56 protein-coding genes (2 of these 56 only partly in view) are annotated in these 56,668 nt (G+C 71.2%); 29 read left to right on the top strand and 27 right to left on the bottom strand.

All coding sequences use genetic code 11. The features are described from left to right. Window positions 1–461, top strand: the 3' portion of a protein-coding gene (locus DEI95_RS10190; protein ID WP_111060156.1) for a DUF6177 family protein. 613 nt of this gene lie to the left of the window's left edge; 461 of the gene's 1,074 nt are visible here — the last part of the coding sequence; its start codon lies beyond the left edge, outside the window; its stop codon occupies window positions 459–461. Window position 462: 1 nt separating this feature from the next. Beyond that, a complete protein-coding gene (locus DEI95_RS10185; RefSeq protein ID WP_110890645.1) occupies window positions 463–798 on the top strand; it encodes a hypothetical protein in 336 nt (111 codons plus the stop codon). Window positions 799–816: 18 nt separating this feature from the next. Here DEI95_RS10185 and DEI95_RS10180 read toward each other — a convergent pair whose 3' ends face one another. From DEI95_RS10180 to DEI95_RS10165, 4 genes are read right to left on the bottom strand one after another with little or no spacing between them, the layout of a single operon-like run. Beyond that, window positions 817–1,146, bottom strand: a complete 330-nt coding sequence (locus tag DEI95_RS10180; RefSeq protein ID WP_110890646.1) for a DUF86 domain-containing protein — start codon at window positions 1,144–1,146, stop codon at window positions 817–819. Continuing rightward, window positions 1,143–1,667: a helix-turn-helix transcriptional regulator gene (locus DEI95_RS10175; protein ID WP_111060155.1), complete on the bottom strand. Its 525-nt coding sequence runs from the start codon at window positions 1,665–1,667 to the stop codon at window positions 1,143–1,145. Before DEI95_RS10175 ends, DEI95_RS10180 begins: the two co-directional genes overlap by 4 nt. A gap of 52 nt (window positions 1,668–1,719) precedes the next feature. Further along, window positions 1,720–2,307 carry a dCTP deaminase gene (gene dcd, locus DEI95_RS10170; protein WP_110823258.1) on the bottom strand — a complete coding sequence of 196 codons (588 nt, stop codon included), beginning with the start codon at window positions 2,305–2,307 and terminating at the stop codon, window positions 1,720–1,722. A gap of 31 nt (window positions 2,308–2,338) precedes the next feature. Further along, window positions 2,339–2,638, bottom strand: coding sequence for a hypothetical protein (locus tag DEI95_RS10165; RefSeq protein ID WP_110911182.1), 300 nt, complete (start codon window positions 2,636–2,638; stop codon window positions 2,339–2,341). A 222-nt stretch (window positions 2,639–2,860) separates the two neighbouring features. Between DEI95_RS10165 and DEI95_RS10160 the strand changes: the two genes are divergently transcribed. Next, entirely contained in the window at window positions 2,861–3,577 is a 717-nt protein-coding gene (locus DEI95_RS10160) for a GAF and ANTAR domain-containing protein (protein WP_181436273.1), read from the top strand. Beyond that, entirely contained in the window at window positions 3,577–4,287 is a 711-nt protein-coding gene (locus tag DEI95_RS10155) for a GAF and ANTAR domain-containing protein (RefSeq protein WP_110823264.1), read from the top strand. The genes DEI95_RS10160 and DEI95_RS10155 overlap by 1 nt, the downstream gene beginning before the upstream one ends. 19 nt (window positions 4,288–4,306) lie before the next feature. Here the strand turns inward: DEI95_RS10155 and DEI95_RS10150 are convergent, their stop codons facing one another. After that, the gene (locus DEI95_RS10150) at window positions 4,307–5,041 is read right to left on the bottom strand and encodes a GAF and ANTAR domain-containing protein (protein ID WP_181419439.1); all 735 of its coding nucleotides are present in this window, start codon (window positions 5,039–5,041) and stop codon (window positions 4,307–4,309) included. Window positions 5,042–5,161: 120 nt separating this feature from the next. Here DEI95_RS10150 and DEI95_RS10145 point away from each other — a divergent pair, with 120 nt between their 5' ends. Both DEI95_RS10145 and DEI95_RS10140 read left to right on the top strand, forming a co-directional pair. Further along, entirely contained in the window at window positions 5,162–7,243 is a 2,082-nt protein-coding gene (locus DEI95_RS10145) for a cytochrome c oxidase assembly protein (protein WP_111060153.1), read from the top strand. A gap of 2 nt (window positions 7,244–7,245) precedes the next feature. Further along, window positions 7,246–7,869: a class I SAM-dependent methyltransferase gene (locus DEI95_RS10140; RefSeq protein ID WP_111060152.1), complete on the top strand. Its 624-nt coding sequence runs from the start codon at window positions 7,246–7,248 to the stop codon at window positions 7,867–7,869. 87 nt (window positions 7,870–7,956) lie between these two features. Here DEI95_RS10140 and DEI95_RS10135 read toward each other — a convergent pair whose 3' ends face one another. From DEI95_RS10135 to idi, 6 genes are all read right to left on the bottom strand, one after another. Beyond that, window positions 7,957–8,295, bottom strand: coding sequence for a hypothetical protein (locus tag DEI95_RS10135; RefSeq protein ID WP_111060151.1), 339 nt, complete (start codon window positions 8,293–8,295; stop codon window positions 7,957–7,959). Window positions 8,296–8,448: 153 nt separating this feature from the next. After that, the gene (locus tag DEI95_RS10130) at window positions 8,449–9,567 is read right to left on the bottom strand and encodes a sugar-binding protein (RefSeq protein WP_110823273.1); all 1,119 of its coding nucleotides are present in this window, start codon (window positions 9,565–9,567) and stop codon (window positions 8,449–8,451) included. A 107-nt stretch (window positions 9,568–9,674) separates the two neighbouring features. Then, window positions 9,675–10,967 (bottom strand): multiple monosaccharide ABC transporter permease, encoded by a 1,293-nt coding sequence (gene mmsB / locus DEI95_RS10125; protein ID WP_110823275.1) that lies wholly within the window; start codon window positions 10,965–10,967, stop codon window positions 9,675–9,677. After that, window positions 10,964–12,487: a multiple monosaccharide ABC transporter ATP-binding protein gene (mmsA, locus tag DEI95_RS10120; protein ID WP_181419447.1), complete on the bottom strand. Its 1,524-nt coding sequence runs from the start codon at window positions 12,485–12,487 to the stop codon at window positions 10,964–10,966. The genes mmsB and mmsA overlap by 4 nt, the downstream gene beginning before the upstream one ends. 356 nt (window positions 12,488–12,843) lie before the next feature. Then, the gene (locus DEI95_RS10115; RefSeq protein ID WP_110823277.1) at window positions 12,844–13,863 is read right to left on the bottom strand and encodes a LacI family DNA-binding transcriptional regulator; all 1,020 of its coding nucleotides are present in this window, start codon (window positions 13,861–13,863) and stop codon (window positions 12,844–12,846) included. A gap of 234 nt (window positions 13,864–14,097) precedes the next feature. Then, window positions 14,098–14,637, bottom strand: coding sequence for an isopentenyl-diphosphate Delta-isomerase (idi, locus tag DEI95_RS10110; protein WP_110823279.1), 540 nt, complete (start codon window positions 14,635–14,637; stop codon window positions 14,098–14,100). Between the two features lie 21 nt (window positions 14,638–14,658). Between idi and DEI95_RS10105 the strand changes: the two genes are divergently transcribed. From DEI95_RS10105 to DEI95_RS10080, 6 genes are read left to right on the top strand one after another with little or no spacing between them, the layout of a single operon-like run. Further along, window positions 14,659–15,717 carry a polyprenyl synthetase family protein gene (locus DEI95_RS10105; RefSeq protein WP_111060150.1) on the top strand — a complete coding sequence of 353 codons (1,059 nt, stop codon included), beginning with the start codon at window positions 14,659–14,661 and terminating at the stop codon, window positions 15,715–15,717. After that, complete coding sequence (locus tag DEI95_RS10100) at window positions 15,714–16,658, top strand: phytoene/squalene synthase family protein (protein ID WP_111060149.1); 945 nt, start codon at window positions 15,714–15,716, stop codon at window positions 16,656–16,658. The genes DEI95_RS10105 and DEI95_RS10100 overlap by 4 nt, the downstream gene beginning before the upstream one ends. Further along, window positions 16,655–18,301, top strand: a complete 1,647-nt coding sequence (crtI, locus tag DEI95_RS10095) for a phytoene desaturase family protein (protein ID WP_111060148.1) — start codon at window positions 16,655–16,657, stop codon at window positions 18,299–18,301. Before DEI95_RS10100 ends, crtI begins: the two co-directional genes overlap by 4 nt. Next, on the top strand, window positions 18,301–18,678 hold the full coding sequence (locus DEI95_RS10090) for a lycopene cyclase domain-containing protein (protein WP_110901024.1): 378 nt from the start codon (window positions 18,301–18,303) through the stop codon (window positions 18,676–18,678). Before crtI ends, DEI95_RS10090 begins: the two co-directional genes overlap by 1 nt. After that, entirely contained in the window at window positions 18,675–19,070 is a 396-nt protein-coding gene (locus tag DEI95_RS10085; protein WP_111060147.1) for a lycopene cyclase domain-containing protein, read from the top strand. The genes DEI95_RS10090 and DEI95_RS10085 overlap by 4 nt, the downstream gene beginning before the upstream one ends. After that, window positions 19,067–19,993: a prenyltransferase gene (locus DEI95_RS10080; protein WP_111060146.1), complete on the top strand. Its 927-nt coding sequence runs from the start codon at window positions 19,067–19,069 to the stop codon at window positions 19,991–19,993. Before DEI95_RS10085 ends, DEI95_RS10080 begins: the two co-directional genes overlap by 4 nt. A gap of 9 nt (window positions 19,994–20,002) precedes the next feature. On the opposite strand, the gene DEI95_RS10075 is transcribed toward DEI95_RS10080, so the two are convergent. Further along, a complete protein-coding gene (locus tag DEI95_RS10075; protein WP_181436272.1) occupies window positions 20,003–20,743 on the bottom strand; it encodes an MBL fold metallo-hydrolase in 741 nt (246 codons plus the stop codon). Between the two features lie 143 nt (window positions 20,744–20,886). Between DEI95_RS10075 and DEI95_RS10070 the strand changes: the two genes are divergently transcribed. The 3 genes from DEI95_RS10070 to DEI95_RS10060 all read left to right on the top strand — a co-directional run bounded on the left by DEI95_RS10070 (window position 20,887) and on the right by DEI95_RS10060 (window position 23,172). Continuing rightward, the gene (locus tag DEI95_RS10070; RefSeq protein WP_111060145.1) at window positions 20,887–21,348 is read left to right on the top strand and encodes a hypothetical protein; all 462 of its coding nucleotides are present in this window, start codon (window positions 20,887–20,889) and stop codon (window positions 21,346–21,348) included. A 2-nt stretch (window positions 21,349–21,350) separates the two neighbouring features. After that, window positions 21,351–22,391 (top strand): YihY/virulence factor BrkB family protein, encoded by a 1,041-nt coding sequence (locus tag DEI95_RS10065; protein WP_110823296.1) that lies wholly within the window; start codon window positions 21,351–21,353, stop codon window positions 22,389–22,391. A gap of 61 nt (window positions 22,392–22,452) precedes the next feature. Then, window positions 22,453–23,172 (top strand): SDR family oxidoreductase, encoded by a 720-nt coding sequence (locus tag DEI95_RS10060; protein ID WP_111060144.1) that lies wholly within the window; start codon window positions 22,453–22,455, stop codon window positions 23,170–23,172. A gap of 85 nt (window positions 23,173–23,257) precedes the next feature. Here DEI95_RS10060 and DEI95_RS10055 read toward each other — a convergent pair whose 3' ends face one another. After that, on the bottom strand, window positions 23,258–24,910 hold the full coding sequence (locus DEI95_RS10055; RefSeq protein ID WP_111060191.1) for an ABC-F family ATP-binding cassette domain-containing protein: 1,653 nt from the start codon (window positions 24,908–24,910) through the stop codon (window positions 23,258–23,260). 276 nt (window positions 24,911–25,186) lie between these two features. Between DEI95_RS10055 and DEI95_RS10050 the strand changes: the two genes are divergently transcribed. Together DEI95_RS10050 and DEI95_RS10045 are read left to right on the top strand one after the other, a co-directional pair. Further along, window positions 25,187–25,519: a DUF3140 domain-containing protein gene (locus DEI95_RS10050; protein ID WP_110823940.1), complete on the top strand. Its 333-nt coding sequence runs from the start codon at window positions 25,187–25,189 to the stop codon at window positions 25,517–25,519. A gap of 26 nt (window positions 25,520–25,545) precedes the next feature. Then, window positions 25,546–25,968 carry a DUF3151 domain-containing protein gene (locus DEI95_RS10045; RefSeq protein WP_111060190.1) on the top strand — a complete coding sequence of 141 codons (423 nt, stop codon included), beginning with the start codon at window positions 25,546–25,548 and terminating at the stop codon, window positions 25,966–25,968. 130 nt (window positions 25,969–26,098) lie between these two features. Here DEI95_RS10045 and DEI95_RS10040 read toward each other — a convergent pair whose 3' ends face one another. Continuing rightward, a complete protein-coding gene (locus DEI95_RS10040; RefSeq protein WP_111060143.1) occupies window positions 26,099–29,164 on the bottom strand; it encodes a glycoside hydrolase family 2 TIM barrel-domain containing protein in 3,066 nt (1,021 codons plus the stop codon). Window positions 29,165–29,369: 205 nt separating this feature from the next. Here DEI95_RS10040 and DEI95_RS10035 point away from each other — a divergent pair, with 205 nt between their 5' ends. Both DEI95_RS10035 and DEI95_RS10030 read left to right on the top strand, forming a co-directional pair. Next, entirely contained in the window at window positions 29,370–29,783 is a 414-nt protein-coding gene (locus tag DEI95_RS10035; protein WP_110823303.1) for a hypothetical protein, read from the top strand. Between the two features lie 2 nt (window positions 29,784–29,785). Then, a complete protein-coding gene (locus tag DEI95_RS10030) occupies window positions 29,786–30,958 on the top strand; it encodes a Vms1/Ankzf1 family peptidyl-tRNA hydrolase (protein ID WP_111060142.1) in 1,173 nt (390 codons plus the stop codon). Between the two features lie 87 nt (window positions 30,959–31,045). On the opposite strand, the gene DEI95_RS10025 is transcribed toward DEI95_RS10030, so the two are convergent. Further along, entirely contained in the window at window positions 31,046–32,188 is a 1,143-nt protein-coding gene (locus DEI95_RS10025) for an MFS transporter (protein ID WP_111060189.1), read from the bottom strand. A 100-nt stretch (window positions 32,189–32,288) separates the two neighbouring features. On the opposite strand from DEI95_RS10025, the gene DEI95_RS10020 reads away from it, so the two are divergent. Further along, window positions 32,289–33,020, top strand: coding sequence for a GntR family transcriptional regulator (locus tag DEI95_RS10020; protein ID WP_258367563.1), 732 nt, complete (start codon window positions 32,289–32,291; stop codon window positions 33,018–33,020). 24 nt (window positions 33,021–33,044) lie between these two features. On the opposite strand, the gene DEI95_RS16700 is transcribed toward DEI95_RS10020, so the two are convergent. Continuing rightward, a complete protein-coding gene (locus tag DEI95_RS16700) occupies window positions 33,045–33,203 on the bottom strand; it encodes a hypothetical protein (RefSeq protein WP_181419437.1) in 159 nt (52 codons plus the stop codon). Between the two features lie 155 nt (window positions 33,204–33,358). Here DEI95_RS16700 and DEI95_RS10010 point away from each other — a divergent pair, with 155 nt between their 5' ends. The 7 genes from DEI95_RS10010 to DEI95_RS09980 all read left to right on the top strand — a co-directional run bounded on the left by DEI95_RS10010 (window position 33,359) and on the right by DEI95_RS09980 (window position 42,135). After that, on the top strand, window positions 33,359–34,459 hold the full coding sequence (locus tag DEI95_RS10010; RefSeq protein ID WP_111060141.1) for a LacI family DNA-binding transcriptional regulator: 1,101 nt from the start codon (window positions 33,359–33,361) through the stop codon (window positions 34,457–34,459). 115 nt (window positions 34,460–34,574) lie between these two features. Continuing rightward, complete coding sequence (locus DEI95_RS10005; RefSeq protein ID WP_181436271.1) at window positions 34,575–36,359, top strand: ABC transporter substrate-binding protein; 1,785 nt, start codon at window positions 34,575–34,577, stop codon at window positions 36,357–36,359. Further along, window positions 36,356–37,336 carry an ABC transporter permease gene (locus tag DEI95_RS10000; protein ID WP_111060140.1) on the top strand — a complete coding sequence of 327 codons (981 nt, stop codon included), beginning with the start codon at window positions 36,356–36,358 and terminating at the stop codon, window positions 37,334–37,336. The genes DEI95_RS10005 and DEI95_RS10000 overlap by 4 nt, the downstream gene beginning before the upstream one ends. Further along, a complete protein-coding gene (locus DEI95_RS09995; RefSeq protein WP_111060139.1) occupies window positions 37,333–38,274 on the top strand; it encodes an ABC transporter permease in 942 nt (313 codons plus the stop codon). Before DEI95_RS10000 ends, DEI95_RS09995 begins: the two co-directional genes overlap by 4 nt. Next, window positions 38,271–40,046 (top strand): ABC transporter ATP-binding protein, encoded by a 1,776-nt coding sequence (locus tag DEI95_RS09990; RefSeq protein WP_258367562.1) that lies wholly within the window; start codon window positions 38,271–38,273, stop codon window positions 40,044–40,046. Before DEI95_RS09995 ends, DEI95_RS09990 begins: the two co-directional genes overlap by 4 nt. Next, window positions 40,043–40,930: an alpha/beta fold hydrolase gene (locus tag DEI95_RS09985; protein ID WP_111060138.1), complete on the top strand. Its 888-nt coding sequence runs from the start codon at window positions 40,043–40,045 to the stop codon at window positions 40,928–40,930. The genes DEI95_RS09990 and DEI95_RS09985 overlap by 4 nt, the downstream gene beginning before the upstream one ends. A gap of 8 nt (window positions 40,931–40,938) precedes the next feature. Continuing rightward, a complete protein-coding gene (locus tag DEI95_RS09980; protein ID WP_111060185.1) occupies window positions 40,939–42,135 on the top strand; it encodes a glycoside hydrolase family 1 protein in 1,197 nt (398 codons plus the stop codon). 108 nt (window positions 42,136–42,243) lie between these two features. Here the strand turns inward: DEI95_RS09980 and DEI95_RS09975 are convergent, their stop codons facing one another. After that, entirely contained in the window at window positions 42,244–43,353 is a 1,110-nt protein-coding gene (locus DEI95_RS09975; RefSeq protein ID WP_181436270.1) for an acyltransferase, read from the bottom strand. A 121-nt stretch (window positions 43,354–43,474) separates the two neighbouring features. On the opposite strand from DEI95_RS09975, the gene DEI95_RS09970 reads away from it, so the two are divergent. Both DEI95_RS09970 and DEI95_RS09965 read left to right on the top strand, forming a co-directional pair. Next, the gene (locus tag DEI95_RS09970) at window positions 43,475–44,698 is read left to right on the top strand and encodes a glycosyltransferase family 4 protein (protein ID WP_111060136.1); all 1,224 of its coding nucleotides are present in this window, start codon (window positions 43,475–43,477) and stop codon (window positions 44,696–44,698) included. Further along, the gene (locus DEI95_RS09965) at window positions 44,695–45,345 is read left to right on the top strand and encodes a sugar transferase (RefSeq protein WP_258367561.1); all 651 of its coding nucleotides are present in this window, start codon (window positions 44,695–44,697) and stop codon (window positions 45,343–45,345) included. Before DEI95_RS09970 ends, DEI95_RS09965 begins: the two co-directional genes overlap by 4 nt. A 52-nt stretch (window positions 45,346–45,397) precedes the next feature. Here the strand turns inward: DEI95_RS09965 and DEI95_RS09960 are convergent, their stop codons facing one another. The 10 genes from DEI95_RS09960 to DEI95_RS09920 all read right to left on the bottom strand — a co-directional run. Next, window positions 45,398–46,531: a glycosyltransferase gene (locus DEI95_RS09960; RefSeq protein WP_111060135.1), complete on the bottom strand. Its 1,134-nt coding sequence runs from the start codon at window positions 46,529–46,531 to the stop codon at window positions 45,398–45,400. Continuing rightward, window positions 46,528–47,772: a glycosyltransferase family 4 protein gene (locus DEI95_RS09955; protein ID WP_181436269.1), complete on the bottom strand. Its 1,245-nt coding sequence runs from the start codon at window positions 47,770–47,772 to the stop codon at window positions 46,528–46,530. Before DEI95_RS09955 ends, DEI95_RS09960 begins: the two co-directional genes overlap by 4 nt. Window positions 47,773–47,783: 11 nt before the next feature. Further along, a complete protein-coding gene (locus tag DEI95_RS16695; RefSeq protein ID WP_181436268.1) occupies window positions 47,784–48,968 on the bottom strand; it encodes a hypothetical protein in 1,185 nt (394 codons plus the stop codon). Between the two features lie 41 nt (window positions 48,969–49,009). Further along, window positions 49,010–50,272, bottom strand: coding sequence for a hypothetical protein (locus DEI95_RS09950; RefSeq protein WP_111060133.1), 1,263 nt, complete (start codon window positions 50,270–50,272; stop codon window positions 49,010–49,012). Further along, a complete protein-coding gene (gene wecB / locus DEI95_RS09945; RefSeq protein WP_258367560.1) occupies window positions 50,269–51,417 on the bottom strand; it encodes a non-hydrolyzing UDP-N-acetylglucosamine 2-epimerase in 1,149 nt (382 codons plus the stop codon). The genes DEI95_RS09950 and wecB overlap by 4 nt, the downstream gene beginning before the upstream one ends. Continuing rightward, window positions 51,414–52,490, bottom strand: coding sequence for an NAD-dependent epimerase/dehydratase family protein (locus DEI95_RS09940; protein ID WP_111060131.1), 1,077 nt, complete (start codon window positions 52,488–52,490; stop codon window positions 51,414–51,416). Before DEI95_RS09940 ends, wecB begins: the two co-directional genes overlap by 4 nt. Continuing rightward, window positions 52,487–53,548: a polysaccharide biosynthesis protein gene (locus DEI95_RS09935; RefSeq protein ID WP_111060130.1), complete on the bottom strand. Its 1,062-nt coding sequence runs from the start codon at window positions 53,546–53,548 to the stop codon at window positions 52,487–52,489. The genes DEI95_RS09940 and DEI95_RS09935 overlap by 4 nt, the downstream gene beginning before the upstream one ends. Before the next feature lie 134 nt (window positions 53,549–53,682). Next, window positions 53,683–55,089 (bottom strand): polysaccharide biosynthesis tyrosine autokinase, encoded by a 1,407-nt coding sequence (locus tag DEI95_RS09930; RefSeq protein WP_111060129.1) that lies wholly within the window; start codon window positions 55,087–55,089, stop codon window positions 53,683–53,685. Window positions 55,090–55,215: 126 nt separating this feature from the next. After that, a complete protein-coding gene (locus DEI95_RS09925) occupies window positions 55,216–55,638 on the bottom strand; it encodes a DUF3060 domain-containing protein (protein ID WP_111060128.1) in 423 nt (140 codons plus the stop codon). An 87-nt stretch (window positions 55,639–55,725) separates the two neighbouring features. Next, window positions 55,726–56,668, bottom strand: partial view of a hypothetical protein gene (locus DEI95_RS09920; protein WP_111060127.1) — the final stretch only. It continues 1,151 nt past the right edge of the window; 943 of the gene's 2,094 nt are visible here — the last part of the coding sequence; the start codon falls outside the window, past its right edge — the gene reads right to left on this strand; it ends in the stop codon at window positions 55,726–55,728.

Raw genomic sequence — 56,668 nt, 5'->3', positions numbered from 1 at the left:
TGTCCGCCGTGCTCACGGTGCCCGAGGGCGGTACCGACCCCGGGCTCGCCGGTCGTCTGCTGGACGCCGTGCACCGGGTCGCGAGCGACGTCGAGCCGGTGTTCGGCGTGGTCATGCAGCGCCGCGGGGACGCCGACCACCTGGTCCGCGCCGTCTCGTACGGCGAGCCGGAGCCGCTCGCGGTGATCGTCGGCCCCGAGGCCACCCGATTCCTCGACCGCCGCGGCGAATGGCCGCCCGTCCGCACCACGACCGAGACCTTCGCCGGCGAGGTCGGCGAGGGGCTCGTCGTCCGCTTCGAGGACGGCTGGGTCGCACTCGAGTCGTTCCTCGACCGCATCGACGAGGACCGCTTCCTGCAGCTCGTCGGCGGGGCCCCGCTCGACCCGGCCCACGATGACGGCGCCCTCGGGGCGCACGCCATGCAGCACGGCGGGCAGGGGTCGCAGGGTGCCGCGTGAGGTGACCCTGCTCTGTCGTGGCCCGGTCGAGGTCCGCGACGTGGCCGAAGCCCTGCTCCTGCACGACGACTCCTGGGGCGTCCGTGCCCTCGACGACGGCCCGATGACGCAGGTCTGCCGCGACGCGACGCACCCGGTCATCACGGTGCTCGGGGTCCGTCGGGTCGACTCCCTGGACGAGGTCACCCGACTCCTGCCGGACGCCCCGGCGATGTCCGTCCCGCTGTGGTGGGTCGACACCGTCACGCCGCTGGGCGCGGACGGCGAGGCCGGGGTCACCGCGGCCCTCGAGGCATCGCTCGACCTCGATGCGGTGTGCATCGTGCACGGGGACTGATCGGTCCGTCGCTCCTGGTCAGGGGCAGTGGCCGCGGAGCCGCTCGACGGCGTCGCGGAGCGCGGGGACGTCGGTGCGGGCGGTGTTCAGCAGGACGGAGGCGGGGGTGTCGGACGGTCGGCGGGTCAGCTGCTCTCCGAGTGCCGCCAGCCGCGCCCAGGGGATGGTCGGTTCGGTCGCGGTCATCGCTGGCGGCAACTCCCGGACCGAGGACGCGATGTCGACGAGGCGCATCCGGACGGCGTCCGCGACGACCGCCTCGGGCAACGTCGGGTCGTCGGCGTACTCCTGGATCCGCGCGCACGCGGTGACGACGTCGTCCAGCGACCGCTCGACCGCCCTGGTCACAGCGGGACCGTCCGGTCGAGGACGTCGGAGGGCAGGGCATCGGCGGCGAGGACCTCGACCCGCACCCCGAGCAGCTGCTCCGCTTCGTCCTGCATCCGCATGAGGGCGAAGATCCCGGCGGCAGGGGCCAGCTCCACGACGAGGACGACGTCTGCTGCCCACTCGTCGGGGTGGGCTCGCTCCGTGCCGTCGAGCAGCTGCCGCACGCCGACCGCGCCGTGCTGCTGCAGCACGCCGAACAGCTCGTCCCGGTGCCGTGCGACCAGTCGTCGGAGCGGTGCCGGTTCGGCCACGGGCTGCAGGTCGATCGCCGTCCGGAACCCGGCAGCGAGCAGGAGCCGCTGCAGGGCTGCCAGTGAGGGCTCCCGGCGGCCGTTCTCGTACGTGCTGATGACGCTCTGGGTGACACCGGCGCGGGCGGCGAGTTGGACCTGGGTCAGGTCGGCGCGCTGCCGTGCCTCGCGGATGATCGCGGCGGCGGAGAGCGTCATCGGCGACGCACGAGGAGGGCGTGGCGGCATGCCGCCACCATACACAGTATTCCGTATTTCTTACGCTTACGGAGGGGCTCGATCAGTTCGAGCGCGACACGTCCGCACGGTGGAAGTTGAGTGCCGAACGGGACGGCGTCGGCCCGCGCTGCCCCTGGTACCGCGACTGGTACTCGGCGGACCCGTACGGCTTCTCGGCCGGGCTCGACAGCTGGAAGAAGCAGAGCTGCCCGATCTTCATCCCGGGCCACAGCTTGATGGGCAGGGTCGCGACGTTCGACAACTCCAGGGTCACGTGTCCGGAGAAGCCCGGGTCGATGAAGCCCGCCGTCGAGTGGGTCAGGAGGCCCAGTCGGCCGAGCGAGCTCTTGCCCTCGAGTCGTGCGGCGATGTCGTCCGGCAGCGAGACCACCTCGAACGTCGACCCGAGCACGAACTCACCCGGGTGCAGGACGAACGCCTCGTCCGGGTCGGTCTCGACCAGGCGGGTGAGCTCGGGCTGGTCCTCGGCGGGGTCGATGTGCGGGTACTTGTGGTTGTCGAACAGCCGGAAGTACTTGTCGAGCCGCACGTCGATGCTCGACGGCTGCACGAGCGAGGCGTCGTACGGGTCGAGGCCGATCCGGCCCTGGTCGAGCTGAGCGGCGATGTCGCGGTCGGAGAGCAGCACGCTGGAAGCCTAGTCGTCGGCCCGTGCCCCGTCAGGACTCGAAGGCGTCGAGGACCCAGTCGTCGGTGGGCAGGGTGCGGTCGTGCCAGCGCATCCGGATCGAGCCGTCGTCGACCGCGTGGAAGTCGGGGTGGCCCTCACGGAGCTGGCAGCGGTGCCCGTGCAGCGTCCGCGGGCAGCGGTCCTGGTCCGGTACGGCCCCGCTGCGGCCGACGACGGCCCCGACCAGGCGGACGGCGACGCGGCGCAGGCGAGCACGGCCGGTGCGACGGAGGCTCGCGCGCCGGAGGACGGGGCGCGCGGCGGACGGGGGACGACGTGATGTGCGCACAGGATGCTCCAGCTGTTCGCCATGGATCTGATGGATCGAGCGGCCGGGGTCTGGGGCTACCGGAACGCTAACCGAGCGCACCTCGGAGTGGGTGGAGTCCGCGCGACTAGGCTGAAGGTGTCCGCTTCAGCACCCAGCCCCCGCGCTGCAGCCACTTCTCGCAGGAGCGCTGATACCCATGACCACCACCACCTTCACGGGCTCCCTCGCCCGGGGCCGACGATGACTTCCTTCACCGACGCAGCCCGTCGCCTCCAGGGTGGCGACGACGACGCCCTGGCGGGTGCGTTCGTCGATGTCCTCCCGGTGGCCGGCGCCGCGCTCTCCACGCTCGGTCGGCCCTTCGGCAGCGCCGTGATCGCCGCCTCTGATCCGCGAGCCGCGGAGTCGGACGAACAGCAGGTGCTCCTCGGCGAGGGTCCGGGCTGGTCGGCGCTGCGGAGTGGGGCTCCCGTCCTCGCCTACGACCTGAGCGAGACGACCGACGACGAATGGCCGTCCACCCGTGCGGCCCTGCGGGCGACGGGATGGGCCGGGCTGCTCTCGTTCCCGCTCGCCGTCGGCACCTTCGAGATCGGCGCCGTGACGCTGTACCGACTCGACACACAGCCGCTCGCACCCGCCGAGCTCTCCGAGGCGAAGCTGCTCGCCGGGCTGGCCGCGCTCCGTGTCCTGTACACGACGACGCGTGACCTCGAAGGCGGCATCGCCACCTCCGCCGTCTCCGTCACGCATTCGTCCGGGCGTCACGTGCACCAGGCGACCGGCATGGTGGTCGCCCAGCTGGGCCTCACTCCGGAGAACGCGCTGCTGGTCCTCCGTGCACGCGCGTTCGCGGACGGTCAGCCCCTCCGCGCCATCGCCGAAGCCGTCATCGAGCGGCGCATCGACTTCCGAGACCCACGCACAAACGACCCCGCACGGAAAGAAGACCGCTGATGACGCAGAGCAGAGAGCAACGCCTCGTCGACACGTTCGTCACCCTCGCCGACACCCTCGTCGACGACTACGACGTCATCGAACTGCTCCAGATGCTGGTGGGGAAGGCAGCGGACCTGTTCGACGTCACCGCGGCCGGCATCATGCTCGCGACCCGGACCGACGAACTCGAGTTGGTCGCGTCGACCAGCGAGCGGAGCAACCTCGTCGGCGTCATGCAGCTCGACGCCGGCGAAGGTCCCTGCGTCGAGGCCTACCGCACCGGCCGGGTCGTCACCGTGGGCAGCACCGCCGAGTTGCGCCGACGGTGGCCAGCGTTCGCAGCGGCGTCGGAGCGGTTCGGGTACGCGTCGGTGCACGCCATCCCGCTCCGTCTGCGGGACGAGACGCTCGGCTCGATGAACCTCTACCGCGAGCGGCCGGGTGCGCTGGGCGACGAGGACATCGTCGCCGCCCAGGCGCTGACGGACGTCGCGACCATCAGCATCCTGCAGCAGCGCGGACTCGAGCGGGCCACCATCGCGCGCGACCAGCTCCAGCGGGCGCTCGACAGCCGGGTGGTCATCGAGCAGGCCAAGGGGTTCCTCGCGCAGACGCACGAGGTCGACATGGACCAGGCGTTCGTGATGCTCCGGTCCTACGCGCGGTCCCACCAGGTGCCGCTCGCGGAGACCGCGCGGCAGGTCGTCGAGCGGACCGTCTCGATCTGAGGATGACCGGGGCCGACCGTCAGGCGAGCTCGCGCAGGTCGGCCCCGTGCTGGATGACGTCCGCGGCGACGTCGCGCAGACCGCGGCCGGTGCGCACGGCGCCGTCCCGGAGGACCCGGAAGGCCTCGTCGATCTGGACGTCCCGCCGGTACGCCAACGCGCCCTTGGCCTGTTCGAGCAGCACCCGGGCCTCCAGGGCGTCCGCGATCTGCTCGTCGAGCGTCCGTTGCGTCCCCTGCGCGCGGTGGCGTGCCAGAGCCGCGGAGGCCGCGTCGGCGAGCAACTGGATCATCACGACGTCCTGGTCGTCGTGTCCCCGGTCGTGGTCCGCGAAGACGCACAGGCATCCGATGGTCGCGGTCCGCAGCCGGATGGGCTCGGCGAAGGTGCCGATCAGTCCGCGGTCGCTCATGGTCTGGACGAAGGTCGGCCATTCCGCGGCCTTCGTGGAGACGTCCGGGACGTCGATCGTCCCGCCGGTCCGGTAGCAGTCCAGACAGGACCCCTCGTTCGTGCCGAGCTGGGCTTCCTCGGCGTCGATGCCCCGCTCGCTCGTCGAGGCGATCACGTGCAGGACGCCGGACCGGTCGGCCAGGACGATCCCCGCCTCGGCGGACCCGGTCCACCGCACGCATGCGTCCACCGCCCGGGTCATGGCGTCGAGGACGTCGAGCGACGGGTCCAGCACGGCGGCGACCGCGCCGAGCACGTGGTCGAACCGGTCCTGGTCGTCGAACTCTGTCGTCGTCGTCACCCGCCCGAGCGTACGGGGGTGGCCCGGGACGCCGCGCAGCATCCTGCCCTCGCGCGTCCAGACCCGCGCGCCTACGATGGAGGGTCCGCGGACCGCGGACGGAACCGACCCGAGACAGGTATGGCCGTCACGTCACCCCAGCCCCACCCCGACGCCGCAGGTCGTCCGGACACCGCCTCCCGACCGGGAGGCCCGGCACCGGAGACCGCGCCCGTCACCACCCGCACGTCCACCGTCGCGACCGTCCTCGTGATCGCCCTGCCGCTCGTCGTGGCGTGTGCGCTCCTCGGGATGACGATCACCGGGGCGTTCACCGCGAACCAGCAGCTCGTCTCCGCGGGTGACGTCGTGCAGTTCGGTCTCGTCGCCGCCCGTGGTGTGCACGACGGGGTCGCCGCGCTGACCGTCGGTCTGCTCATCGTCGCCGCGTTCGCGCTGCCCGCGCAGAAGGCCGACCACGGGGCGATGTCCTCCCTGCAGCACCGGGCCGCTCGGTGGGCGGCGGTCTCCGGGTCGGTCTGGTTCCTCGCCGCGGTCGCCGGGATCGTCCTGACCGGGGCGAACACCCTCGGCGTCCCGCTGACGAGCCCCGTCTTCGCCCGCAACTTCCTGCTCTTCGCATTCCAGGTCGAGATCGGGCAGTCGCTCGTCGTCTCCGCCGCGGCCGTGCTCATCGCCACGCTCGTCGCCGCGTTCGCCACCCGGGCCACGACCCTCGCCGTCGCCACGGTCGCCGCGCTGTTCGCCCTGCTGCCGCTCGCGCTCTCCGGCCACGCCGCCGGCTCGCTCGAGCACGCGAACGCCGTCAACTCGCTCGCCGTGCACCTGCTCGGCGTGTGCGTCTGGGCCGGTGGACTCGTCGCCGTCGTGCTCCTGCGTGTCCGGACGAAGGGCGCCACCGGACGGGTCGTCGCGCGGTACTCCACGCTCGCCGGGTGGGCCTTCGCCGCCGTGGCGTTCTCCGGCATCGTCAACGCGCAGCTCCGGCTGACCGGGCCGCTCGACCTCGTCACGACGCCCTACGGCTGGCTCATCACGACGAAGGCGGCGATCCTCGTGCTCCTCGGGATCGCCGGGGTCGTGCAGCGCCGCAAGCTCGTGCCCGGGCTGCTCCGCGCCCCGACCGACCGCCGGCTGTTCGTCCGCTTCGCCCTGGCCGAGATCGTGTTCATGGCCGTCGCGATCGGCGTCTCGGTCGCCGTCGCCCGCAGCCAGCCGCCGATCCCGCAGACGCCGGAGACCGGGGCCGACACCCGCTCCGGGCTCATCGGGTACCCGTACCCGCCCGAGCAGACGATGCAGACCTACCTGTCGCACTGGCACATCGACTGGATGTGGCTCGCGCTCGCCCTGGTCGGCGCCGGCTGGTACCTGTGGAGCGTCCGCAAGCTCAAGCAGCGCGGTGACTCCTGGCCGGTCGGCCGCACCATCGCCTGGCTCGTCGGTTGCGCCGTGTTCATCTGGACGACCTCCGGGGGACCGGCCGTCTACGGCATGATCCACTTCTCGTCGCACATGGTGCAGCACATGCTGCTCATGATGTTCGTCCCGCTGCCGCTCGTGCTCGGCGGTCCGGTGCTCCTCGCGCTGCGGACCCTGCCGGTGCGCAACGACGGCTCACGTGGTGCCCGTGAATGGCTCATGCTCTTCGTGCACTCGCGGTGGATGCAGTTCCTCGCGAAGCCCGCGGTCGCCGGGGTGGTCTTCGCCGGGTCCCTCGTCGTGTTCTACTTCACGCCGGCGTTCGAGTACGCGATGCAGTCCCACGAGTGGCACATCGTGATGATCGTGCACTTCGTCCTGAGCGGGTACCTGTTCTTCTGGGTGTTCGTCGGCATCGACCCGGGCCCCCAGCGCCCGCAGTACCCGATCCTCATCATCGCCCTGCTCGCGACCCTGGCCTTCCACGCGTTCTTCGGCGTCGCGGTGATGACGTCGCAGTCGGTGTACGCGATCGACTGGTTCCACGCCCTCGGACAGACGAACGACGCGGCACTGCTCGACGACCAGCACACCGGCGGCGGCATCGCGTGGGGCGCCTCCGAGCTGCCGATGGTGTTCGTCGTGCTCATCGTCGTACGCAACTGGGTGCGGTCGGACGAGCGCACCGCCAAGCGGAAGGACCGCCAGGCGGAGCGGGACGGCGACGCCGAGCTCGACGCGTACAACGAGCGGCTGTCGGCGATGCAGCGGCGCGACTGAGCATGTCCACCGGCTCGGGGGCCGACAGCGGCGCCGTCCGTGACGCGTACGGACGGCGCGCAGCCGAGTACACCGAGCAGCTCGGGTCCATGGGGTCGGTGCACCCTGCCGACGTCCACCTCGTCACCACGTGGGCGGCGGGGCTCGGCGGCTCCGTGCTCGACGCCGGGTGCGGCCCCGGCCACTGGAGCGGCCACCTCGCCGACCGGGGGCTCGACGTCGTCGGACTGGACCAGGTGCCGGCGTTCGTCGAGCACGCGCGGCGGACCCATCCGTCCGCTCGGTTCCACCTGGGCAGCGTCGACGACGTGCCGGCCGAGGACGGGCACTTCGCCGGGGTGCTCGCCTGGTACTCGCTCGTCCACCACGACCCGGTGAGCATCGCTCGGCCGCTGTCGGAGGCCGCGCGGGTCCTCCGACCGGGCGGCGGGCTGCTCGTCGGGTTCTTCACCGGCGACCGCGTGGAGCCGTTCGACCACGCGGTGACGACCGCGTACCGCTGGCCGCCCGACGCACTGGCCGACGCGGTCCGCGCCGCGGGCTTCACGGTGCTCGAGGTCCACACCCGGACAGTGGCGACGACGCCAGGTCCCCGCCCGCACGGCGCGCTGCTCGCGGTGCGCTGACCGACGCGACCGGACGCCGGACCGGGCCGGTGCGGAGGGGCGCGGGTCGGGCCTCCAGGCCGGTGCGGAGGACCGGCGGGCGAGCAGTCAGGGGAGGTTGTGCGGCCCGCGGAACTGTCCCCAGCCGAAGCGGCTCTCGGCGATGAACTCCTGCAGGGCACTCTGCACCAAGCGGGCCATCATCTCGGGCCCGTCGTCGAGCCAGAGCCCCCCGGACACTCCACGCTCTCCGGCGATCCGCCACCACACGACCGCGTTGTTCGTCTCGACCAGGTCGTCCGGCTGGAGGGCGTGCCCCCACGGGTCGTCAGCCGGGGTGAGGTGGAAGCGGGTCGAGCGCAGCTCGTCGGCGTGCAGCATCTCGCGGAACACCGGTTCGAGGAGCGCGAGGACCGCCCGCACCTCCATCACCGCACCCTCGGCCACGGGGACACGCTACCGGCGCACGGGCACACCGAGCCGGCCTGGAGGCGCGGGGCGGGCCTCCAGGCCGGCGCCCGGGAACGCCGCGGCGGGGGCGGGAACGAGGAAGGGCCCCGGCGCTGACGCGACGGGGCCCTTCTGCTGGAGCGGGCAGGCTCAGCCCTTCTTGGCGAGCTCGGAGAGCGTCGCGTCGTTCTTGTAGGCCTCGACGGCGTTGTCCTTGGTGACGAGGACCGGGGTCAGCTCGACGGTGGGGACGATCTTCTTGCCGTTGTCGTTGTTCTTGTCCTTCACGGTCTCCGGCTTCTTGCCGTCGGCCAGGTCGGACACCAGGTCGATCGCGGCCTGGGCCTCGTCGGTGGTGTTCTTGTAGATGGTCGAGTACTGCGTGCCCTGCATGATGAGCGGGATCGACGCGGTCTCGGAGTCCTGACCGGTCACGACGGGGTTGTCCTTGCCGGCGGCCTTGGTCGCGGTGAGGATGGCGCGGGCCAGGGTGTCGTTCGGGGAGAGGACGCCGTCGAGCTCGGTGTCACCCGTGTAGTACTGGGCCAGGAGGTCCGTCATGCGCGACTGGGCCTTCTGCGCGAGCCAGCCCTGGGTGGCGACCTTCTGGAAGGTGGTCTGGCCCGAGGTGACCTTCAGCGTGCCGTCGTCGATCTTCGGCTGCAGGACGTCCATCGCACCGTTGAAGAACACGGTGGCGTTGGCGTCGTCCGGCGAACCGGCGAAGATCTCGACGTTGTACGGCTTGTCGCCCTTCTTCTCCTCGAGGCCCTTGAGGAGCGCCTGCGCCTGGAGCTGGCCGACCTTGAAGTTGTTGAACGCGACGTAGTAGTCGACGTTCTCGGTGTTCAGGATGTTGCGGTCCCAGGCGATGACGGTCGCACCGGCGGCCTTGGCGGCCTTCACCTGCGAGCCGAGCTGCGAACCGTCGGCGGCACCGATGATGACGGCCTTGGCACCCTTGGTGACCATGCCGGAGATCTGCGACTGCTGGTCCGGGACCGGGCTGCCGGCGTTGGCGTACTGGATGTCGGCCTTGAAGCCGGCTTCCTCGATCGACTTCTTGAACGCGGCGCCCGCGAGCACCCAGTTCTGCGAGGTCTTCGCCGGGAGGGCGACGCCGATGAGGTCGCCCTTCTTGATGGTCGAGCTGGAGCCGGAGCCCGAACCCGAGTCGGAGCCCTCCGTGTTGCCACGGGCCGAGCAGCCGCTGAGGGCGAGGCCCGCGATGAGCGCCAGGCTGACGCCGGCGACGATCTTCTTGCGCATGTGATTGCTTTCTCTTCGTTGAGGAGGTGGGGCCGGGGCCCCGCTGTGGTGGATGGGTCGTACCGGGTGTCCCGGCAGCCGGTCACCCGACCGCCGGGATCCCCGAGCTAGGGGAGGGTGACCTTCTCAGGCTGGTCCTCGATCGAGCGCGGCTGCTGCGCACCGATCGTGTTGTCCTCGGTGTCCTTGCGCTGGAACTGCCGCATCATGCCGCCGATCAGCGACGGGCGGCCCTGCGACTTCGAGTACACGTCGAAGGCGACGGCGACGAGCAGGACGAGACCGCGGATGATCTGGACGCGGTTCGACTCGAGGCCCATGAGCTGCAGGCCGTTCGACAGCAGCGCCATGACGAGACCACCGATGATCGAGCCGGAGATCGTGCCGACACCACCGGCGACGGCGGCACCACCGACGAACACGGCGGCGATCGCGTCGAGCTCCCAGCCGGTGCCGTCCGCAGGGCCCGAGGCGCCCGAGTAGGCGACGAAGACCATACCGGCGATCGCGGCGAGGACCGACATGTTCATCATGACGAAGAAGTTGACCTTCTTCGCGGAGACACCGGACAGGACCGCGGCGTTGGCGTTGCCACCGACGGCGTAGACCTGGCGGCCGAAGATCGTGTTCTTCGTGACGAAGCCGTAGACGATGGTCAGGACGCCGAGGATGATCGCGACGATCGGGACCGAGGTGCCGACCGGACCGGCGGCGAACAGGTAGGTCGCGAAGAGCGTGACGGCGACGAGGATGCCCGTGCGGACGATCGAGACCCACAGCGGCGGGACGTCGGCGTGCATCTTCTTGCGGCGGGCACGGCCACGGGCCTCGATGATGATCAGCGCGGCGATCGTCGCGAGCCCGATGATGAGCGTTCCGTTGCTGAAACCGAAGTCGGGACCGAAGTCACCGAGGAAGCCGGCGCCGATCGGGGTGTACGCGTCCGGGACGGGGACCGAGGTGGACGAGCCGATGATCTGGTTCGCACCACGGAAGATGAGCTGACCGGCGAGCGTCACGATGAAGGCCGGGACCTTCACGAACGCCACCCAGAAGCCCTGCCACGCACCGATCAGCGCGCCGATGGCGAGCCCGAGGACGATCGCCGCCCAGACCGGGAAGTGCCAGACCGCCATGGACTGCGCCACGACGATGCCGACGACCGCCGCGACCGAACCGACCGACAGGTCGATGTGGCCGGCGATGATCACCATGACCATCCCCAGCGCGAGGATGAGGATGTAGGAGTACTGCAGGAACAGGTTGATCACGTTGGTGGGCTCGAGGATGAGCCCCTGGGTCGTGATCGAGAACAGGATGAGCAGCACGACGAGCGCGATGATCATGCCGTACTGGCCGATGCTGTTGCCCTTGCCGAAGAGCAGTTTCAGGTTGTTCATGAGACGGTGGCGCCCTTCCGCGCGGACGTCATGCTGCGCATGAGCGTTTCTGGATCGGCCTGGTCGGCCGGGAGGTCAGCGGTGATCTGCCCCTCGAAGATGGTGTAGATCCGGTCGGAGAGACCGAGGAGTTCGGGGAGCTCGGACGAGATGAGGATGATGCCCTTCCCCTCGGCCGCGAGCTGCTGGATGATCCCGTAGATCTCGAACTTCGCACCCACGTCGATGCCGCGGGTGGGTTCGTCGAGGATGAGGATGTCCGGGTCGGTGAACATCCACTTCGACAGGACCACCTTCTGCTGGTTGCCGCCGGAGAGCTTGCCGACGTTGTCCTCGACCGAGGGCACCTTCGTGCGGAGCATCTTCCGGTACTTCTCGGCGACCGAGTACTCCTCGAGGGAGTCGACGACCCCGCCCTTGGAGATCTTCTTCAGGTCGGCGGCGACGGTCGAGCGCTTGACGGTGTCGAGCAGGTTGAGGCCGAGGGCCTTGCGGTCCTCCGACACGTAGCCGAGGCCGTTGTCGATGGCCTGCTGGACGTTCGTGACCTTGATCTCGCGGCCGTCCTTGATGATCTGCCCGTCGAGCCAGGTGCCGTACGAGCGACCGAACAGGCTCATCGCCAGCTCGGTGCGGCCGGCACCCATCAGGCCGGCGAAGCCGACGATCTCGCCCCGGCGGACGTGGAAGTTCGAGCCCTTGCAGACCAGGCGCGACGCGTCGAGCGGGTGCTGCACGGTCCAGTTCCGGACCTCGAAGAACGTCTCGCCGATCTTCGGGGTGCGGTCCGGGAAGCGCGACTCGAGCGACCGACCGACCATGCCTCGGATGATGCGGTCCTCGTTGACGCCGTCCGCCTTGACGTTGAGCGTCTCGATGGTCTTGCCGTCGCGGATGATCGTGATCTCGTCGGCGATCTGCTCGATCTCGTTGAGCTTGTGGCTGATGATGATGCTCGAGATGCCCTTGGCCTTCAACCCGACGATGAGGTCGAGGAGGTGCTGGGAGTCGTTCTCGTTCAGCGCGGCGGTCGGCTCGTCGAGGATGAGGAGCTTGACGTCCTTGTGCAGGGCCTTGGCGATCTCCACCAGCTGCTGCTTGCCGACACCGATGTTCTTGATCTGCGTGTCCGGGTCGTCGGCCAGGCCGACGCGGGCGAGCAGGTCCTGCGCGCGGAGCTGCGCGGCGGTCCAGTCGATGCGACCGAAGCGGCCCGGCTCGTTGCCGAGGAACAGGTTCTCCGTGATGGAGAGCTCCGGGATCAGCGCCAGCTCCTGGTGGATGATGACGATGCCGGCCTGCTCGGACTGCTTGATGTTCGAGAAGCGGACTTCCTCGCCCTCGTAGACGATCTCGCCCTCGTACGTGCCGTACGGGTACACGCCCGACAGCACCTTCATCAGCGTGGACTTGCCAGCGCCGTTCTCGCCGCAGATCGCGTGGATCTCGCCGGCTCGGACGCTCAGCGAGACGTCGGAGAGCGCCTTCACACCAGGGAACTCCTTGGTGATGGAACGCATCTCGAGGATCGTCTCGGGAGCGGTGATCGAACGGGTCTCGAGCCCGCTCTCGATCGGGTCGTGACCCTGTGGGGTTGACGCCACGGTGCATCTCCTTCTGCCGCTGCGATGCGGCAGTCCTTCGGTGGAACAGCTGCGGCATCCGAAGGGCACGAGGGTGCGTGCGGACTTCGTTGTCGCGTCCGGTGTCCCCCGTGTGACGGGCCATGTGAACGGTCACATCGAGGAACGGAGGTAATCCTACGCACAGGCTCGCCCGGGCTGTCAATTCGGACGGGTCGCGATTCGGTAACGCTGCGGGCACTTCCGCGCGCAGTGGCTCGCACGCCCCTCGGGCTGGGGACAGACCGACCGGTTCAGCGGTGGCGCGGAGCCCCGGTCGATCCACGGACGACGAGTTGCGGGACGATGTCGATCGGGCGCAGCAGGTCGTCCCCGCTCGGCAGCAGGATGTCCACGCTCCGGCGCCCGAGCTCGGCGAAGTCCACCTGCACGGTGGTCAGCGGTGGCCAGAAGTGCTTCGCCTCCGGGATGTCGTCGTACCCGACCACGGACAGGTCGCCGGGGACGTCGAGCCCGTAGGAGCGGGCGGCGTGCATGACGCCGAGCGCCATCGCGTCGTTCGAGCAGAACACCGCCGTGCAGTCCCGGTAGCGGAGCAGTTCCCGCCCGGCGTGGTAGCCGAAGTCCGCCGTCCAGTCGCCGAGGACCGGGGGCTGCACCGGCTTGTCCCGGTCGGACATCTCGCGCAGGAACCCCTGCATCCGGGCGTCCGCTTCGATCCAGTCCTGCGGGCCGGCGATGTGTCGCACGTACTCGTGACCGAGGTCGAGCAGGTGCGCGGTCGCCAGCCGGGCGCCCTCCATCTGGTCGACCCAGAGGGCTGTCGGGTCCTCGCCGACGCTCGAGCGCATCGTCACGTACGGGGTGCGCACGCCGAGCTCCTCGATGAGGTCGAACACCCGCTGTTGCGGAGCGATGACGACGATGCCCTCGACGTCCTGGTCGAGCAGGTGACCGAGCCCGTCGCGCACCGCCGCATCGGTCGGTTCCGCGATGTTGGCGGTCGTGACGGAGTACCCGCGCAGGACCGCGGCGTCCTCGATGGCCTGCAGGGTCACGGTCGGCCCGTAGTGGGCGCGCTGCGCGGTGAGGACACCGATCGTCCGCGTCCTGCTCGTCACGAGGGCGCGGGCGGCGCGGTTCGGCCGGTACTGCAGCTCCTCCATGGCGGCGCGGACCCGGTCACGGGTCTCGGCACGGATCGCGTCCGAGTTGTTCAGCACCCGCGACACGGTCTGGTGCGAGACGCCCGCGACCCGCGCGACGTCACGGATGCTGGGGGACCGCGGCTGCTCTGCCCGCGTGGTCGCCATTGCTGCTCTCTCCCGCTCGGGCCCGCAGCACGCCCATGTGCACGTTCACATCCCGAGCCAGATCATTATGCACGGCCCGCGGATGCACACCGACTGAAGGCAGGGGAGACCCCGGACGGGAGGCGCGGCGCACCGCCGTCACGGAGCCGACGGCGACGCCGTCGGGACCGGTGCGTCAGCTGCCGGGGAAGGGCCTCCCGGCAGCGGACCGGGCGCGTCGCGCCCGCCGACGCGCTACCGACCGGCGAGTGCGTCGAGCGGCAGCTCGGCGAGCTGCCACCCGAGCCACGGGCTGAACGCGAAGGGCGCGGCGGTGACGGCCTGGCGGAGCTTCTCCTCCGACAGCCACACCCACTCGGACACCTCGTCGTCCGCGGGCTGCGGATCGGCGTCGGCCACGGCACGGAACACCGGGCAGACCTCGTTCTCCACGATGCCGGAGGCGTCGACCGCGCGGTAGCGGAAGTCCGGCAGGACCAGCTCGACGCTGTGCACGGAGAGCCCGAGCTCGCGGTCGGCCCGCCGGGCGATCGCGTCCTCGAACGACTCGTCCGGGCCGGGGTGCCCGCAGAACGAGTTCGTCCACACGCCGGGCCACGTCTTCTTGGCGAGGGCGCGACGGGTCACGAGGACGTCCCCGGCCGCGTTCTGCACGTGGCAGCTGAACGCGAGGTGGAGGGGCGTGTGGTCTGTGTGCACCGTGAACTTGTCGGCGGTACCGATCGGGGTACGGTCTTCGTCGAGCAGGACAACGGTTTCCGGGAAAAGGCTCATCTGCCTCGATAGATTAGGCCAATGACCGAGGAAGCGGCCACCGTGGCGCACATCGACCTCGCGCTGGTGGATGCGTGCCTGGAGCACTTCTTCACGGCGTCGAGCGCCCGGGCCGCGGCCTTCGGCCGACCGTCCGAGGAACTCTGGCGCGTGCTCCGCAAGGCGAGCATGGGCGGGAAGCGCTTCCGGCCGCGCATGGTGCTCACCTCGTACACCGCGCTCGGGGGTGACGACGAGCACGCGGGCGCACACGTCGCCGCCGCGTACGAGTTGCTGCACACCGCGCTCGTCGTGCACGACGACGTCATCGACCGCGACTGGTCCCGCCGCGGCCGTCCGAACGTGGCCGGGTCCTTCCGCGACACCGCGACGACCGGCGGGCTGCCGCTGCCGACCGCCGAGCACCGTGGGACGAGCGCGGCCGTCATCGCGGGCGACCTCGCGCTCGCCGCCGCCCCGCGCTTCATCGAGGCCAGCGGCGTCACCGGGGAGCGCCGGTCCCGACTGCTCGACCTGTTCGACGACGCCGTCTTCGCCAGTGCCGCCGGCGAGATGGCCGACGTCGACCTCGCGCTCGGCGTCATGCCGACCGTGGCCGAGGTGCTCCAGATGGAACGCGCCAAGACGAGCGTGTACAGCTTCGAGGCGCCGCTGCAGTCCGGCGCCGTGCTCGCCGGGGCGCCCGAGGCCGTGGTGGCCTCGCTCGGCGCCTTCGGCCGCGAGATCGGCATCGCCTACCAGATCGTCGACGACCTGCTCGGGGTCTTCGGCAACGAGGGCGCGACCGGCAAGACCGCGATCGGTGACCTCCGCGAGGGCAAGCGCACCATGCTCATCGCCTACGCGGCGACGACCGACTGCTGGCCGGACCTCGCGCCCTACCTCGGCGACCCGGACCTCACCGAGGAGCGGGCCGCCGGTCTCCGCGCCCTCCTCGTCGAGTGCGGTGCGCGTGACGCGGCCCTCGACCACATCCGCGAGCACACCGCCCTGGCCCGCGCCGAGCTGGCCACGCTGCCCGACGAACTCGGCGCCCGGCTCGAGGGACTCGTCACCGAACTCGTGGAGCGCGTCCGGTGACGTCGAGCACCACCCCCGACCGCCTGCCGCTCTACGACGCCACCGCCGAGGCCGCCTCGAGCGTGGTCATCAGCCGGTACTCGACGTCGTTCGGCCTCGCCAGCCGACTGCTGACGAAGGACACCCGCGAGCACATCCGGAACGTCTACGCGCTGGTCCGCGTCGCAGACGAGGTCGTGGACGGCCCCGCGACCGAGGCGGGACTCGACCCCGAGCTCGCCCGCACGGTCCTCGACGAGCTCGAGACCGACACCGAGCGTGCGATGGCCCTCGGCTTCTCGGTGAACCCCGTCGTGCACGCCTTCGCCCGGAGCGCCCGGACGACCGGCTTCGGCCCCGAGCTCACGCGCCCGTTCTTCGCGTCGATGCGGATGGACCTCGACCAGACCGAGCACGACCAGGCGTCCTTCGACACATACGTGTACGGATCGGCCGAGGTCGTCGGACTGATGTGCCTCCGCGCCTTCGTGTACCGCGCCGGACGACCGACCTCCGACGACGCCGTGCTCGTCGACGGGGCCCGGGCCCTCGGGGCCGCGTTCCAGAAGGTCAACTTCCTCCGCGACCTGCACGCGGACTTCGAGGTGCTCGGCCGCTCGTACTTCCCCGGCGTCGACGTCCGCAGCTTCGACGAGGCCACGAAGGACCGGCTCGTCGCCGACGTCCAGGCCGACCTCGACCGCGCCGCCCGCACCGTGCCGCTCCTGCCGAAGGACGCCCGCCCCGCGGTCGCCCTCGCGCACGCCCTGTTCCAGGAGCTCAACGACCGCATCGCCGCGACCCCGGCAGCGCGGCTCATCACCTCCCGCGTCCGCGTCCCGAACCCCGTCAAGGCCCGCCTCGCCGCGCGGGTCCTCGCCCGGCGGGGCACGCTGTCCGCCCGGAGCGCGCCACCCGCCACCGCACCACACGCCACGACACAGACTGGAGGCTCGTCTTGAGCCCGACCCCTGCCTCCCGTCCGACGACCAGACCGAGCACCGGACGGGCCGTACCCGTCCGCCGGGTCGTCGTCATCGGCGGCGGGATCAGCGGCCTGGCGGCCGCCGCCCTGCTCGCCCGGGACGGCTTCGCCGTGACCGTCCTCGAACAGCGCACCCAGCTCGGCGGTCGTGCCGGCTCGTGGGAGCAGGACGGCTTCCGGTTCGACACCGGCCCGAGCTGGTACCTCATGCCCGAGGTGTTCGACCACTTCTTCCGGCTGCTCGACACGAGTGCCGACGAGCAGCTCGACCTCCAGGTGCTGGACCCCGGGTACCGCGTCTACACCGAGGGGCACGACGAGCCGATCGACCTGCGGGCCTCGCGCGAGGAGAACATCGCGCTGTTCGAGTCGATCGAGCCGGGTGCCGGCGCGAGGATGGCCAAGTACCTCGACTCCGCCGCCGACACGTACGACATGGCCGTGCGCCGGTTCCTGTACGGGACGTTCCAAGACCTCACGAAGCTCGCCGCCCCCGACGTCCTGAAGCGGCTGGGGAAGCTCGCCCGCCTGCTCGTCCAGCCGCTGTCCTCGTTCGCCGCGTCCGCCGTGCAGGACCGACGGCTGTGGCAGATCCTCGGGTACCCGGCGGTGTTCCTCGGCACGAGCCCGTACGCGGCGCCGAGCATGTACCACCTGATGAGCCACCTCGACCTCGCCGACGGGGTGCTCTACCCGAAGGGCGGCATCAGCGCGCTCATCTCCGCCGTCGAGCGGGTCGCACGCGCCGAGGGCGCGACGATCACCACCGGCGCCACCGTGTCCCGCATCGTGGTCGACGACGGCCAGGCCACCGGCGTCGCCTGGCGCGACCAGGACGGCACGGAGCACGTCGAGCACGCCGACCTCGTCGTCAGCGCGGCGGACCTCCGGCACACCGAGATGGAACTCCTCGAGCAGGAGCACCGGACGCACGACGCGGAGCACTGGCAGAAGCGCGATCCCGGTCCCTCGGCCGTCCTCGTCTACCTCGGCGTCGAGGGCGAGGTCCCCGGGCTGCTGCACCACACGCTGGTGTTCACCGCGGACTGGAAGGCGAACTTCGGCGCGATCTTCGGGAAGGACCGGCACGTCCCGGACCCCGCTTCGATCTACGTCTGCGCGCCCTCGCTCACCGACGACTCGGTCGCGCCGGAGGGGCAGAGCAACCTGTTCGTCCTCGTGCCGCTGCCCGCCGACGTCTCCATCGGCAAGGGTGGGATCGACGGCGCGGGGGACGCCCAGGTCGAGGCCATCGCCGACCGCGCGATCGACGTCATCGCCGAGCGCTCCGGTGTCGCGGACCTGCGCGACCGGATCCTCGTCCGCCGGACGATCGGGCCGCAGGACTTCGCCGACGACCTCAACGCCTGGAACGGCTCGATGCTCGGCCCGGCGCACACCCTGACGCAGAGTGCGTTCTTCCGCGAGAAGAACGCGTCCACGAAGGTCGGCGGGCTCTACTACGTCGGCGCCTCGACGATCCCGGGCATCGGCCTGCCGATGTGCCTCATCAGCGCCGAGGTCCTGCTCAAGCGGATCCACGGGGACACCTCGACCGAACCGTTGCCGACCCCGCTCCCGCGGTCGGCCGACGCACCGCCGCTCCGGACGACGGGCTGATGCCGGGGCTGTACCTGGCCGGCCTGCTCGTCTCGATCGCCGGGGTCGCGGTGCTCGACGCCCGCCACCGGCTGTTCTTCTGGCGTGCGCCGCTCCGGGCCGCGGTGGTCATGCTCATCGGGCTCGCGTTCTTCATGGTCTGGGACGTCGTCGGCGTGCACCTCGGGATCTTCTTCATCGGCACGACGCCGGTGCTGACGGGCGTGCTCCTCGCCCCGGACGTGCCGCTCGAGGAGTTCTTCTTCCTGGTCCTGCTGTGCTGGACGACGATGGACCTCTTCGGAGCCGTGCGCCCGGTCGCCGAGCGCCTCCGTCGGCGACGGGCTGCACAGGGCACCGGCACGGTCCCCGACGTCCAGGGCGGAGGCCCGGTGTGACCGGGTCGGGGACGTACGCCCTGCTCGCGGTCCCGTTCCTCGGGGTGGCGGTGCTGACCGCGATCGCCGCCGGTGTCGTGTCGGCGCGCCGGAGCCGCGGCACGGTCTGTGCCGGGCGCAGCCGGCGGTCCACCGTCCTCGGCGGCGTCGTCACCGGCGTCGTCCTGGTCGTCATGACGTGTGTGTTCAACAACGTCATCGTCGGGCTCGGCGTCGTCGCGTACGACCGGGCGCTCGTCCTCGGCGCCCGCGTCGGGCTCTTCCCCGTGGAGGACCTCGCCTACGCGATCGGGGCGGTCCTGCTGCTGCCGAGCTGCTGGGTCCTGCTCGACCGACCGGTACGGTCGGAACGCCCGTCCCAGCCGTCCCGTTCCCCCGAGGAGGCCCCATGACCGTGCCCCGCGCCTCCAGACCGTCCACCCTCCGAGCCCTGTTCGTCTCGTCGCGACCGATCAGCTGGGTGAACACCGCCTACCCGTTCGGCGCCGCCTACCTGCTCGGCAGCGGGGTCGGCGTCGAGGGTGGCGGCGGCTTCTCGCTGCTCGCGTTCGTCGTCGGGGTCGTGTACTTCCTCGTGCCGTACAACCTGGCGATGTACGGCATCAACGACGTGTTCGACTACGAGTCCGACCTGCGAAACCCGCGCAAGGGCGGGGTCGAGGGAGCGCTGCTCGACCGGAGTGTGCACCGCGCGACCCTGTGGGCCGTCGTGGTCACGAACCTGCCGTTCCTCGTCGCGCTCGTGCTGCTCGGCGCGGCCAGCGGGAACGGACCGTGGTCGTGGCTCGTGCTCGCGGTCAGCGTGTTCGCCGTGGTCGCGTACTCCGCACCGGGACTGCGCTTCAAGGAGCGGCCGTTCCTCGACTCGATCACCTCGTCCACGCACTTCGTGTCGCCGGCGGTCTACGGACTCGCGCTCGCCGGACCCGAGTGGACCGGACAGCTCGCCGCGGTCTGCATCGCGTTCTTCCTGTGGGGGATCGCCTCGCACGCGTTCGGTGCCGTGCAGGACGTGCTCGCCGACCGCGCCGGGGGGATCGGCTCCGTGGCGACCGTCATCGGCGCGCGCGCGACCGTCCGCCTCGCGTTCGTGATGTACCTGGTGGCCGGGGTGGCGCTGCTGTTCTCGGCGTTCCCCGGGCCGGTCGCGGCAGTCGTCGTCGTGCCGTACGCGCTCAACGTGCTGCGGTGGTGGAACGTCACCGACGCCGAGGCCGAGTCGGCGAACGCGGGGTGGAAGCGGTTCCTGTGGCTCAACTACCTCGCGGGGGCCGTCGTGACCCTGGCCCTGATCGGGTACGCCTTCACGCACTGACCCCGCGGGTCAGGCCGCGCCGGCCACCCGCCGCGCCTGCTCCACAGCCGCGCGGACGCCTCGGGACCACGACGGGCCGTGGCCGGGCAGCACGTGCCGGGCCTCGGTGTCGACGAGCAGGTCGAGCGACGCCACCGCGGTGTCGACGTCCGCCGTCGCCGCCGGGGCGACGATCCGCGGACCGATGCCGCCGGTGTAGGGGTCGAGCGTGACGAGGGCGTCCCCGACGATGACCGCGTCCCGGTCCGCGAAGTGCAGCGCGACGTGTCCGTCCGTGTGACCGGGCGTCTCGATGATCCAGGGGTTCCCCGGGGTCTCGGCGCGGGACTCCATGAGCTCGACCTCGTCGATGCCGTCGACCGTCGCAGCACCCGCCAGCAGCATCCGTCCGAGGGGCCGCAGTCCGCCCGGGTGCGTCAGCACGAAGCCGAACCGGTTCACCGCCGGCCGGTACGAGTACGGGTGCGCAGCGAGGTCCCGGTCGCCCGGGTGGACGTACACGGGGGTGCCCCAGTCGCGGTGCATCCGGGCGGCCGTGCCGACGTGGTCGAAGTGCCCGTGCGTGAGCAGCAGGGCCTCGACCTGGTCGGGGGTGTACCCGAGGTCGTGCACGGCGAGCTGCAGGTGCGGCCAGACCGCGGGCAGCCCGGCGTCGACGACGAGCAGTCGGTCCCCGGTCTCGACCAGGTAGGTGTTGGTGTGTGCGAGCTCGAGGCGGTGGATGCCCTCTGCGACGTCCCGGAACAGCATGACGGGGACGGTAGGCCCACGCCGCTGGACGCGTTGCCGGGAGCAGCGCCGGGGGATGGGCGGCAGCGCCCGGTGCGCTGCCCGGACCTCCACCGGAGCGCGTCCCGCGAGTGCGCTCGGTCCGGAGCGTGTACTCAGGATGCATGCCCAACGACTCCCTCCCCGAGCTCGAGCTCGCGAACGTGCGCACCCGGGAGCGGATCACCGAGACGGTGGACCGCATCCGGCAGAAGGCGGACGTGCCCGCGCGCACGCGCCTGGCCGTCGCGAAGACCAAGCAGCGCTGGCGCCACGACCCGACGCCCCTCGTCGCGGTCGCGATGACCGCAGCGGCCGGTGTCGCGGCGATCGTCGTGGGCGTCCGGATCGGGAGCACCCCCGCCGGTCGCCTCGCCGCGCTCCGCGAGCCCGCCCCCGTGCCGGTGTTCAAGCCGGTGAAGGTCGGCAAGGACGGCAAGTCGAAGGGCGTCCCCGTCTTCGCGCGCAAGGACCCGACGGGCAACCCGGTGTACCAGGAGCGCGAAGCCGCGAAGAAGCGTCAGAAGAAGGACGCGAAGCGGGCGGGGAAGTCGATCAAGCGGATGAAGAAGGCGGCGAAGGGCTGACCATGGCGAAGGAAGCACAGAAGCCGGCGGCGAACGACCCCCGCAAGCCGGATTCACCCACTGACCTCAAGAAGCCGACGGTCACGTACACGCTGAAGAAGACCCTCCGCGAGTTCACCGCCGACCAGTGCACCGACCTCGCGGCGGGCCTCACGTACTACTCCGTCCTCGCGCTCTTCCCGGGTCTGCTGGCGGTCGTGTCCATCCTCGGTCTGTTCGGAGACCCGTCGAAGACCATCGACACCCTGCTGCAGATCATCGGCAACGTCGGGTCGAAGGACGTCGCTGACCTCCTCCGCGACCCGGTCGAGGGTCTCGTCCGCTCGCCTGCCGCTCCCGTCACGTTCATCGTCGGTATCCTCGGTGCGCTCTGGTCGGCCTCCGGCTACGTCGGCGCGTTCGGCCGCGCGATGAACCGCATCTACAACGTCCGCGAAGGACGACCGATCTGGAAGCTCCGTCCGACCATGCTCGGCGTCACCGTGACCACGGTCGTCCTGCTCGTCATCGGGCTGCTCACCCTCGTGTCCGCCCCGCTCGCCCGCAGCTTCGGGGACGTCATCGGCCTCGGCGACGTGGCGGTGACCGTACTGTCGATCGTGCAGTGGCCGATCCTGCTCGTCATCGCGATCGTCATCGTCGCGGTGCTCTACTACTGGTCGCCGAACGTCAAGCAGCCGAAGTTCACCTGGGTCGGCGGCGGGTCGATCCTCGCGCTGCTGATCTGGATCATCGCGAGCGTCGGCTTCGGGTTCTACGTCGGGAACTTCTCGAACTACAACGCCACGTACGGCTCGCTCGGTGGTGTGATCGTCTTCCTCCTCTGGATCTGGATCACGAACAACGCACTGCTCTTCGGTGCCGAGTTCGACGCCGAGATCGAGCGCGGCCGCGAGCTGCAGGCCGGCATCAAGGCGGAGGAGGACATCCAGCTCCCCGAGCGCGACACCCGCCAGACCGACAAGCAGGACGAGAAGCGCGCCGAGGACATCATGCAGGGCATCCGCATCCGGCAGAGCGCCGGCGAGACCAAGGACGAGTGAGCACGGCGCGCGAGCGCGTCCTGTCCGGGAGGCTCGGTGACGGTTCCGTAGGCTTGCCTGCGTGACCGACACCGAGCCTCCCGTCTCCGTCCCCACCGCCGCGAACGACCGTCCGGTCGCGCTCGTCACCGGAGCGACCCGCGGGATCGGCCGTGCGATCGCGGCCGACCTGGGCCGGACGCACCACGTGCTCGTCGGCGGACGCGACGCCGACGCGGTCGCCGCCGTCGTCGCGGAGCTGCCGAGCGCGGAGCCCTTCGTCGGGGACCTGGGCGCCGGGGACCTGCCGGCCGTGCCGAGCTGGATCGACGTCCTCGTGCACTCCGCCGGCGTCGAGCAGGGCACCCGCATCGCGGACACCCCGCGGGACACCTGGGAGGCCGTCTTCGCCACGAACGTCTTCGCGGTCGCGGAACTGACCCGCGTGGCGATGCCCGGCCTCCGTGCCGCCCGCGGTCTCGTCGTGACGATCAACAGCGGCGCCGGCTTCACGGCAGGTCCGGGCGGTGGGGTCTACGCGGCGTCGAAGTTCGCGCTCCGGGCCTTCACGGACGCCCTGCGCGAGGAGGAACGCGCGAACGGCGTGCGGGTGTCCAGCATGCACCCGGGCCGCACCGACTCGGACATGCAGCGGGCCCTCACCGAGAAGCTCGGCGAGGAGTACGACACCGACTACTACCTCGCGCCGGAGGACGTCGCAGATGCCGTCCGCACCGTGGTCGACCTGCCGGAGCGTGGCACGGTCGAGATGCTGTCGATCCGGCCGTCGCGGCGGCGCTGAGGGCGCTGCCACGCCGGGCCTCGGCCACGGGCGTCTCGGGACGCCGCGTGGCCGAGCCCGGCCCGACCGGTCCGCCGGTCGAGCCTCAGCTGAGTTCGATCCGCGACGTCAGCCCGAGTCCCCCGAGGAACCGCTCGTCGTGACTCACCACGACGAGCGCACCGCGGAACGACCGGAGGGCCGCGACGAGCTGGTCGACGCTCGACAGGTCGAGGTCGTTCGTCGGCTCGTCGAGCACGAGCAGGTGCGGCGGCGGATCCGCGAGGACGAGACCGGCCAGTGCGACCCGGAAGCGCTCCCCGCCGGACAACGATCCCGCCGGCCGGTCGACGGTGTCCCCGCGGACGAGCAGCCGCGCGAGCCGGTTCCGCAGCTCCGGCACCGGGACGGCCAGCGCTGCGCGTCGCACGTTCTCGAGGACCGTCGCGTCCTCGTCGAGGGTGTCCTTCTGCTGCGGGAGGTACCCGACCCGGTCGGTGTGGGCGACCGCGCCGGTGTCGGGGAGCGGGTGTTCCCGTGCCGTCGGGAGCCCGACGAGCTGTTCCAACAGGGTCGTCTTGCCGACGCCGTTGTCGCCGACGAGGGCGAGGCGCTCGGGTCCCTGCACGACCGCGTCCCGACCGCGCACGGTGATCGTCGCGATCCGCCGCGACGCGGCCACGCCGGGGTCGGGCAACTCGACGTGCAGTGTCTCGTCCTGTCGGACGCGGCGGCCGGCCTCCCGTACCGTCGCCGACGCCACCGCCTCTGCCGACGCATGTCCGGACCGGAGCCGCCCGGCGGTCGCCTCGGCCTGCTTCCGCCGCTCGTTCGCCAGGATCCTCGGGATGGAGGTGGCGGACGCGGCCCCTGCCTTCGCACGTCGCGCGATGGAGGTCTCGGCCTCGATCCGCTGCCGCTTCTCGGCACGGTACCGCTGCTCGGCGACCCGGACCTCCCGTTCGACGGCGGCCTGCTGCACGGCGAGGTGCTCCTCGTACGCCGAGAACGTGCCGCCGAACACGGTCAGAGCGCCGTCGCGGAGCTCGACGACCTCGTCGACGTGCTCCAGGAGTTCCCGGTCGTGGCTCACGACGACGAGTGTGCCGCGCCAGTCGTCGATCAGCGCGAGCAGGGCCGCCCGCGCTCGGCGGTCGAGGTTGTTCGTCGGCTCGTCGAGGAACGCGATCGGACGCGCGCGGAGACAGATCCCCGCGACCGCGACGAGCACCGCCTGACCGCCCGACAGCGTCCCGACGGGGCGGTCGAGGTCGGCAGCGCCGAGGGTCGCTCGCGGACAGAGGTCGAGGGCGGCCAAGGCCGCGCCGGCTCGGTCCTCGACGTCCCAGTCGTCGCCGACCACCTCGAAGTCGTCCGGCGTCGCCTCCCCGGCGAGGACGGCGCGGAGCGCCGTGACCTGCGCACCGACCCCGAGCAGGTCCGCGACCGTCCGCGGAGGGCCGGGACGGGCCTCCAGACTGGACCACACGGCGGTGTCTGCTCCGGACGGGAGGTGCGGTGCGGCTCCGGCGAGCCGCTGCGGCAGGTGGTCCACGGCCCCCGTCGTCTCGACGGAACCGGCGGTGGGGACGAGCTGGCCGGTGACGAGGCGGACGAGGGTCGACTTGCCGGCTCCGTTCCGGCCGACCAGACCGGTGCGGCCGCGACCGAACGCGGCGGTGATGCGGTCGAGCGCGACGGTGCCGTCGGGCCACGCGAAGGAGACGTCGTGCAGGACGACGGACGGACTGATGGGCATGCGGATGCCTCCGGAGGTCGTGCGGGCGCACGACACCGTCAGCCGCTCGGGCGGCGGTCCCACCGGTGGGCGGGCGAGGTCACGGTGTCAGCGCAGGGACAGCTGCTGCTGCGGCGCAGTGCCGGTGATCTCGCGCAATGCCGCACCGTTTCCGTCGGGGATCCCCGTGGCCGTCACCCGTGCCGTCGGCCGGTCGTCCCGCACCGCGACCCCGGAGCGATGACGGGGTACGACTCACCGTACGACCGTGCAGTCGGCGCGCGCAAGATGTCCGGCATGGCTGACGACGAGAAGCAGACGCGGGACGACTTCCACGACGCGGTGAACATGACCGCGTCCCAGCTCGAGAAGTGGCTGGACACCGACGAGTCGAAGTCCGTCGGGCAGAAGAAGGACGGCGCGACCGAGTCCACCGGGCACGAGTCCGGCCGGCACATCGTGGCGATCCTGCAGAAGAAGCAGGGTGACCTCACCGACGAGGACTACGCACACATGCGCAAGGTCGTCGGGTACGTCGCCCGGCACTCGGAGCAGCGGCCTTCGGGCGACGTCACCGACACCAAGTGGCGCTACTCGCTCATGAACTGGGGCAACGACCCGCTGAAGTAGGCGACGGCTCAAGTAGCGTGGCGGTCATGCCGGACAACCTGCTCCCGACCCCCTCGACGAACCCCGAGACCCTGCTGCCCGCCGAACCCGAGGTGGACGCGCTCCTCCGGTCGAACGCGCCCGTCTCCTCGGTGGTGGTGTCGCACCCGTCGTCGAGCCTGGCGTGGGCGCTGCTCGCCGACGAGGCGTGGGAGCGCGGCGCCACGCTCGAGTCCTACGCGTACGCCCGGGTCGGCTACCACCGCGGGCTGGACGCGCTCCGGAAGGCCGGGTGGCGCGGTGCCGGGCCGGTGCCGTGGTCGCACGAGCCGAACCGGGGCGTCCTGCGGTCCCTGTTCGCCCTGCGCCGCGCGGCCGAGGCGATCGACGAACCCGGCGAGCCCGAGCGCCTGACGCAGTTCCTCGACGGCGCGGACCCCGCGGCCGCTGCGGCCATCGCGCGCGGCTGAGCCGCGGCGCGCGCCGCGCGGGCGCTGCGGCTGCGCCCAACAGGAACCCGTCCGAACCGGGGGATCCCCTGGTTCGGACGGGTTCCTGTTGTGCCGGTGCAGCCGCCGCCGTGCAGCTGCCGCCGCGGCCCTACGCCAGCAGCACGCTCCAGCTCCGGGCGCTCGGCCAGAGCTGGTGCTCGGGCAGGACGTCGAGGCCGCACGCCCGGCTCCCGAGGCCGTGCTGCGCGTCGTCGAGGTACAGGTACAGCGCGTCCGGCGTCGGCAACTCGTGCGGGTGCCCGGCACGCCCGACCTGCTGCGCGGTCCACGGTGTCAGGGTGAACCCGGCGCGGTGCCCCGACGCCGGGTCCGGCACGGTCGACACCGTGAACGGACCGACCGTCAGCGTCCGCAGCTCCGGACGGTGCCCGGTCTCCTGCGGCATCGAGTAGCGCGTCGTCATCGCGGACACGGGCGCCTCGAAACGTCCGACGCGCGCGGCGTGCGAGGAGTCCGCGTACGACTCGTCCGGGCCGGTACCGAACCACGAGACCGTCCCGTCCAGCAGCGCGGCGGGCAGGTCGATGCGGATCCCGACCCGCGGCCAGGTCACGTCCCACCCGCCGAACGGCACCGCGTCGGTCCGCAGGAGCAGCCCGGCGTCGGTCAGCGTCCAGCGGTGCGTGACGTCGACGCCGGCCCCGCTGTTCGCCGCCGCGACGCGGACGCGCTGCACGAGGCCGTCGTCGGTCCGCTCGACCGCGACGAGCCGGTGCGTCAGGCGGTCGAGCCCACGGGCCTCCCACCGGGACGCAGAGGAGGGCGCATCCGGATCGCCGACCCCGCCGGTGAGCACCGGGTCCGCCGTCTCGTAGCCGCCCTGGGACGCGCCACGGTCGTTGTCCGTCGGCGCACGCCACAGTTCGAGGCGTGGGCCGGCGACCGCGTGCCCCTTGAGGGAGGCGAGGTCGCCACGGGCGGTGAAGGTCGCCTCCCCGAGACGGTCGCCGTCCCAGCCCGACCTGGGTCCACGGGAGCCGGTCCCGGCGCGCTGCGGAGCGGCGTCGACCACCCGGGCGGGCGCGCTCGCCACGAGCGTCTGGGTGCGTGCCACGACGTGGCCGGTGTCCGCCCACGCCGTCGGTCCGGCGAGCTCCGCCACGACCTCGAACCACAGCTCGTCGCCGGGGGCGAGCGCCGCCGCGGCGAGCACCTCCGCCGGGACCGGCACCGTGGCGGACCCCCGCGCGGCGACGACACCGGGGGCGAGCCTCCCGGACGCCTCGACGACGCCGTTCCGCGACAGCGTCCAGACGAACCGCAGGCCCGCGGTGGACGCGGAGTGGTACCGGTTCTCGATGAGCACGGTGCCGCCGCCCGCGGCCGTCCCACCGCCGAAGGGTGAGACGGAGAGGCGCACCGGCGCGACCACGGCCGCGAACTCGGCGAGGCCGGGCGTCGGGGTGTCGTCCGGCAACACGAGGCCGTCCATCACGAAGTTGCCGTCGTGCACGACCTCGTGGTGGTCGCCGCCGTAGGCGTAGTACGGGGTGCCGTCGGCGGTGTGGGCGAGGAGGCCGTGGTCACGCCACTCCCACACGAAGCCGCCGTGCAGTCGCGGGTACCGGTCGACCAGAGCCTCGTACTCGGCGATCTGGCCGGGGCCGTTGCCCATCGCGTGCACGTACTCGCAGTGCAGGAACGGCTTCGAGCGCTGCCGGGCGGCCTCGGCGGGTCCGCAGCCGAGCAGGGGCGTGGCCGGACCGCCGCCGATCGACTCGGTCTCCTGCAGTGTCGGGTACATCCGCGAGTAGACGTCGGTGTACTCGCCCGTGTAGTCGCCCTCGTAGTGCACGGGGCGTTCGGTGTCGCGGGCGTGCACCCACTGCGCCATCGCGGCCAGGTTGCGTCCCGTGCCGGACTCGTTGCCGAGCGACCACATCACGATCGACGCGTGGTTCTTGTCCCGCTCGACGGTCCGCGCGATGCGGTCGAGGTAGGCGTCCTCCCACGCGGGGTCGTCCGAGGGGTTGCCCTGCCAGCCGAGGAACTCGAACCCGTGCGTCTCGAGGTCGCACTCCAGGATCACCCAGAACCCGAGCTCGTCGGCGAGGTCGAGCACGCGCGGGTGCGGCGGGTAGTGCGACGTCCGGATCGCGTTGACGTTGCTCCGCTTCATGAGCGCCATGTCCGCCCGGGCGTGCGCCTCGTCGAACACCCGCCCGCGCTCGGGGTGCGTTTCGTGCCGGTTGACGCCGTGGAAGACGACCCGCTCGCCGTTCACGAGGAAGCGGTCGCCGACGATCTGCACGGTGCGGAAGCCGAGCCGGAGCGCGACCGTCTCGCCCGCGGTCGACATCGTGGCGTCGTACAGGCGCGGGACCTCGGCGCTCCACGGCTCGACGCCCTCGACGGTCACCGGTGCGACGTCCTCGGCGGAGGCCCAGATGACGTCCACGTCGAGCTCGGGCACCCGGAAGCGCACCGGGAACGTGGCCTCGATGCTCGGCACCGTGATCGTGCCGGTGCCCGTCGCGGGACGGCCGGACGCTGCGGTCCCGGCGCTCGCCGCGTCGCCGGGGACGGCGGACCAGGCGGCGCGCACGAACACGTCGTCGATCGGTGCGACCGGACGGGCGAGCAGGGTGACGTCCCGGAAGATCCCGGGAAGCCACCACTGGTCCTGGTCCTCCAGGTACGAGGCCGCCGACCACTGGTGCACGCGCACCCGGAGTTCGTTGTCCCCGGGCACGAGCAGCTCGGTGACGTCGAACTCGGTCGCGAGCCGGGACCCGGTCGACCACCCGACCTCCTGCCCGTTCAGCCACACCCGGAAGTGCGACTCGACACCGTCGAAGCGGAGCAGCACCCGCGCGGCACCGTCGAAGGAGCCCGGCACGGTGAAGGTCCGGCGGTGGTCACCGGTCGGGTTCTCGTCCGGCGGGTGCGGGGCGTCGATCGGGAAGGGGTACTGGACGTTCGTGTAGCTCGGCGCCCCGTGGCCGTGCAGGACCCAGTGCGAGGGCACCGGGAGCGTGCCCCAGCCGTCCGGGTCCTCGAAGGCGGGGGCGTCGGCGACGGGCGACCAGCGGAAGTCCCACTCCCCGGCGAGCGACAGGGACGGAGCGTCCGTGTGCAGCCAGGCGCGCGGCGCCAGTCGTGTCGCCGAGCCCGGCGTCGTCGCGTGCAGGTCGTCGAGTGCGGCGTCGGTCAACGTCGACCAGTCCTTCCGTGGTGCCCCGCGCTCGGGGCGCTCGGGACGGGTGTGGCGATCAGCGGGGCCGGGACGGCGACCGTGCCGTCGTCCCGGTGCGTCGTCGATCTGGTGCAGCGTCAAGCCAACCACAGGACCAGACGTCCACCTGGGATCGGGGTCAGGTGCCGTCGCGGAGCGTGGGACCCCCACGAGAGGAGCAACGATGAGCGAACGCGGGAACACCACCCACAACCCGGAGCTCGACGACCAGCTGGCGCACGAGGCGCAGAGCATCGTCCAGGGACACGGCAGCAACGCCCACGTCGAGGAGTTCCGCCAGTCCGAGCCGGTACCGGACGACACCGACGACGCCGAGACCGTCCAGGCCTCGGGCTACGACGGCGACCTCGAGGGCGCGCTCGTCGACGACTCGACGGACGTCGACACCGCCGACGACCCGGACGGGGTCGCCGCCGAACAGCCGGACGGCAGCGGTGACGGTGCCGACGCGACGGTCTACTCGACGTCCTCGGCGGCCGACCCGGACGCGTCGGCCGACGTCACGTCCTCGAACGCCTCGGCGGCCGACGGTGCGAGCGACACCGACGACCTGCCGACCACGGACGAGGAGGCCTGAGCATGCCCGTCACCGCGAACGAGGCCACCGACGAAGGACGCTCGCTCGGCACCCGGCTCGCCACCGGCGGCACGTGGACCTGGGCGTACGTCGACGCCTCCGGGGACCGCGAGGACCCGCAGCACCTCGCCGCCCTGCAACGCCGGAAGGCCGAGGACGCCCTCCGCGCCGCGGGTGCCGACGCGGACGTCATCGACACCGTGATGGCCGAGCTCGAGGAGACGCCCGGGGTCCCCGCGCCGGTCAGCCGCTACGTCCTGGTGCACGACGGCGAGCTCGTGCTCAGTGACCTGCTGCCCGGGCACATGCACGGACCCGAGTCCGTCGGCCACGGCGCCGTGCCCGATCTCGTGCCGCTCCTGGCGCACCGCCCGCTCGACGTCCCGTTCCTCGTCGTCGAGGTCGGCCGTGGTGGCGGTGGCTACCGCGCCTACCGGCTCGGGCACGTCGACCACCCCGACCAGCGCGAGGAGCAGGAGGTCGAGGGCCGTACCGACACGCTCCACAAGTTCCAGGGCGGTGGCTGGTCGCACCTGCGCTGGCAGCACCACACCGAGGAACTCTGGCGACAGAACGAGTCCGAGGTGGCCGCCGCCGTGCAGGACGCCGTCGACCGGCTGGCACCACGGCTGATCATCGTCGCCGGGGACATCCGGGCGCGGCAGCTCCTCGTCGCCGAACTGTCGAAGACGAAGGCGACCGCACCCCTGCTCTCCGAGGTGCCGATCGACCCGCGGGCGTCCGACGCGTCGGAGGACGGTGTCCGCGAGCACGTCGACATCGCGCTCGCCCGCGTCGTCGCCCAGCGGCGGCACGACGTCGAGGACCTCCTCCGCACACACGAGGGACGCGGTGACGGCGAGGTCGCGGCGGGGCTCGGCCCGGTCGTCGAGGCGCTGCAGCAGGCGCAGCCGTCGGTCGTCGTCCTCGACCCCGCCGGGTTCGCCGACCGCACGGTCCTGGCCCTCGACGCCGCGCCCTGGATCGCGACCGCCCCGGAGCAGGCGCTCGGTGCAGCGGTGCTCGGACCCGTCCCGGCGGCGGTCGGGCTCGTCCGCGCCGCACTGCTCACCGACGCCGAGGTCGTGTACGCCAACGCCGCGGCGCTGCCCGGCGGCGGCCCGACCGCCGCGCTGCTGCGCTGGCGCACCGGACCGGAGGTCCCCGGGGCCTGACCGGCCGACGACGGACGGGAGGCTCGTGGCGGCGCCGCCACGAGCCTCCCGTCCGTCCGCCACCCCGGCACGCGACCGGCGCGGAGGTCAGTCGTGCGACCGGTCCGCCCGCGGGACGAGGGGCAGGGCCAGCACCGGCAGTGCCGCCACCAGCAGGAACGACCCCGCGAACCCGACCAGTCCGACCAGGGCGCCGATGCCCGGGCCGACGGCGCTCGCCGCGATGAACTGCCCGGTGTTCTGCGCGCCGAGGGCCCGGCCCGACCACCGCGGGCCGGCGGCCTCCGCGACCGACGTGTACGCGAGCCCGTTGTCGGCCACCGTGACGCTCGTCGCCACCACGAGGACGACCGCGGCGGCCGGCAGGTGCGCCACGTCGACGAGCGCGAGGACCGCCATCACCGCCGCCGCCGAGACGGCCACGACGCGCAACGGGCCGACGCGGGAGCCGACGCGGTCGCTCCACACCCCGACCAGGATCCGACCGACCGCCCCGACGAACTGGGACGCGCCGACCAGGAGGCCCGCGGCAGCCGTCGACCACCCGAGCGTCACGAGCCACACCAGGCCGTACGTGGACAGCGTGAACTGCGGCACCACGAGCAGGACCGACACCGCGTGGATGCGCCAGAGGAACCCCGTCGACCGGTAGGGGTTCTCGGCGGCAGGGCCGGCGGCTGCCACAGGCGGGCGAGGTGGATCGACGATCCCGAGCGCGCAGGCCACCGCGAGGACCGCGCACAGCACCACCGGCAGGACGAGGGCGGCCCGGATGCCGGACGTCTCGGCGAGCGTCGGCACCGTGACGGCCGCCAGCGTCACACCGAGCGGCTGCGACATCTGCCGGATCCCCATCGCGAGACCGCGCCGTTCCTTCGGGAACCAGCCGACGACCACCCGCCCGCTCGCCGCGTTCGTCGACGCGCTCGTCATGCCGGCCAGGAGGAACGCCACCCCGAGCAGCACGGCGTCGCCGCCGGCGATCCAGGCCCCGGCGACCGCGAGGGTGGTGAGGACGAGGCCGCCCGCGATGACGATGCGCTCGCCGATGCGGTCGGTGACCGCGCCCCAGGCGATGAGCGTGAGGACCATACCCGCGGTGGGGGCGGCGGCCAGCAGACCGGCCTGCGTGAGGGACAGCCCCTGGGCGTGCAGGTGCGGGATGAGGAGTGCGGGCGCGGTCACGACGAGCGTGCCGGCGGCCTGCGCGGCGACCCCGAGCCCGAGCATCGTCCACGCTCGGGCGGGGGTGCGGGCCACGTGGCCTCCGTCTCGGCTGGTGTACCGGAACGGTATACCAACGGGGGCGACGCCACTACGCTGGGTGCCCGTGACCGAACCGACCGACGCCGCACCCGTGTCGCAGACGGCCCAGCTCTACGACAACCTCCGCGCCGCGATCCTGACGCTCGACATCGCACCGGGGGAGCGGATCTCGGAGCGCGGCCTCGAAGCGCGCTTCCACGCCTCGCGCACCCCGGTCCGGGCCGCGCTGTCGCGGCTCGAGCGTGAGGGGCTCATCCTGCACGAGGGCCGCTCGTGGACGGTCACGCCGATCGACCTCGGCGAGATCGCCTCGCTCGCCGAACTCCGCGGGGTGCTCGAGCCCGCCGCGGCCCGGCTCGCCGTCGCCCGCGCCCAGCCGGACGCCCTCGACGCCGTCCGAGCGCACCTCGACGCCCTCCGCCCGACGCCGGACCAGCAGGCCGGCATCCGGATGGGCTCGACGTTCCACCTCGACCTCGCGGCCCTCGGCGGCAACCGGTTCATCACCGACGCCGTCGCGGACGCCCTGACCCGGCTCGAGCGCACCCGGTGGATCGAGGTCCGGACGCCGGAGGCGCGCGACGCCGCGTGGCAGGAGCACAGCGACATCCTCGACGCGGTGCAGAGCGGCGACGCGGACCGTGCGGCGGAGCTCGTGGCGGCGCACGTGGCCGGCACGAACGACCGCCTGCTCGGGTTCATCGCCCAGGAGGGACGACGCCTCCGTGGTGCCGGCATGGCGATCGTCGGTGCGCCGGAGCGGGCGGGCGTCGACGCGGGAGCCAGCCGGGCCTGAAGCGGCCCCCGCCGGCGGCCGCGGTCACTCGACGAGCGGGTGCTCCTCCGTCCCGTCGAGCTGCGCGGTCACCCACGTCAGGTGCGGATCGGCGTCGTGGTCGAGGAGGGCCTCCCGCACCTCGGCCTCGTCGCTGGAGAGCCGGTGCGCGTCCCTGCGCCCGGACGGTGTCGACTGTGACATCTGCTCGTCCCTTCTCCGGATGGTCGGGCCAGTGTCGTCCTGCCCGCGTCCGTCCGCAAGACCCTCCGGGCGCGTCCGGAGGAACACGGGCTGCCTAGGATGGTCGGCGTCGTCGGGCGGCTCGCCCACGGCTCCGATCGCGAGGGAGGACCGGCGTGGGCCCGCAGCGCAGCGCACCTCCCACGGTCTACGACGTCGCCTCCGCGGCCGGGGTGTCGATCGCGACGGTCTCCCGGGTCCTCCGCACCCCCGACGCGGTCCGCGAGGGCACGCGCGACCGGGTGCAGGCGGCGATCCGGACGCTCGGGTACGTGCCGTCGGGGAACGCCCGCGCGCTGGCCGGTCGCCGGACCGGGGTGGTGGGCCTCCTGCTGCCCGGGTTCGACGTCGTCCCGGACGAGCGGCCGGACGTGGTCACCGACGGCGGCGTGCGCGTGGTCGACGACCGGCGGCACGTGATCCAGCCGACGCCGTCGAACCTGTACTTCGACGAGGTGCTCCGCGGCGCCGAGACCGAGGCCTGGCAGCGCGGTCTGGCACTCATGGTCGCGGCCGGTCGGGGGCCGTCCCGCGACGTCGTCGTGAACGACGTCGCCGGCCGGGTGGACGGACTGGCGGTCCTCGCGCAGACGGTCCCGGACGAGTTGCTCGAGCACGTGGCGCGCCGGATCCCGGTCGTCGTGTTGGCGGACGACCGGCGCTCGCGGGGCTTCGACTCGATCAGCGTCGACAACGCGGCCGGCATGCGGACCCTCGGCGCCCACGTCATCGGGCGTCTCGGCATCCGGTCGATCGCGTACGTGGCCGGGCCGGTCGACTCGCCGGACGACCAGGAGCGGACGGCCGGGTTCCGCCGCGCGCTCGAGGACCACGGACTCGACCAGCACGCGGTGCGCACCGTGCACGGGGACTTCGGACGCGCCCGGGCCCGCGAACTCGCCCGGGCCCTGCTCGACGAGCGGGTGCCGCGGGCGATCGTGTGTTCGAACGACCAGTCGGCGCTCGGGGTGCTCGACGCCGTGCTCGCACGCGGTCTCCGGGTGCCCGACGACGTGGTCGTGACGGGCTTCGACGGGATCGACGCCGGACGCTTCTCGTCCCCACGCCTGACGACCGTGCACCAGCCGATGGGTGAACTCGGCCGGGCCGCGGTCCGGGCGATCGTCGACCGGCTGGACTCCCGTGAGGGTCCGCCTCGGTCCGTCCGGCTGCCGGTCGAGGTGCTCCTGCGCGAGAGCTGCCCGCCGTCGCTCTGACCGTCGGCCCCGGTCCGGAGCGTGACACCCTGCGCAACAACGTTCACACTTGCACCGCGCGATGTAAGCGCATACATTAAGCGGGTACCCACTCGACACGGAGGTCGACCGAGCAATGACGCTTCCCCCGCAGCGCACGCGCAGGCCCGCCGCCCAGGGCCCTCGGCCCCGGCTGGGCGGCATCCCGGGCGCATCGCACCGGTCCGGCCAGTCCCGTGCCGGCCGGACCCGTGCCGGCCGCCTCGCCGCCGCCATCGCCGGACTCGCGGTCGTGGCCCTCGTGGCCACCGGCTGCAGCATCCAGGTCCGTTCCCAGCCGGACCCGAGCATCGGTAAGGACACGATGCTCATCAACGCGGACCGCGGCAACCCGCTGTTCGACCGCAACTTCAACCCCTACATCCCGAACGCCCGCACCGCGAGCAAGTGGATGTACGAGCCGCTCATCGAGATCAACCCGCTCGACGGCACGGGCACCCCGTGGCTCGCGAGCTCGTGGGAGTTGCCCGACGCGCGGACGATCGACATGACGATCCGGAAGGGCGTCAAGTGGTCCGACGGCACGGAGTTCACGCCAGAGGACGTCGTCTTCACGTTCGACCTGCTCAAGGAGTTCCCGGCGATGGACGTCAAGGGTGCGTGGCAGCACATCGACCGCATCGAGCGGGACGGCGACCACCTGGTCTTCCACCTCAAGGGTGAGGACGTCCCGAGCCTCAACATCATCGGCGCGACGTACATCCTGCCCGAGCACCACTACGGCACGGTGAAGGACCCCGTCACCTGGCGTGACCCAGACCCCGTCGGCACCGGCCCGTTCGTGCTCGGCAACTACTCCGACCAGCAGTACTCGATGGACAAGAACCCGACGTACTGGCAGGCCGACGAGATCGCGATCGAGCACCTCGTGCTCCCCGCGACGAACACGCAGCTCGACACCGTCACACGCGGCTACGACTGGGCGTACTCGTTCATCTCGGACGTCGAGGGCACGTGGGGCGCTGCATCGCCGGACAACAAGTGGTGGTTCCCGGCCGGCGGCGTGATCGGCCTCATCCCGAACCTGACGAAGGCGCCGTACAACGACGTCAACGTGCGCAAGGGCATCTCGTACGCGCTCGACCGCGACGGCATCGCCGAGACCGCCTCCGAGGGCAACCTCAGCGCCGCGGGTCAGACCGGCCTGATCCTGCCGAACCAGGAGCAGTACCTCGACCCGTCGATCCCCGACCAGGGGATGATCACGCAGGACACCGACCGTGCCCTGGCCGAGTTCGCGAAGTCCGGCTACGAGCAGCAGGGCGGCAAGCTCGTCAAGGACGGCAAGCAGCTCGAGATCACCCTCATGACGGCGAACGGCTACTCGGACTGGCTCCGTGCCGCACAGCAGGTGCAGCGTGACCTCGGGAAGATCGGCGTGGAGGTGCAGATCCAGGCACCGCAACCCGCCGGCTACCAGCAGAACATCAACAACGGCACGTTCGACATGGCGATGGGCGGCATGGGGAACGGCGACGTCTTCCAGGCCTACAACTCACTGCTGTCGAGCGACTTCTACCAGCCGGTCGGCAAGTCGACGGTGAACAACTTCGAGCGGTACAAGAACGCGGACACCCAGAAGCTGCTCGACGAGTACCGCGGCACGACCGACCGGGGCGAGCAGCAGCAGATCCTCAACAAGCTGCAGGCCATCGTGTACGACGACCTGCCCGTGATCGGCATGTACTACGGCGGACTCTGGGGCCTGTTCAACACCGGCAAGTTCGTCGGCTGGCCGAGTGCCGAGGACCCGTACATGGCACCGCAGAACTACGACTCCGCACCGCTGTTGATCTTCACGAAGCTCCGGCTCCGTGACAGCGAAGCGGGCAAGAAGATCCTGGAGGAGCAGGCCAAGTGAAGTACGTCCTCCAGAAACTCGTCCTCTTCGTCCTGACCCTCTGGGCTGCGGTCACGCTGAACTTCGTGCTCCCGCGCCTCATGCCGGGCAGCCCGTCCGACGCAGCGCTCGCGAAGCTCAGCCAGAACGGCCCGGTCACCGACGCCACGAAGAAGGCCATCGAGGCCCAGCTCGGCGTCCCCAGCGGCAACCTCTGGGACCAGTACGTCAGCTACCTGCACCAGGTCGTCACGCTCGACTTCGGCACGAGCTACACGTTCTACCCGCAGCCCGTCGGCGACCTGGTCGGCCGCGCCCTGCCGTACACGCTCGTGCTCGTCGGCACGGTGACGATCCTGGCGTTCGTCATCGGCACGCTGATCGGCGTCGCGGCGGCGTGGAAGCGCGGTACCTGGCTCGACTCGCTCCCGACCCTGTCGGGCTCCTTCATGTCGACGTTCCCGTACTTCTGGACGGCGCTCTTGCTGCTGTTCTTCCTCGGCTACGTCCTGCACTGGTTCCCGACCACCGGTGCCTCGTCCGCGACGAGCGTCCCGGGCTGGAACGGCACCTACATCGGCGATGTCCTGCGGCACGCGATCCTGCCGGCGGTGACGATCCTCGTGACGAGTCTCGGCGGCTGGATCATCGGCATGCGCAACGCGATGATCAACACGCTCGGCGACGACTACGTCACGTTCGCCGAGGCGAACGGCCTCCGCGGCCGCACGGTCGCCATCCGCTACGCCGCGCGGAACGCGATCCTGCCGAACCTGACCGGCTTCGGCCTGGCACTCGGCGGTGTCGTCGGCGGCTCGGTGCTGGTCGAGCAGGTGTTCGGCTACCCGGGCATCGGCTACCTGCTGTTCAACGCCGTGATCGGGCAGGACTACCCGCTGATGCAGGCCCTCTTCCTGATGATCACCGTGTCGGTGCTCATCGCCAACTTCATCGTGGACGTCCTGTACGGCGTCCTGGACCCGAGGACGCGCCGATGACCAACAACGCGACCGTCGCAGTACGGACCCGAGAAGAACAAGAAACCGCTCCCTCCAAGCTCCGAGCAGCCGCCCGCCAGTTCGGCGTCGTCTGGAGCAACACCAAGGCCCGCGTCGGCATCTGCATCCTCGGCGCCTTCGTCCTCATCGCCCTGTTCGCCCCGCTCCTCGCCCCCTACGGCGCCAGCCAGAACGGCTTCGAGCGCAACGCCGACGCCACGTGGGCGCACTGGATGGGCACCACCGCCGCCGGCGAGGACGTCCTCTCCCAGTTGATCTACGGCGCCCGGGTCTCCGTGCTCGTCGGTGCGGTCGCGGGCTTCCTGTCCACGCTCGTCGCCGTCGCGATCGGCCTGAGCTGGGGCTACATCCGCGGCTGGGTCGCCGAGGTCATCGGGTTCATCGTGAACCTGTTCCTCGTCATCCCGGGCCTCCCGCTCATGATCGTCATCGCGGCGTACCTGCAGAACGGCGGCATCGCGGTGATCATCGCCGTGATCGTCGTCACCGGCTGGGCGTGGGGCGCGCGCGTCCTCCGCAGCCAGACGCAGTCCCTGCGGAGCCGCGACTTCGTCACTGCCGCGCAGTTCTCCGGCGACGGTGCGACGCGCATCGTCTTCCGCGAGATCCTGCCGAACATGACGTCCCTGATCGTCGGCAGCTTCTTCGGCGCGGCGACGAGCGCGATCCTCGCCGAGGCGGGCCTCGAGTTCCTCGGACTCGGTGACTCGTCGATCGTCAGCTGGGGCACGATCCTCTACTGGGCGCAGAACTCGAACGCGCTGCTCACCGGCCAGTGGATCCTGCTGTTCGCGCCCGGCCTCTGCATCGCCCTGCTGGCGATGAGCCTCACCCTGATCAACTTCGGCGTCGACGCCGTGTCCAACCCGCGGCTGCGCGAGGGCGCGCGCCGCAAGCGCAAGGAGGTCACCGCATGAGCGGCGCAACCAGCGACGGCCTGGAGGCTCGTGGCGGCACCGCCACGCGCCTCCCGTCCGGAACGTCGCAGGACCAGGGCCGGACCGACGTCCTGCTCGACGTCCGCGACCTGTCCGTCGTCTACGAGTCGGCCGGCCAGACGGCCGTCCAGGCCGTCGACCACGTCTCCTTCCAGCTGCGGAAGGGCGAGTTCGTCGGCCTGGTCGGCGAGTCCGGCTCCGGCAAGTCGACGCTCGGCTACGCGCTCACCCGGCTGCAGAAGCCGCCGGCGCGCACCAACGGCGGCAACATCGTCTTCGGCGGGAGCGACATCCGCGACCTCGGCGACGAGGAGCTCCGGCGCCAGCGCCAGGGCGGTTTCGCCATGGTGCTGCAGTCCGGCATGAACGCGCTCAACCCGGTGCGGACGATCCGCAACCACTTCATCGACGTCTTCAGGGCACACGGTCACGTGCCCCGCGAGCGGTGGGACGCCCGGATGCGCGAGCTCATCGGCAAGGTGAAGCTGCCCGAGACCATGCTCGCGCGGTACCCCGGTGAACTCTCCGGCGGCATGCGGCAGCGCGTGTCGATCGCCCTCGCCCTGTCGCTCGAGCCGCAGCTCATGGTGTTCGACGAGCCGACCACGGCCCTCGACGTGCTCGTGCAGCACGCCGTGATGGACACGATCATCGAGCTGCAGCGTTCCGAGGGGTTCACCGCGATCCTCATCAGCCACGACCTCGGCATCGTGCTCGAGGCGACCGAGCGCGTGCTCGTCATGCACGAGGGGCGGATCGTCGAGGACGGCCGCTCGCTCGAGGTCCTCCGTGACCCGCAGGACGACTACACGACGATGCTGCTGTCGCACTACGCGGACCCGCGGGCTGAGGTCGTGTCGTTGCCGGGGTTCCCGGACCGGTCGCAGCGCTCGGCGTCCCGTCAGGAGACCACCTCGTCCTTCGCCACCGTCGGCTCCCGGGAGCGCTCGGCCGCGAGGAACCCGATCGTCGTCGACCACCTGGTCAAGACGTACCCGGCGCCCCGTCGTGGCGAGCAGCCCGTGCAGGCCGTCCGCGACGTGTCGTTCACCCTCGAGCCCGGGCAGTCGCTCGCCCTGGTCGGCCAGTCCGGCTCGGGCAAGTCGACCATCGCGAAGATGCTCACCGGCGTCGAGCAGCCGACGAGCGGCACCGTGCGCTTCGGCGACACGGACGTGGCGAAGCTCGGGAGGCGCGGTCTGAAGGACCTGCGCTCCGAGGTGCAGATGGTGTTCCAGGACCCGTACGCGGCGCTCAACCCGCTGCACACCGTCGAGTACATCCTGTCCCGACCGATCGCGAACTACACCGGACTCCGCGGGCGGGATGCCCGTCGCCGGATGCTCGAGATCCTCGAGACCGTGGGCCTGACTCCCGTCGAGCAGTTCGCGCAGAAGCTCCCGCATCAGCTTTCCGGCGGGCAGCGGCAGCGCGTCGTCATCGCCCGGGCGCTCGCGAGCGACCCGCAGGTGATCATCGCCGACGAGCCCGTCTCGATGCTCGACGTGACGCTGCGGGCCGGCGTGCTCGCGCTGCTCGAGGACCTGCGCGAGCAGTGGGGCGTCTCGCTCCTCTACATCACGCACGACCTGCTGAGCGCGCGGCTCATCACCGACGACATCATGGTGCTGCACGACGGCGCCGTGGTCGAGCGCGGCAGGACGGCCGAGGTACTGCAGCACCCGCAGGACGACTACACGGTCGCGCTGCTGGACGCGGTCCCGAACCCGCGGCGGACACTGCTCGGATGACGACCTTGCTCGACTTCCCGCCCGTTCCGCCCTTCGGGCACCTCCCGACTCCGGAGGGCATCGACGCCGTCGGCATCGACCTGCCCGTCGGTCGGCTCACCGCCTACCGCGTCGTCCCTGCGGGGGAGTCGAAGGGCACGGTCCTGATCGTCCCCGGGTACACCGGGTCGAAGGAGGACTGGCGCACCTTCATGCCCCTGCTGCGCGAGGCCGGCTGGACCGCGGTCGCGATCAGCCGCCGCGGCCAGGCCGACTCGGCAGCACCGACCTCGCCGTCCGACTACTCGCTCGACGAGGAAGCGGCCGACGTCGTCCGGGTCGCGGCGCTGCTCGACGACGGCGCCCCGGTGCACCTGATCGGTCACTCGCTCGGCGGCGTGATCGCCCGCGCGGCCGCCATCGCCTCGCCGGGGTCGTTCCGCAGCGTCGTGCAGTTCTGCTCCGGCCCGTACGGCTGGCCCTACCGCAAGGTCACCGAGCTGACGATCCTGCACGACACCGGCGGGAACAACCGCACGCTGTTCGACGCCGCGAACCCGCTCTGGGCCTACCGCCCCGACGAGGAGCTGCCCGACGACGTGCGCATGGTCCGCGACCGCTTCGACGCCACGAGCCCCTTGAGCATCGTCGCTGGCGGACACATCCTCGAGGACCACACCGACTCGTCCGCCGAGCTCCGCGCGACCGGGCTCCCCGTCCTCGTGGCGCACGGCGAGTGGGACGGTGCCTGGCCGATCCCGTGGCAGCGGCAGATGGCGGAGGACACCGGCGCCAGCTACGAGGTCGTCCCCACGAGCTACCACGGCCCCCACGTCGAGAACCCGGCCGCGACCATCGCGCTGTTCGACGACTTCCTCGGCCGGCACGCACCGGCTCGCACCTGAAAGGCACCATCATCACCACGCTGCAGTTCCCCGACGGCTTCCTCTGGGGTGCCGCCACCGCCGCCCACCAGATCGAGGGCAACAACGTAGGCTCCAACTGGTGGGTGCACGAGCACGAGCCCGACACCACCATCGTCGAGCCCTCCGGCGACGCCGCGGACAGTTACCACCGGTACCGCGAGGACATCCGCATCGCCGCCGACCTCGGCCTGAACTCCTACCGGTTCAGCATCGAGTGGGCACGCATCGAGCCCGAGCGCGGCCACGTCTCCCGCGCCGAGGTCGACCACTACCGCCGCATGGTCGAGGCCTGCCACGAGGCCGGCATCGAACCGATCGTCACCCTCATGCACTTCACCGTGCCGCGCTGGTTCGAGCGCGACGGCTTCTGGCGTGCACCCGACGCCGCCGACTTGTTCGCCCGCTACACCGAGGCCGCGCTCCCGGTCGTGCAGGACGGCGTCCGCTACGTCTGCACGATCAACGAGCCGAACATCGCGGCGATGCTCGCGGGTGGTGAGGACGCCGCGAACCTCGTCGCCTACGGCCTGCCGAACCCGGACCTGGGCGTCGCCGACGCCCTGCTGGCCAGCCACCGGCGGTCGCGAGACGTGCTGTCACAGGTGTCGGGCCTCCAGTCCGGGTGGACCGTCGCGACCCAGGCGTTCCGGGCGAACGGTGAGCCCGGCTCCGAGGAGATGCTCCGCGAGTACGGGTACCCGCGTGACGACTGGTACCTCGAGGCCGCTGCGGGCGACGACTTCCTCGGCGTGCAGGCCTACACCCGCACGTTCATCGGCCCCTCCGGCCCGTTGCCCGTCGCCGACGATGTCGAGACGACGCTGACCGGGTGGGAGTTCTACCCCGAGGCCTCGGCGGACGGCCTGCGGTCGGCGTGGGCGCTCTCCGGCGGTGTCCCGCTGATGATCACCGAGAACGGCATCGCCACCGCCGACGACACCCGCCGGATCGCCTACACGCAGGGCGCCCTCGAGGGGATCCACCGCTGCATCGAGGACGGCATCGAGGTCCTCGGCTACCAGCACTGGTCGCTGCTCGACAACTACGAGTGGGCCTCCGGGTTCCGGCCGACGTTCGGGCTCGTCGCATGGGACCGGGAGACGTTCGAGCGGACGCCGAAGGACTCGGCGCGGTGGTACGGGGAAGTTGCGCGGGCGAACGCGCTCGAGACGGGTCGCGGCTGACGGCTGCGCGGATCGACGGGAGGCACGAGTTCCGTCTTGCACCGTGCCTCCCGGTCCCACTGTGTCTGGACGGCGGACGGACGAGGCGACCCCGAGCACCGACGGTTGCTACGCGGGGACCGGACGAGGCGTCGGCCGGAGCACTCGTCGTCGGAGCCGGTCCGTCGGCACCTCGACCAGCACGCCGCCCAGCACCCCGACGACCAGGGCGACGCCGAGTGCGATGGCCCGGCCGAGGACGCCGTCGATCCGCGGCTCGATGAGGGCGAGGACGACGAGGTGCCAGAGGTAGAGCGAGTAGGACGCTCGCGCGCCGAACCACGCCAGCGGACGCCAGGCGAGGACCCGGGCCGCCGCGGTGTCCGCCGTGCCGAGTCCGGCGATGAAGACCGCGGCGACGAAGCCGGCGGCGGGAACGGCACCCAGGATGACCACGGGGTCGGACTTCCACTGCGACGGCATCAGGAGCGCCAGAGTGACCAAGGATCCGAGGCCGCCCCAGGTGGCGATCCGGCCGGCCCGTGCAGACCACCGCTCGCGCTGGCGGAGGTGGTCGAGCACGAGCGCGGCGAGGCAGCCCGACGCGAGCGACGACATGCTGACCGGCGGGGCGTAGTACACAGCTGAGGGCCCCGCGTCCGGACTCGGGAGGGCGAACGGGATGCAGCTGAGGGGTCCGAGGAGGACGATGCCGCCGAGGATCCACAGCAGGACGTGACGGCGACGGACGACCGGCAGCATGAGTGCTGCGAGTGCGGGCCAGAACACGTAAAACTGTTCCTCCGCGGACAGACTCCACAGGGGGTCGAAGACGCCCTGGTGGATCCCGAAGTAGGCCCTGCCGAGGTTCGTCGTCCATGTCAGGGCCAGACCGGCGGCGAGGCCGAGATCGGTCGTCGACCCTCCGTACCCTCCGACCCACGGCCACAGGAGTGCGACGACGGCGGTGAGCACGAGCACCGGCGGCGCGATCCGCAGGAGACGGTTCAGGACGAACCGACCGAGCCGGACGCGGCGGTGACGGCGCACCTCGGCGAGCAGCAGGCTCGTGATCAGCGTTCCGGAGAGTGCATAGAAGACCGGGAGGGCGAGGACAGCGCTCTGCAACCCGGGCGCACCCATGTGGTATGCGCTGATCGCGATGGCGAGCAGCGCTCGGAGGCCGTCGAGCGCAGAGATCCGATCACTGATGCGACTCGCGTGCAGAGGGACGTCCATCCCGGGAGTCTTGCTCCGTCCGGCACCCTGCATCCAGTTGTCCACATACCAAATGTTGCATATGAGTAACGGCAGGTCAACGTGCTTGGACCGTACGCACATTGGATATTAGTATTTCGGCATGCCTGCCCGTCCCCGACCTCTCCGCATCACGGTCGTCTCGCAGTACTACCCTCCCGAGATGCAGGGGTGGATCCCTGCATCCGTGGCGCGCGGCCTCGCCGACCGAGGGCATGACGTCAGTGTCGTCACGGCGTTCCCCAACTACCCGTTCGGCAGGGTGTTCCCCGGCTGGTCCCAGCGCTTCGGGCACGTGGAGGACGACGGCCCCGTCACCGTACGGCGCGTCCCCATCGTGCCGGACCACTCCAGCAGCGCTCTCCGCCGGATGGTCAACTGCCTGAGCTTCGCGGCGTCGTCGCTCACCACCTCCCGCGCCGTCCGTGGCGCTGACGTCGTCTACGTGCACAGCGCGCAACCGACCGCGGCGATCGGACCGATGGTTTGGCGCCGCCTGTTCCGCACGCCGTACGTCCTGCACGTGCAGGACGTCTGGCCGGAGTCCGTCACCGGTTCGGGTTTCGTCCGCAGCGAGTGGGCGGCGCGCGTCGCGCAGCTCGTGCTCATCGCCTGGCTTCGACGTCTCCACGGACGTGCAGCACACGTCATCGCGATCGCTCCCGGCGCCGCGCGTCTCCTCGTCGAGCGCGGAAGCCGACCGGACCGCACATCGACCATCGTGAACTGGGCGATGCACTTGCCTGCGCTGCCCGAACGTGTCCACGACGGCACGACGACGATCGTGTACGCCGGCAACCTCGGCCCGAACCAGGGCCTCGACGTGGTCGTCCGCGCTGCCGCCCGGTGCAGGCACGTCCCCGGCCTCCGGTTCGTCTTCGTCGGGGACGGGCTCGCCGCCGACCGTCTGCAGGCCCTCGCCGTCGAGGTCGGGGCGACCACCATCGAGTTCCGTCCTCCGGTGGCCCGTGAACGCATGCCCGCCGTCCACGCCGAGGCAGACTTCGAGATCGTCGCGCTCGCGGATGCGCCCATGTCCCCGATCACCATCCCGTCGAAGCTCCAGGACGCCCTGGCCAACGGCGTGCCGGTCATCGCCGCGCTCCCGGGTGACGGGGCCGACCTCGTCCGCGACGGGGACGCCGGGTTCGTCGCCGCGCCCGGTGACGTGGACGCGGTCGAGTCGGCATTCCGGGCCGCGCACGCCACCGACGGCCGTCAGCGCGCCCGCCTCTCGGTCAACGCACGCCGCGTCGTGGAGCAGCACATGCACCCCGACGCGGCGATCGACCACATCGAGCAGATCCTCAGGGAGGCAGCCGCGTGACCGTTCGCTCATCACACCGATCCTGGACCTCGATCAAGCACGCGCTCGACCGCATCGTCGCCGTCGCGCTCCTGATCCTGCTGGCGCCCCTGCTGACCGTGATCGCGCTCGCGATCCGGTGCGAGGGCGTCGGCCCTGTGGTCTACCGACAGACCCGACCCGGTCTGCACGGCGAGCCCTTCGAGATCGTCAAGTTCCGGTCGATGCGACCCGACCCCGAGCTCGAGCGCCGCGGAACCGAGGGAGACCACCTGCGCATCACGCGTCTCGGTCGTCTCCTCCGCGCGACCAGCCTGGACGAGCTCCCGAACCTGATCAACGTCGCGCGCGGCGAGATGAGCATCATCGGACCGAGACCGCTCCTGATGTCCTACCTCGAGCTGTACGACGAGCACCAGGCGCGACGGCACGAGGTCCGTCCGGGGATGACGGGACTCGCCCAGGTCAACGGTCGAAACGACTCGGACTGGGCGACGCGGTTCGACCTCGACGTCGAGTACGTCGATCGCTGCTCGTTCCTGCTCGACGTCCAGATCCTCGTCGCGACCGTGCGGACGGTGATCACCGGACGTGGCGTCTCCGCCCCGGGCCACGCGACCATGGGCACCTTCCGGGGCACCGAAGACCAGGCGATCGCAGCTCGCTGATCCGGACAGCACCACCCCTTGGCGAGCATCGTTCGCCGAGGGCGGGGCTGTCTCAGCGGTGTCCGAGCGCCATCTCGAACACGTGTGGGGCGGGCGGTGACCTCCGCCATGCGTCGTACGCGTCCGCAGCGTCCTGCGAACGTCGGACCCGCTCGGCAGCCGATTGGCCTGCCCACCGGTCGAGCGTCGTCGCCCACGCGCCATCTGGGACGACCTCTCCGCCGCCAGCCGCGACTCGCGCCGACCACGGCGTGGTGTCGGACAGGAGGACCGGGCGGCCGACCGAGAGCGCCTCGGCGATCGTGTGTCCGAAGTTCTCCCCAGCAGTCGCCGTGACCATGGCGTGCGCGGCTCCGATCGTGTCGAGCACCGCTCGGTGGGACTGCGCCCCCCGGAATTCGACGCAGACGTGCTCGGGCAGCGCGGCCGCAGCGGCAGCGCACCGGCGACCGTACGCGACGTCGTCGACCGGCCCGACGACCACGAGCCGGACCGGATGCGAGACCTGCGCGAGCGCCTCGATCACCAGGTGGGTCCGTTTCTTCGGGCTGATCCGACCCGCCATGACGACTTCGAAACGCTCGTTCGGACGCACCGGGACACGGGTGGACACAGCCGGCAACGTCGTCTCGTTCTCGCGGACCACGACCGCCGCGTCCGGTCCGACCGCCGCCCGGATGTGCGCGGCCTCGAGTTCGGTCGAGGCATGCCAGGTGACTCCGTGGAAGACGCGGGAGGCGCGGGCGACGTCGAGGTAACGCTGCTTCTTCACCCGCTTGAGTGCGAGCGCACCTGGGTCGAACTCGCCGCGCGGGGCGACCAGGAACCGCCCGCGGAGGGGGAGCCGGCACCGGCGCAGCAGCAGGGGGAGCGCTCCGAACCGCGGGTCGAAGACGCTGTTCACGTAGGTGAGGTCAGCGTGTGGGCGGGCGACCATCGCCGCAGCGAGGCGGACGGTCCCGTCGACACCCCGGGCGTCCACGAAATGGACTCGCCGCCCGCCCGGGAGGGTCGCAATTCGGGGGACGTCGAGGCGGACATCTGCGCAGAGATCGCGGTCCCGCGTGACGACCTCGACCCGCATCCGGTCCGGCGCGGTCCGGACCAGGGCGTCGAGCGTGCGGATCGGTCCGCCGCCGTTCACAGCCGGCGGGAAGTACGGGGCCAGCACCCGGACGGAGGTCATCGTGGTCCTCCGGTGCGACCGGGGGTCGCGACCGCCTCTGACACGACGTCGCGCCACACACGCTCCGCCACCGCCGTCGCGTACCTCGCCTCCACGTGTGCACGGGCGTCCCTTCCCCGGACGTCGGCCCGTGTGGCGTCGAGGACGCCCTCGGCGAGCGCTGCGGCGAGGTCCGGGATCAGGGCCGGCCCGAACGGGACGAGGGTCCCCGCGGCGGCGGGGACTGCCTCCGTCGCGCCGCGCGTCGCGGTCGCGACCACGGGGAGTCCGGAGGCCATCGCTTCGAGGAACACCACGCCGAGCCCCTCCTCCCGTGAGGCCAGGGCGAAGAGCGACCCCGTCTGCAGCAACGCCGCGAGTTCGGCATCGGTGGGGGACTCGACGACTCGGACCACCTCGCGCAGGCCGAGCTCGTCGATGAGCTCGACGTCAGCCGTCGGCAGCGCATGACGTCCGGCCAACACCAGGTCGTGGCGGACGCCGTGCCCGCGTCGCGCGAGGGCGTAGGCCCGGAGCAGGGTCCGGACGTCCTTTCGTGGGTCGTTGAGTCGACTGACCATGATGATCGGGCCGTCTGCTGCGCGCCTGGTCGCCGGTCGGAACACGCTCGTGTCGACGCCGACGGGCAGCACCCGGACCGGACGCCCGGAGCGTTCCCGCAAACGGTCCGCCATCGACGCGTTCACCGTGACGACGGTCTTGGCGAGCTCCAGCGCGCGTGTGTCGTGGCGCGCGGTCGCGGCGGTGACCGTCCGCAGCAGGAGTCCCCGGAGTCCGCGGCTGCCCGCGAGCCTGGCGGCCCGTTCCTCCTCCACGAGTGACGCCACCTTGAGCACCCAGGGGACGCGGACGTCGCGCATGACCGAACCGATCGCCGGTGTCCCGGCGATGACGATCGCGGCGTCACAGTCGTCGACGAGCGCGGTCAGGGCTCGCCGCGGACGGTAGCGGTTCGGCTCCAGCTCCGGGAGCGCCGTCCCCACGTCCCAGATCTCGAGCCCGGTGTCCGCTCGCCGTCGCGCGACCGGTCCGCGCAGGAGCGACCCCGGCCGCATGGGCGAGGCGTGCTCCTGCGCTCCGTGGAACATCCGCGGGGAGACGACCCGCACATCCCATCGTTCCGTCACGGGTACGTGGTTCCCACCGAACGCCTCTGCGACGAAGTCGGCCACGGCGGCCAGACCGCCGCCTCGGGCTTCCGATGTGCGGTACTCGGGGACGACGATCGCGAGCGAACGCATGACGCTCTCCTTCACGGGGACACCACGTCCGGCCGGACGTGGACGGTGGTCGAGGGACGGAGGAGCGTCGCGAGGCTCCACCACCACGCGACGGCGCTGAGGGTGGTGATGACCGTAGCGACGGCAACGACGGCCCCGATCCCGAGCGGTGCCGCTGCGACGACCGCCGGAAGCCGGACCACGGCCGTCGCACATCGGACGGCGAGGATCCGGCGACCGACGCCCAGCGCACGGTGCGCGGACTCCGGGACGGCGGCGACGAGCTGGAAGAGCAACTCGATGGCGGTCAGGGGGAGGATCGGGCCGACGAGGTCCCAGGTCGCGCCGAGCAGCGTGCTGCCGATCTCGTCCGGCACGCACGCGAGCGCGACCAGTGCGGGCAGTGCGAGTGCCGCCATCAGCGCCGTGTCCGCCGTGAACAGGCGGAGCGGAGCGTTCGAACCGAGGTGATGTACCGAACGGGGGATGAGCACGCTGCGTGCGGCGGACAGCGCCACCGTCACCGGACCGGCGAGGGTCCCCGCACCACGGAGCGCTGCTGCCACCGAGAGTCCCGCGATGGCGGTGGCGACCCACGTCACCAGCTGGACGACGCCGCTGCCGATGAGCGTGTCCGACGCGAACGCGATCGAGCGTGCGCTGGGCACCGGAGTCCGTGACCAGACCGGCAGGGCATCGGAGTGGGTCCGCAACGTGCCGGCGTACCCGAGCGCCGCGCCGCTCACCGCCCAGATGGTGAAGGCGTCGACACCGTCCCAGGTCCCGGCGAGCGACCCGACGAAGGCCAGGGCGCTCGCCGCGGACCAGCTCCCCTCGAGGACGACCGCCGTTCGCGCGGACCCGGTGGCGACCAGGACCGCGCGGACGCACTCACGCATGGTGAGTCCGTGCACCGTCAGGGCGCCGATGACCAGGTACGTGGACCTGGTGGTCAGGCCAGCCGCGAGCAGCACGACCGCGCCCAGCAGCCCGACAGCCGAAGCACGGCCGAGCAACTTCGTGTCCGCCGGACGCCGGGTCGCATCGGCGATGAGGGGATCGGTGGCCGCTGAACGGGCCAGAGCTGCGACGAGGAGCAGCGCGGCGACGGCGATACCGAACCGGCCGGTGCCCGCGACGGTGGAGGTGCGGGCCACCGCGACCGAGACGAGGAGCCCGGAGATGCTGGACAGGGCACTGATGATGAGCGCCGGCACCGCGCGTCCGTGGACGAGTCGCCCGAGTCGCCGGAACCGCTTCACGATCTGCTGGCGCTCACCGCGCCGGGTAGGCAAGCCGGGTCAGAGCGGCGGTCCGGAGTGGCCGGCGCTCGTCGTCCCCACAGCTGGAGCAGGAAGAACACCGGGAGCGTCGACACGAGTGTCTGCAGCAGGTTGATGGACGTGTCGGGTGGGGTCCCGAACCAGGAGAGCGGGCCGCTCAGCACGAGCGTCAGAACGATCAGGGCGTACGGGCGCTCGGCGATGGCACGCCACGGGCGGAGCGACATCACGACCGTGGCGTAGCCGGCGTAGAGCAGGACCACGGCGAGGGCGCCCCAGAAGAACCACGCGGTCGCGACCGGCAAGAACGTGTACGACGAGAAGGACACTCCGCCGAGGAACTCGTTGATCACGTTCCCGGAGGAGAGCCCGTCGCGACCCGGGTCGAGGAACCGTGGGACGAGCCCGTAGCGCAGCACCTCTCCCAGCCCCGCCTGTCCGAGGTCGTGTCCCGGTCCGAACTGGGCCGCGCGCGCGATCTGCTCGTCGAAGCGCAGCCGGTCGGATGCGGAGACGTCCTCGCTCACGTCGATGCCGCTCGCGACGCGCAGTTGGTTCCGGATCGCGTAGACGGTCGGCCAGACGACGGCGAGCACCGCGATGGCCGCGGCGATCCAGGACCGAGGCACCAGGTCCGTGAGGAAGGCGAGGATGAGCAGCAGTACCACGAAGGCGGCCGCACGGACCGTGATCGTCGAGACGTACGCCGCTCCGATCTGTGTGACGAGGAGTGCGCCGATCCAGCTGAGTGTCACCGCGCGGCTGAGACCGCCGAGATGGTACGCGGCGATGAGCAGCGCGAGCGCGACGGAGGTCCACGAGACGAACGGCGTGAGGACGGCCGCAGCGCCGGACGGGAGCTGCGAGTCGACCTGCGAGCGCAGCGTCCCCGCGCCGAGCAGGACCGACGCAGAGGTCGCAGTGATGGCGACGACGCTGACACCACGAGCGATCGCCGCCACCCGTCCGGCATGCCAGCACCGTGCCGTCGTTCTCGGGGGCGGGGACCCGGCGGAGCGACCTGCCCGGTGCTCCGCCGACGCCACCAACGCCACCGAGCCCTCGACGGCGAGCGTCCCGGCGACCGCGGCGCCCCACGTCTGCAGGATGAAGTCGGTCTGCGGATTCGCGTTCCAGACGGCCAACGGCAGGAAGAGGAGCACGTACGGAGCGGTGACGACGAAGGTCGTGGGGAAACGCAGCGCCAGACGAAGGCCCGTGGAGCCCGCGCTGCTCACGCCTTCCGCCGGATCCCGGCGTTCGCGTGATGCGCGTGCGCCGTGCCGAGGATGAAGGCGACCACCCGCCGGGCTGTGTCCGCCACGGCGTACTCAGCCGGGCCTCCCGACCGGTCGGCACTCGCTGTCGCGCGCGCGAACCGGACCGCCTCGGTCACCGCGCGAGCGGTGACACCCGCGGTCACCACGGACCCGGTGTCGATCGCCTCCGGACGTTCGATGCGGTCGCGCAGTGTGACGGCGGGGAAGCCGAGCATGACCGACTCCTCGCTGATCGTGCCGGAGTCGGAGAGCACCACGAAGGCGGAACGCTGCAGTGCGTTGTAGTCGTGGAACCCGAAGGGCTCGTGCATCAGCACACGCGGGTACCGCTCGGCGTCGATGTCCGTGAGGGACCGGCGGGTCCGCGGGTGCGTCGACATCAGGACCGGTAGGTCGTGCTCGTCGCCGACTGCCTGGACGGCCTCGAGCAACGTGATGAGGCGGTCGGGGTCGTCGACGTTCTCCTCGCGGTGCGCGCTGACCAGGACGTACTCATCGATGGTGAGGGACAACCGGGCCAGGACGTCGCTGCTCATGATCGCGGCACGGTGCGCGGCGAGGACCTGGTGGAGCGGAGAGCCGGTCAGGACGATGCGCGACGGGTGGATCCCCTCCGCCAGCAGGTTCCGGCGTGCGTGCTCGGTGTAGACGAGGTTGTAGTCGGCCACGTGGTCGACCATCCGCCGGTTGGTCTCCTCCGGGACGTTCTCGTCGAAGGACCGGTTGCCGGCCTCCATGTGGAACACCGGGATGCGCATCCGCTTCGCCATCAGGGCTGCGATCGCACTGTTCGTGTCACCGAGGACCAGTACCGCGTCGGGGCGCTCGAGGCGCAGGATCCGCTCGGTCTCGCGCAGGACGTCGCCGAGCACCGCGCCGAGCGAGGACGTGTCGATCGACAGGTGGTGGTCGGGAAGTCGGAGGCCGAGGTCGTCGAAGAAGACGTCGCTGAGTTGCCGGTCGTGGTTCTGTCCGGTGTGGACCAGGACGTGGTCACACGTCGCCTCGAGCAGGTGGATGACCTCGGACAAGCGGATGATCTCCGGGCGTGTGCCGACGACGGTCACGACCTTCGTCATGCGCCCTTCGGGTTGCGTGCTCATGCGGTTTCCTGGTGGGTGTCGGGGCGTGCGGGGTCGAAGAGCTCGTTCGTCCAGAACGCCGTGACGAGCGGGGAAGCTCCGGTGTTCGTGATCGCGTGCGCCCACAGCGTCGGTATGTCCACCGCTACGGGCTGCTCGCCTGTCACGTCGATGACCTGGCGCTCGTCGGTCAGGACCCGGCGGAGCACGATGCGTGCTTCGCCCTGGACCACGACGAAGCGTTCGATCTTGCGGCGGTGGAAGTGGTCGCCGCGGGTGATCCCGGGCAGCGTCGTCGAGATGCCGGTCTGTCCCGCGCTGCCGTGAGCACGCACCAGCTCGGTGAACGCCCCACGCTCGTCCATCGCTGAGGTCAACCGATGCACCGGAGACACCGCGAACGCGTACGAACGGTAGGTGTTGAAGAGGTCGCGGTCGAACCTGCTCTCGAAGGCAGGGATCTCCCCGCGGCGGTACACGTCGGCGAGCGCGGTGATCCGCCCGGCGAGCTCGGGGACCGTCATCCTGGTGCCGCGGCGGTCGAGCTCGGCCTGGTCGATCATGCCCGCGAGGGCTTCGGCGACGTCCTGCGCGTGCACGAACGTCCGGACGTCGTCTGAGTCGACGGACGGTTGCTCGCCTCGCGCGATGCGGTGGCAGAAGGTCAGCGCGACGCCGTTGTGGTAGGGAGTGCCGTGCTCCCCGAAGACGTTCTGGATGACGACGTCGACGAAGTCCGCTCCCCACCGTGCCGCTGCCGCCGACAGGACCTCGCGCGCCCGGGCCTTGCCCTCGGTGTACGGGCTGGTCCCCCGCATACCAGTGTCCGCGTACACGACTCGACGCGGACGCGCACCGCCTGCGTCGAGGGCCGCCACGAACCGGCGAGCGAGTTCGACGTTGCCTTCGCGGACATCGTGGTCGGATCCACGCGAGATGCCTGCGACGTGGATGGCGGTCTCGACATCGGCGAGGTCGGTCGTCGTGGCTACCGTCTGGCGCAGGTCGACGTCCTGCCATGACCGCCCCTCGCTGTACAGCACGGTGCGGAGGTGCCAACCGACCAGCCCGCCGCGGCCACTGATGGCGATCACGCTGCGATCTCCATGACGCGCCGTCCCGCGGCAGCCAGCTCAGCGCGGATCTCGGGCAGCGAGAGCAGCAGGTCCTCGACGCCGCACACGTCGAGGCGTTCGACACTGTGTGAGTCGTAAGCGAGGCGGTCGGTCTGCGTGGGGTCGCCCTCCTCCACGTACGCCGAGTAGTTGAGGTCGCGGACGTCTGCCGGGATGCGGAAGTACTCGCCCATGTCCTGCGCGCGGGAGAGTTCCTCCCGGCTCGCCAACGCCTCGGACAGCTTCTCGGCGTGGCGGGTGCCGATCACGCGGAACGGGTCGCCGGTCACCCCGAACAGGTTCGCCAGCGCCCGGGCGAGGTCACCGATCGTGCACGACGCGGCCTTCTTCACGAACAGGTCGCCCTGGTCGGCGTGCACGAACGCGTGCTCAACGAGGTCGACACTGTCCTCGAGCGACATCATGAACCGGGTCATCTCGGGGTTCGTGATGGTGAGCTGTTGCCCGCGGCGGATCTGGCCGACGAAGAGCGGGATGACCGAACCGCGCGAGTACATCACGTTGCCGTACCGCACGCATGACACCGTGGTGTCGGAGACGTGGTCGTTGAGGCCGAAGGACAGCGCCACCTTCTCCATGAGCGCCTTGCTGAGGCCCATCGCGTTGACCGGGTAGACCGCCTTGTCGGTGCTGAGACACACGACGGACTGCACACCGGCGGAGACCGCCGCGGCGACCACGTTCTGACTGCCGAGCACGTTCGTGCGGACCGCTTCGAGCGGGAAGAACTCGCACGAGGGCACCTGCTTGAGCGCGGCGGCGTGGAACACGTGGTCGACACCGCGCACGGCACGGTGGACGCTCTCCGGTTCGCGGACGTCACCGAGGTGGAAGCGCGCACGGGGATCGCCCAGCTCGTTGCGGAGCTGGTCCTGCTTCGCTTCGTCGCGGCTGAGGATCCGGACCTCGCCGACACCACGAGCGAGGAGACGCTTGGTGACGGTCTTGCCGAAGGATCCGGTGCCGCCCGTCACGAGGACGCGGGATCCGACGAGGGAGTCGGTGCTGGTGGTCATGATGGTCCTGAGGGTCCTTGTCTCGACTGGGGTCGGTATGACGTGCGTCTGCTGCGTCTGCTGCGTCTGCTGCGTCCGGCCTGGAGGCGCGGTGCGCGTGGTCTCGTCGGGTGCGGTCCGCTTGGCGGTACCGGTCAGTCCGCGACGCGGACGCCGCGGACCGGGCGCAAGTCGGCCTTGGTGAGTTCGGGGGCATCGCCGAGGTAGCCGTAGCCGTACTGCTGGTGCGGGGTCTTCGTCATGGTGACGGCGATGCCGAGCGTGTGGGCGTCAGCGCGCTCGAGTACGGCGAGTGCGTCGCGGAGTTCGTGGGTGTGGGACTTGCCGGCCGCGGTGACGACGATCGCACCGGAACTCGCCGCCGCGAGGACTGCTGCATCCGTCACCGGGAGCAACGGCGGGGTGTCGACGATGACGTAGTCGTTCGCGACCGCGAGCGCAGCGAGGATCTCGGTCATTCCCGCGGACGCGAGCAGGTCAGCCGGATTCGGCGGGAGGGGACCGGTCGGGAGCACCGTGCCGGTCGCTCCCCACGGCTGTGCCACGTCGTCGAGTTCGGCCCGGCCGATCAGGACGTCCGTCAGCCCGACGCTGTTCTCCAGGTCGAGTCGGGCAGCGACGGCCGGGCGGCGGAGGTCGCAGTCGACGACGGCCACGCGAGCCCCACCCTCCATCAGCGCCGCGGCGAGGTTGAGGGTCGTGGTCGTCTTGCCCTCGCCGGGGTTCGCCGAGGTGATGACGAAGACGCGGCCGGTCGCGCTCTGCCCGAGGAACCTGAGGTTGGTGCGGAGGGCGCGGAAGGCTTCGGCGAAGGCCCCCCGACCGTTGCCCTGGATGAAGACCGGGGTCCGCTGCAGGTCCTTCCACTTCGGCACGGTGCCGAGCACGGGTCGATCGGTCACCGACTCGACCTCGGTACGGCTCCGGATCTTCGTGTCGAGCAGTTCACGGAGCACGGCGCCGAGGACGCCGACGGAGAGCCCGCCGACGATGCCGAGGAACAGGGTCTTCGCCAGCTGCGGAGTCGCCTTGTCCTCCGGCACCAGGGCCGGTTGCACCGTGCGGATCGAAACCGGACTGGTCGCTCCCGCACTCGCCTGCTCGAGGTCGTCGGCCACGAGCTCGGTGAAGCTCTCGCTGATGGCGTTCGCGATCGCCGCGGCACGAGCGGCGGACGTGTCGTTGACGGTGAGGTTGAGCAGGACGGTCTCGTTCGGTGACGATGCGCGGACCCGGCTGGCGAGGTCCTGGGCGGTCATGTGGAGCCCGAGCTCGGCGATCGCGGGCTGCAGCACTCGCGGCGTGGTGATGATGTCGACGTACGACCGGACGCGTTGCTCGGCGGCGTTCCCGCCCTGGACGAGGTCGGTCGTCGAGCCGGATTCGGACGATGCGACCGTGACGTAGAGCCGAGTGGTCGCGTCGTAGGTCGGCGTCGAGAGCATCAGCTGCGCGCAACTGGCGGCGGTACCGAGAGCCAGTCCGCTCAGCACGAGGGGCCATCGTCGCCCGAGGGTGCGGACGATGTCGGGGAGGTCCATGTCGCTCCTGTCTTGAAGGCGTGACGCTTATCCTAGCATCCGAAATGTCAAGGTGAAATACGAAACCCAGGAAAAGCCAAGGCCGACCGGGCGGGACCGGTCGGCCTTGGCGGTCTTCAGTGCTCGTCAGTCGACTCTGTTGCCCTGGCCTTGGTCGTCGACGGTGGGAGCGTCGCCGTCGACATGGACCTTGTTGTTCGAGCCGAGCAACATGACCGACTCGACTGACTCGACGGTGATGTCGTTGTTGCTGCCCTCCACGACCATCGACTTCGTGTCACCGATGCGGACCTTGCTTCCCTTGGCCACGACGGCGACGGCATCGCAGTCCTCGATCCGATGCGGGGCGCCGTCGCCGCTGATCACGGCCTGCTTGCCGTCGCAGGCGTTCTCGTACGGCGCTGCGGCGCCGGGGTCGCGCATGGTCGCCGATGGTGATGAGGACGGCTTGGTCGCGGTGTGGCCGGTTGACTGCTGCGTGCAGCCGGTCAGCAGGAGCGTGGTGGCGCTGGCGGCCAGGAGTGCGGCAGCGATGCTGCGGGTCTGCATGATCTGTCCTTCGGGGCGGATTCCGGTGGGGGCGGGGAAGCGTTGGCGGGGCCGGTCGGACAGGGCGTCCGCCGGCCCCGCGTGGTGTCACTGCTTGAGGGTCAGGGGCAGGTAGACGGTGTCGACTCTGGAGCCCGCGTTCTCCTGGACGATCTTGATGTTGTAGTTCGTCGGAGGGGTGTTGAGGATCCGGTTGATGGTCCACTTGCCACGGGCGTTCGCGATGCCCGTCGCGGGGTTGACGGGGTTGTCGCCCCAGGCGTAGAGCGTGACCTTCGTGCCGGGTGTCGCGGTTCCGGTGAAGGTCTGGTTCCCGGGGGTGAAGGTGCCGCCCGCGTGGCTGGTGACCGTCAGGTCGGCCGGGGCGCCGACCCAGCCGTAGGGCGCGACGCGGATGTTGTCGATCTGGTTGACCTTGCCCTCGGCGGCGGGCTCCTGACGGATGCCGATCCGGTCGTAGTTGGTGTCCGCCAGACCGCGGCGGATGGTCCAGTCACCGGTCTTGCTGTCCGCCTTGGTCGTGATGTCGTACTGCTCGACGGCGGGGTTGTCGAGGCCGAACGGGTTGAACACGATCGTCGCGCCCGGAGTCGCCTTGCCCGCGAAGGTCTGGTCACCGGGGTTGAAGAAGTCGCCGTCCTTGAAGTTGGTCAGCTGCAGGTCGCCCGGTGCGCCGATGCCGTCGTAAGGGCGGAGGTTCCAGTTCAGGAGCTCGTTGGTGACGCCGTCCTGTCGGGTCTGCTTCACCGAGAACAGGGGGTAGGTGGTGTTCGCCAGGCCCCGCTTGATGCTCCACTCACCGAACTGGTCGACCGTGGTCGTCAGGTCCTGCGCAGCGGTCGCGGGGGAGAAGCCGTGCACGTTCAACGTGACCGTCGCGCCGACGGTGCCACGGCCGGTGAAGAGCTGTTCGCCGGGCATGAACGTGCCGTTCTTGACGTGCGAGCTGATCTGGATCGACTCCGCCGTGATCGGCGCGGTCGAGCTGGCCGTCGTGGCGGTCGTCAGGGCGCCCTTCGACTTCGCGGTT

It is taken from the genome of Curtobacterium sp. MCBD17_008 (assembly GCF_003234475.1).
In the GTDB taxonomy this organism is placed as follows: Bacteria; Actinomycetota; Actinomycetes; order Actinomycetales; family Microbacteriaceae; genus Curtobacterium.
This window is presented reverse-complemented; position numbering and strand designations above follow the sequence as displayed.

Coding starts and splice junctions, on each gene's coding strand:
- mmsB (WP_110823275.1), bottom strand. CDS start 10,967: ATGAACAACCTGAAACTGCTCTTCGGCAAGGGCAACAGCATCGGCCAG.
- DEI95_RS09930 (WP_111060129.1), bottom strand. CDS start 55,089: ATGGACCTCCCCGACATCGTCCGCACCCTCGGGCGACGATGGCCCCTC.
- DEI95_RS10050 (WP_110823940.1), top strand. CDS start 25,187: ATGGCTGACGACGAGAAGCAGACGCGGGACGACTTCCACGACGCGGTG.
- DEI95_RS10140 (WP_111060152.1), top strand. CDS start 7,246: ATGTCCACCGGCTCGGGGGCCGACAGCGGCGCCGTCCGTGACGCGTAC.
- DEI95_RS09925 (WP_111060128.1), bottom strand. CDS start 55,638: ATGCAGACCCGCAGCATCGCTGCCGCACTCCTGGCCGCCAGCGCCACC.
- DEI95_RS10045 (WP_111060190.1), top strand. CDS start 25,546: ATGCCGGACAACCTGCTCCCGACCCCCTCGACGAACCCCGAGACCCTG.
- DEI95_RS09935 (WP_111060130.1), bottom strand. CDS start 53,548: ATGACCACCAGCACCGACTCCCTCGTCGGATCCCGCGTCCTCGTGACG.
- DEI95_RS09990 (WP_258367562.1), top strand. CDS start 38,271: ATGAGCGGCGCAACCAGCGACGGCCTGGAGGCTCGTGGCGGCACCGCC.
- mmsA (WP_181419447.1), bottom strand. CDS start 12,487: ATGCGTTCCATCACCAAGGAGTTCCCTGGTGTGAAGGCGCTCTCCGAC.
- DEI95_RS10115 (WP_110823277.1), bottom strand. CDS start 13,863: ATGGCGACCACGCGGGCAGAGCAGCCGCGGTCCCCCAGCATCCGTGAC.
- DEI95_RS09970 (WP_111060136.1), top strand. CDS start 43,475: ATGCCTGCCCGTCCCCGACCTCTCCGCATCACGGTCGTCTCGCAGTAC.
- DEI95_RS09960 (WP_111060135.1), bottom strand. CDS start 46,531: ATGACCTCCGTCCGGGTGCTGGCCCCGTACTTCCCGCCGGCTGTGAAC.
- DEI95_RS10105 (WP_111060150.1), top strand. CDS start 14,659: ATGACCGAGGAAGCGGCCACCGTGGCGCACATCGACCTCGCGCTGGTG.
- DEI95_RS09975 (WP_181436270.1), bottom strand. CDS start 43,353: ATGGACGTCCCTCTGCACGCGAGTCGCATCAGTGATCGGATCTCTGCG.
- DEI95_RS09995 (WP_111060139.1), top strand. CDS start 37,333: ATGACCAACAACGCGACCGTCGCAGTACGGACCCGAGAAGAACAAGAA.
- DEI95_RS10005 (WP_181436271.1), top strand. CDS start 34,575: ATGACGCTTCCCCCGCAGCGCACGCGCAGGCCCGCCGCCCAGGGCCCT.
- DEI95_RS10080 (WP_111060146.1), top strand. CDS start 19,067: ATGACCGTGCCCCGCGCCTCCAGACCGTCCACCCTCCGAGCCCTGTTC.
- DEI95_RS10070 (WP_111060145.1), top strand. CDS start 20,887: ATGCCCAACGACTCCCTCCCCGAGCTCGAGCTCGCGAACGTGCGCACC.
- DEI95_RS10055 (WP_111060191.1), bottom strand. CDS start 24,910: ATGCCCATCAGTCCGTCCGTCGTCCTGCACGACGTCTCCTTCGCGTGG.
- DEI95_RS16700 (WP_181419437.1), bottom strand. CDS start 33,203: ATGTCACAGTCGACACCGTCCGGGCGCAGGGACGCGCACCGGCTCTCC.
- DEI95_RS10030 (WP_111060142.1), top strand. CDS start 29,786: ATGCCCGTCACCGCGAACGAGGCCACCGACGAAGGACGCTCGCTCGGC.
- DEI95_RS10130 (WP_110823273.1), bottom strand. CDS start 9,567: ATGCGCAAGAAGATCGTCGCCGGCGTCAGCCTGGCGCTCATCGCGGGC.
- DEI95_RS10175 (WP_111060155.1), bottom strand. CDS start 1,667: ATGCCGCCACGCCCTCCTCGTGCGTCGCCGATGACGCTCTCCGCCGCC.
- DEI95_RS10155 (WP_110823264.1), top strand. CDS start 3,577: ATGACGCAGAGCAGAGAGCAACGCCTCGTCGACACGTTCGTCACCCTC.
- DEI95_RS10025 (WP_111060189.1), bottom strand. CDS start 32,188: ATGCTCGGGCTCGGGGTCGCCGCGCAGGCCGCCGGCACGCTCGTCGTG.
- DEI95_RS10075 (WP_181436272.1), bottom strand. CDS start 20,743: ATGCTGTTCCGGGACGTCGCAGAGGGCATCCACCGCCTCGAGCTCGCA.
- DEI95_RS09985 (WP_111060138.1), top strand. CDS start 40,043: ATGACGACCTTGCTCGACTTCCCGCCCGTTCCGCCCTTCGGGCACCTC.
- wecB (WP_258367560.1), bottom strand. CDS start 51,417: ATGAGCACGCAACCCGAAGGGCGCATGACGAAGGTCGTGACCGTCGTC.
- idi (WP_110823279.1), bottom strand. CDS start 14,637: ATGAGCCTTTTCCCGGAAACCGTTGTCCTGCTCGACGAAGACCGTACC.
- DEI95_RS09955 (WP_181436269.1), bottom strand. CDS start 47,772: ATGCGTTCGCTCGCGATCGTCGTCCCCGAGTACCGCACATCGGAAGCC.
- DEI95_RS10090 (WP_110901024.1), top strand. CDS start 18,301: ATGCCGGGGCTGTACCTGGCCGGCCTGCTCGTCTCGATCGCCGGGGTC.
- DEI95_RS10145 (WP_111060153.1), top strand. CDS start 5,162: ATGGCCGTCACGTCACCCCAGCCCCACCCCGACGCCGCAGGTCGTCCG.
- DEI95_RS10065 (WP_110823296.1), top strand. CDS start 21,351: ATGGCGAAGGAAGCACAGAAGCCGGCGGCGAACGACCCCCGCAAGCCG.
- DEI95_RS10160 (WP_181436273.1), top strand. CDS start 2,861: ATGACTTCCTTCACCGACGCAGCCCGTCGCCTCCAGGGTGGCGACGAC.
- DEI95_RS10035 (WP_110823303.1), top strand. CDS start 29,370: ATGAGCGAACGCGGGAACACCACCCACAACCCGGAGCTCGACGACCAG.